This is a genomic window from Glycomyces sp. TRM65418, from assembly GCF_019710475.1.
GTDB lineage: Bacteria > Actinomycetota > Actinomycetes > Mycobacteriales > Micromonosporaceae > Glycomyces.
This window is the reverse complement of sequence record NZ_JAJFAX010000005.1, coordinates 282,317-338,937: the sequence shown is the minus strand read 5'-3', so window position 1 is coordinate 338,937 and position 56,621 is coordinate 282,317. Positions and strand designations below refer to the sequence as shown.

The 56,621-nt window shown below is 70.2% G+C and carries 51 protein-coding genes, 2 tRNA genes and 1 pseudogene (2 of these 54 running past the window's edge); 23 read left to right on the top strand and 31 right to left on the bottom strand.

Annotated features, from left to right (window positions below):
* On the bottom strand, positions 1-472 hold the 5' portion of the coding sequence (locus K3N28_RS13875) for a TetR/AcrR family transcriptional regulator (RefSeq protein ID WP_228093127.1). Its footprint begins 221 nt before the window's first position; the window shows 472 of its 693 coding nt (coding positions 1-472); the start codon lies at positions 470-472; its stop codon lies off the left edge, out of view.
* A gap of 140 nt (positions 473-612) precedes the next feature.
* Here K3N28_RS13875 and K3N28_RS13870 point away from each other — a divergent pair, with 140 nt between their 5' ends.
* Positions 613-1,356, top strand: a complete 744-nt coding sequence (locus tag K3N28_RS13870; protein ID WP_228093126.1) for a DUF2306 domain-containing protein — start codon at positions 613-615, stop codon at positions 1,354-1,356.
* Between the two features lie 165 nt (positions 1,357-1,521).
* Entirely contained in the window at positions 1,522-2,673 is a 1,152-nt protein-coding gene (locus K3N28_RS13865) for a DUF418 domain-containing protein (protein ID WP_228093125.1), read from the top strand.
* A 54-nt stretch (positions 2,674-2,727) separates the two neighbouring features.
* Here K3N28_RS13865 and K3N28_RS13860 read toward each other — a convergent pair whose 3' ends face one another.
* From K3N28_RS13860 to K3N28_RS13850, 3 genes are read right to left on the bottom strand one after another with little or no spacing between them, the layout of a single operon-like run.
* On the bottom strand, positions 2,728-4,236 hold the full coding sequence (locus K3N28_RS13860; protein ID WP_228093124.1) for a tripartite tricarboxylate transporter permease: 1,509 nt from the start codon (positions 4,234-4,236) through the stop codon (positions 2,728-2,730).
* A complete protein-coding gene (locus tag K3N28_RS13855) occupies positions 4,236-4,796 on the bottom strand; it encodes a tripartite tricarboxylate transporter TctB family protein (protein WP_228093123.1) in 561 nt (186 codons plus the stop codon). Before K3N28_RS13855 ends, K3N28_RS13860 begins: the two co-directional genes overlap by 1 nt.
* Complete coding sequence (locus K3N28_RS13850; protein WP_228093122.1) at positions 4,793-5,791, bottom strand: tripartite tricarboxylate transporter substrate binding protein; 999 nt, start codon at positions 5,789-5,791, stop codon at positions 4,793-4,795. Before K3N28_RS13850 ends, K3N28_RS13855 begins: the two co-directional genes overlap by 4 nt.
* Before the next feature lie 112 nt (positions 5,792-5,903).
* Between K3N28_RS13850 and K3N28_RS13845 the strand changes: the two genes are divergently transcribed.
* Together K3N28_RS13845 and K3N28_RS13840 are read left to right on the top strand one after the other, a co-directional pair.
* Positions 5,904-7,781, top strand: a complete 1,878-nt coding sequence (locus K3N28_RS13845) for a sensor histidine kinase (protein WP_228093121.1) — start codon at positions 5,904-5,906, stop codon at positions 7,779-7,781.
* Positions 7,778-8,464: a response regulator gene (locus tag K3N28_RS13840; RefSeq protein WP_228093120.1), complete on the top strand. Its 687-nt coding sequence runs from the start codon at positions 7,778-7,780 to the stop codon at positions 8,462-8,464. The genes K3N28_RS13845 and K3N28_RS13840 overlap by 4 nt, the downstream gene beginning before the upstream one ends.
* Here the strand turns inward: K3N28_RS13840 and K3N28_RS13835 are convergent.
* Positions 8,461-9,018, bottom strand: a complete 558-nt coding sequence (locus K3N28_RS13835; protein ID WP_228093119.1) for a hypothetical protein — start codon at positions 9,016-9,018, stop codon at positions 8,461-8,463. The two genes, K3N28_RS13840 and K3N28_RS13835, sit on opposite strands and share 4 nt — an antisense overlap.
* Before the next feature lie 157 nt (positions 9,019-9,175).
* Between K3N28_RS13835 and K3N28_RS13830 the strand changes: the two genes are divergently transcribed.
* Entirely contained in the window at positions 9,176-9,805 is a 630-nt protein-coding gene (locus K3N28_RS13830) for a ClpP family protease (protein WP_228093118.1), read from the top strand.
* Positions 9,802-10,413 carry a ClpP family protease gene (locus tag K3N28_RS13825; protein ID WP_228093117.1) on the top strand — a complete coding sequence of 204 codons (612 nt, stop codon included), beginning with the start codon at positions 9,802-9,804 and terminating at the stop codon, positions 10,411-10,413. The genes K3N28_RS13830 and K3N28_RS13825 overlap by 4 nt, the downstream gene beginning before the upstream one ends.
* Here K3N28_RS13825 and K3N28_RS13820 read toward each other — a convergent pair.
* Positions 10,395-10,760 carry a helix-turn-helix domain-containing protein gene (locus K3N28_RS13820; protein WP_228093116.1) on the bottom strand — a complete coding sequence of 122 codons (366 nt, stop codon included), beginning with the start codon at positions 10,758-10,760 and terminating at the stop codon, positions 10,395-10,397. The two genes, K3N28_RS13825 and K3N28_RS13820, sit on opposite strands and share 19 nt — an antisense overlap.
* A 223-nt stretch (positions 10,761-10,983) precedes the next feature.
* Between K3N28_RS13820 and K3N28_RS13815 the strand changes: the two genes are divergently transcribed.
* Entirely contained in the window at positions 10,984-11,847 is an 864-nt protein-coding gene (locus K3N28_RS13815) for an alpha/beta fold hydrolase (protein WP_228093115.1), read from the top strand.
* A gap of 201 nt (positions 11,848-12,048) precedes the next feature.
* Here K3N28_RS13815 and K3N28_RS13810 read toward each other — a convergent pair whose 3' ends face one another.
* The 5 genes from K3N28_RS13810 to K3N28_RS13790 form a co-directional block, all read right to left on the bottom strand.
* Complete coding sequence (locus K3N28_RS13810) at positions 12,049-12,723, bottom strand: hypothetical protein (RefSeq protein ID WP_228093114.1); 675 nt, start codon at positions 12,721-12,723, stop codon at positions 12,049-12,051.
* Positions 12,724-12,893: 170 nt separating this feature from the next.
* Positions 12,894-12,966: transfer RNA gene (locus K3N28_RS13805), tRNA-Ala, on the bottom strand.
* Positions 12,967-13,065: 99 nt separating this feature from the next.
* Positions 13,066-13,197 (bottom strand): DLW-39 family protein, encoded by a 132-nt coding sequence (locus tag K3N28_RS13800; RefSeq protein ID WP_228093113.1) that lies wholly within the window; start codon positions 13,195-13,197, stop codon positions 13,066-13,068.
* 118 nt (positions 13,198-13,315) lie between these two features.
* On the bottom strand, positions 13,316-13,915 hold the full coding sequence (locus K3N28_RS13795) for a flavodoxin family protein (protein WP_374209779.1): 600 nt from the start codon (positions 13,913-13,915) through the stop codon (positions 13,316-13,318).
* A 333-nt stretch (positions 13,916-14,248) separates the two neighbouring features.
* Positions 14,249-14,920: a TetR/AcrR family transcriptional regulator gene (locus K3N28_RS13790; protein WP_228093112.1), complete on the bottom strand. Its 672-nt coding sequence runs from the start codon at positions 14,918-14,920 to the stop codon at positions 14,249-14,251.
* On the opposite strand from K3N28_RS13790, the gene K3N28_RS13785 reads away from it, so the two are divergent.
* Entirely contained in the window at positions 14,919-15,758 is an 840-nt protein-coding gene (locus tag K3N28_RS13785) for an SDR family NAD(P)-dependent oxidoreductase (protein WP_228093111.1), read from the top strand. The two genes, K3N28_RS13790 and K3N28_RS13785, sit on opposite strands and share 2 nt — an antisense overlap.
* Before the next feature lie 240 nt (positions 15,759-15,998).
* Here the strand turns inward: K3N28_RS13785 and K3N28_RS13780 are convergent.
* The 9 genes from K3N28_RS13780 to dnaA form a co-directional block, all read right to left on the bottom strand.
* Positions 15,999-16,075 (bottom strand) — tRNA-Ile (locus tag K3N28_RS13780).
* 193 nt (positions 16,076-16,268) lie between these two features.
* Positions 16,269-16,958 carry a DUF3566 domain-containing protein gene (locus tag K3N28_RS13775; RefSeq protein WP_228093110.1) on the bottom strand — a complete coding sequence of 230 codons (690 nt, stop codon included), beginning with the start codon at positions 16,956-16,958 and terminating at the stop codon, positions 16,269-16,271.
* Positions 16,959-19,463, bottom strand: coding sequence for a DNA gyrase subunit A (gene gyrA, locus K3N28_RS13770; RefSeq protein WP_228093109.1), 2,505 nt, complete (start codon positions 19,461-19,463; stop codon positions 16,959-16,961).
* Positions 19,464-19,532: 69 nt separating this feature from the next.
* Entirely contained in the window at positions 19,533-21,491 is a 1,959-nt protein-coding gene (gyrB, locus tag K3N28_RS13765) for a DNA topoisomerase (ATP-hydrolyzing) subunit B (protein WP_374209767.1), read from the bottom strand.
* A gap of 306 nt (positions 21,492-21,797) precedes the next feature.
* Complete coding sequence (locus K3N28_RS13760) at positions 21,798-22,265, bottom strand: DciA family protein (protein WP_228093107.1); 468 nt, start codon at positions 22,263-22,265, stop codon at positions 21,798-21,800.
* Positions 22,255-23,391: a DNA replication/repair protein RecF gene (gene recF / locus K3N28_RS13755; protein ID WP_228093106.1), complete on the bottom strand. Its 1,137-nt coding sequence runs from the start codon at positions 23,389-23,391 to the stop codon at positions 22,255-22,257. Before recF ends, K3N28_RS13760 begins: the two co-directional genes overlap by 11 nt.
* A gap of 132 nt (positions 23,392-23,523) precedes the next feature.
* Positions 23,524-24,399, bottom strand: coding sequence for a phosphogluconate dehydrogenase (NAD(+)-dependent, decarboxylating) (gnd, locus tag K3N28_RS13750; protein WP_228093105.1), 876 nt, complete (start codon positions 24,397-24,399; stop codon positions 23,524-23,526).
* 69 nt (positions 24,400-24,468) lie between these two features.
* A complete protein-coding gene (dnaN, locus tag K3N28_RS13745) occupies positions 24,469-25,617 on the bottom strand; it encodes a DNA polymerase III subunit beta (protein WP_228093104.1) in 1,149 nt (382 codons plus the stop codon).
* A gap of 392 nt (positions 25,618-26,009) precedes the next feature.
* Positions 26,010-27,899: a chromosomal replication initiator protein DnaA gene (gene dnaA / locus K3N28_RS13740; RefSeq protein ID WP_304608721.1), complete on the bottom strand. Its 1,890-nt coding sequence runs from the start codon at positions 27,897-27,899 to the stop codon at positions 26,010-26,012.
* Between the two features lie 607 nt (positions 27,900-28,506).
* Here dnaA and rpmH point away from each other — a divergent pair.
* The 8 genes from rpmH to K3N28_RS13700 all read left to right on the top strand — a co-directional run bounded on the left by rpmH (position 28,507) and on the right by K3N28_RS13700 (position 34,482).
* Complete coding sequence (rpmH, locus tag K3N28_RS13735; RefSeq protein WP_091053947.1) at positions 28,507-28,644, top strand: 50S ribosomal protein L34; 138 nt, start codon at positions 28,507-28,509, stop codon at positions 28,642-28,644.
* A gap of 57 nt (positions 28,645-28,701) precedes the next feature.
* Complete coding sequence (gene rnpA / locus K3N28_RS13730) at positions 28,702-29,130, top strand: ribonuclease P protein component (RefSeq protein ID WP_228093102.1); 429 nt, start codon at positions 28,702-28,704, stop codon at positions 29,128-29,130.
* The gene (gene yidD, locus K3N28_RS13725) at positions 29,127-29,468 is read left to right on the top strand and encodes a membrane protein insertion efficiency factor YidD (protein WP_228093101.1); all 342 of its coding nucleotides are present in this window, start codon (positions 29,127-29,129) and stop codon (positions 29,466-29,468) included. Before rnpA ends, yidD begins: the two co-directional genes overlap by 4 nt.
* Complete coding sequence (gene yidC / locus K3N28_RS13720) at positions 29,465-30,580, top strand: membrane protein insertase YidC (protein ID WP_374209766.1); 1,116 nt, start codon at positions 29,465-29,467, stop codon at positions 30,578-30,580. Before yidD ends, yidC begins: the two co-directional genes overlap by 4 nt.
* 91 nt (positions 30,581-30,671) lie before the next feature.
* Positions 30,672-31,166 (top strand): R3H domain-containing nucleic acid-binding protein, encoded by a 495-nt coding sequence (locus K3N28_RS13715; RefSeq protein ID WP_228093100.1) that lies wholly within the window; start codon positions 30,672-30,674, stop codon positions 31,164-31,166.
* A gap of 107 nt (positions 31,167-31,273) precedes the next feature.
* Entirely contained in the window at positions 31,274-31,891 is a 618-nt protein-coding gene (rsmG, locus tag K3N28_RS13710) for a 16S rRNA (guanine(527)-N(7))-methyltransferase RsmG (protein ID WP_228093099.1), read from the top strand.
* Between the two features lie 533 nt (positions 31,892-32,424).
* A complete protein-coding gene (locus K3N28_RS13705; protein ID WP_374209765.1) occupies positions 32,425-33,405 on the top strand; it encodes a ParA family protein in 981 nt (326 codons plus the stop codon).
* Positions 33,406-33,408: 3 nt separating this feature from the next.
* Positions 33,409-34,482, top strand: coding sequence for a ParB/RepB/Spo0J family partition protein (locus K3N28_RS13700; RefSeq protein ID WP_374209764.1), 1,074 nt, complete (start codon positions 33,409-33,411; stop codon positions 34,480-34,482).
* A 295-nt stretch (positions 34,483-34,777) separates the two neighbouring features.
* Here the strand turns inward: K3N28_RS13700 and K3N28_RS13695 are convergent, their stop codons facing one another.
* The gene (locus K3N28_RS13695) at positions 34,778-35,341 is read right to left on the bottom strand and encodes a GNAT family N-acetyltransferase (RefSeq protein ID WP_228093097.1); all 564 of its coding nucleotides are present in this window, start codon (positions 35,339-35,341) and stop codon (positions 34,778-34,780) included.
* A gap of 182 nt (positions 35,342-35,523) precedes the next feature.
* Between K3N28_RS13695 and K3N28_RS13690 the strand changes: the two genes are divergently transcribed.
* Complete coding sequence (locus K3N28_RS13690; RefSeq protein WP_228093096.1) at positions 35,524-36,207, top strand: hypothetical protein; 684 nt, start codon at positions 35,524-35,526, stop codon at positions 36,205-36,207.
* Between the two features lie 377 nt (positions 36,208-36,584).
* On the opposite strand, the gene K3N28_RS13685 is transcribed toward K3N28_RS13690, so the two are convergent.
* On the bottom strand, positions 36,585-37,550 hold the full coding sequence (locus K3N28_RS13685; RefSeq protein WP_228093095.1) for a D-alanine--D-alanine ligase: 966 nt from the start codon (positions 37,548-37,550) through the stop codon (positions 36,585-36,587).
* Positions 37,547-38,794, bottom strand: a complete 1,248-nt coding sequence (locus K3N28_RS13680; protein ID WP_374209763.1) for a PLP-dependent aminotransferase family protein — start codon at positions 38,792-38,794, stop codon at positions 37,547-37,549. Before K3N28_RS13680 ends, K3N28_RS13685 begins: the two co-directional genes overlap by 4 nt.
* A 276-nt stretch (positions 38,795-39,070) precedes the next feature.
* Between K3N28_RS13680 and K3N28_RS13675 the strand changes: the two are divergent.
* A pseudogene (locus K3N28_RS13675) lies at positions 39,071-39,640 on the top strand (GNAT family N-acetyltransferase); the annotation flags it as partial.
* A gap of 425 nt (positions 39,641-40,065) precedes the next feature.
* Here K3N28_RS13675 and trxA read toward each other — a convergent pair.
* The 6 genes from trxA to murJ form a co-directional block, all read right to left on the bottom strand.
* Positions 40,066-40,380: a thioredoxin gene (gene trxA, locus K3N28_RS13670; protein WP_228093092.1), complete on the bottom strand. Its 315-nt coding sequence runs from the start codon at positions 40,378-40,380 to the stop codon at positions 40,066-40,068.
* A 34-nt stretch (positions 40,381-40,414) separates the two neighbouring features.
* On the bottom strand, positions 40,415-41,347 hold the full coding sequence (gene trxB, locus K3N28_RS13665) for a thioredoxin-disulfide reductase (protein WP_228093091.1): 933 nt from the start codon (positions 41,345-41,347) through the stop codon (positions 40,415-40,417).
* Positions 41,348-41,533: 186 nt separating this feature from the next.
* Positions 41,534-42,310, bottom strand: coding sequence for a hypothetical protein (locus K3N28_RS13660; protein WP_228093090.1), 777 nt, complete (start codon positions 42,308-42,310; stop codon positions 41,534-41,536).
* The gene (gene sigM / locus K3N28_RS13655; RefSeq protein WP_228093089.1) at positions 42,307-43,044 is read right to left on the bottom strand and encodes an RNA polymerase sigma factor SigM; all 738 of its coding nucleotides are present in this window, start codon (positions 43,042-43,044) and stop codon (positions 42,307-42,309) included. The genes K3N28_RS13660 and sigM overlap by 4 nt, the downstream gene beginning before the upstream one ends.
* 10 nt (positions 43,045-43,054) lie before the next feature.
* Entirely contained in the window at positions 43,055-44,542 is a 1,488-nt protein-coding gene (locus K3N28_RS13650; RefSeq protein WP_228093088.1) for a protein kinase family protein, read from the bottom strand.
* A gap of 139 nt (positions 44,543-44,681) precedes the next feature.
* The gene (murJ, locus tag K3N28_RS13645; RefSeq protein WP_228093087.1) at positions 44,682-46,502 is read right to left on the bottom strand and encodes a murein biosynthesis integral membrane protein MurJ; all 1,821 of its coding nucleotides are present in this window, start codon (positions 46,500-46,502) and stop codon (positions 44,682-44,684) included.
* Positions 46,503-46,532: 30 nt separating this feature from the next.
* On the opposite strand from murJ, the gene K3N28_RS13640 reads away from it, so the two are divergent.
* The gene (locus K3N28_RS13640) at positions 46,533-47,957 is read left to right on the top strand and encodes a CCA tRNA nucleotidyltransferase (RefSeq protein WP_228093086.1); all 1,425 of its coding nucleotides are present in this window, start codon (positions 46,533-46,535) and stop codon (positions 47,955-47,957) included.
* Here the strand turns inward: K3N28_RS13640 and K3N28_RS13635 are convergent.
* Entirely contained in the window at positions 47,848-49,404 is a 1,557-nt protein-coding gene (locus tag K3N28_RS13635) for a glycosyltransferase family 87 protein (protein ID WP_228093085.1), read from the bottom strand. The two genes, K3N28_RS13640 and K3N28_RS13635, sit on opposite strands and share 110 nt — an antisense overlap.
* A gap of 71 nt (positions 49,405-49,475) precedes the next feature.
* Positions 49,476-52,787: a transglycosylase domain-containing protein gene (locus K3N28_RS13630; RefSeq protein WP_228093084.1), complete on the bottom strand. Its 3,312-nt coding sequence runs from the start codon at positions 52,785-52,787 to the stop codon at positions 49,476-49,478.
* A gap of 340 nt (positions 52,788-53,127) precedes the next feature.
* On the opposite strand from K3N28_RS13630, the gene K3N28_RS13625 reads away from it, so the two are divergent.
* From K3N28_RS13625 to K3N28_RS13610, 4 genes are all read left to right on the top strand, one after another.
* The gene (locus K3N28_RS13625) at positions 53,128-53,841 is read left to right on the top strand and encodes a PadR family transcriptional regulator (RefSeq protein ID WP_228093083.1); all 714 of its coding nucleotides are present in this window, start codon (positions 53,128-53,130) and stop codon (positions 53,839-53,841) included.
* A complete protein-coding gene (locus K3N28_RS13620; RefSeq protein ID WP_228093082.1) occupies positions 53,834-54,904 on the top strand; it encodes an inositol-3-phosphate synthase in 1,071 nt (356 codons plus the stop codon). The genes K3N28_RS13625 and K3N28_RS13620 overlap by 8 nt, the downstream gene beginning before the upstream one ends.
* 106 nt (positions 54,905-55,010) lie before the next feature.
* Complete coding sequence (locus K3N28_RS13615) at positions 55,011-56,357, top strand: MFS transporter (RefSeq protein WP_228093081.1); 1,347 nt, start codon at positions 55,011-55,013, stop codon at positions 56,355-56,357.
* Positions 56,315-56,621 carry the beginning of a peptidylprolyl isomerase gene (locus K3N28_RS13610; protein WP_228093080.1) on the top strand. The gene runs 638 nt beyond the window's last position, so only the first 307 of its 945 coding nucleotides appear in the window; it begins with the start codon at positions 56,315-56,317; the stop codon falls past the right edge of the window. The genes K3N28_RS13615 and K3N28_RS13610 overlap by 43 nt, the downstream gene beginning before the upstream one ends.

Here is a 56,621-nt window from a genome sequence, read left to right as displayed (position 1 = left end):
AGCAGTCGACGGTGAGGACGGCGGCCAGGGCGAGGGGCGCGGGCATGTCGAGCTGCTCGAGTCGTCCGAGGACGTCGTCGACCCAGGTCGCCTCGCAGGGTCCCATGGCGCGCTGGTCGGTGGCGACGGTGAGCGCCCAGGGGTGGGAGGTGAACAGGTCGCGCACGCCGAGGCCCCAGGCGCGCAGGAGGTCCCGCCAGTGGTCGGCTTCGGGGAGGGGCGGTGGTCCGGCCATGAGCGAGTCGTACATGAGGAGCTTGAGCTCGTCTTTGCCGGGGACGTGGCGGTAGAGGGACATGACGCCGCTGCCGAGGCGTTCGGCGAGGTGTTTCATCGAGACGTGCTGCAGGCCTTCGGTGTCGGCGATGGCGACGGCTTCGGCCACGATGCGTTCGCGGCTGAGGCCGGCGGGCCGTCCGCGGCCGGGGCGGGCCTGGTCGCCCCACAGCAGTTCGTATTCGCCTGATCCCACTGGCGTCGTCCCTCCCGTTGCTGCCCTTGGCAGCCTACGTGCCGGCCGGGAGGCACTGGCGGGCCTCAATGGTGCGTATGACGTACGCTTATTAGCGTATTAGATACGCATCCGTGCGTCCGCAGTGATCGGAGACTCCCGTGGCCACACCCGCCGTCCTCACCCGCCCCGAACCCGACTCCCCGCCGGACCGGACCCGCCCGAAGTGGTACCGCCGCCCGTGGATCGTGCCGCTGTTCGTCGTCGTCGGGCTCTTCGTGGCCGCGCGACTGCCCTCCTACCTCACCTTCGACACCGGCGACTCCCTCGTCGAACTCCAGGACGCCTTCCCCGAGACGCACTACCTGATGCTCTCGGGGCACATCCTGTTCGGCTCGATCGCGATCGTCACCTGCTCGATGCAGGTGTGGCCGTGGCTCCGGCAGCACCACCCGAAGGTCCACCGGATCTCCGGCCGCGTCTACGTGTTCGCCGGAGTCGTCCCCTCCGGGCTGTTCGCGCTCGTCGTCAGCGTCGTCTCCGTGGTCGGCCCCGCCGGCAGGATCGGGAACGTGCTCCTGGCGCTCCTGTGGTTCGGCACCACCTTCGCCGGGCTCGCCGCCGCCCGCCGGCGCCGCTTCCGGGAGCACCGCCGGTGGATGATCCGCAGCTTCGCGCTGTGCACGTCCATCGTGGTCAACCGGGTCTGGCTGTTCCTCATCCTCATGGTGCTCCTGCCGTTCCAGGACGGCTACTACGGCGGCGACATGGACGCCCTCGTCGAGGACGCCGCCGTCGTCTCGATCTGGATGAGCTGGATCGTCAACCTCATGATCGCCCAGTGGTGGCTCGACCGGCAGCCCCGCCGCGGCAAGGTCCGCGAGCGGACCGCCCCGGCGGTCTGAGGCCGGACGGGGCGGTGTTCGGCGCTGCCACCAAAGTCGCACGCCGCCGCCGGCCGCTGCGACCTTCGGCGCGGAAGCGCCTCCACCGCCGGTCGCGCCTCGCGGACGCGAAAGTCCATGCTGCGGAAGGATTCCTTCGACTCCCGCGGCGGCGAAGCTGGATCCATGCACACCACCTCCGCCACGGCGCCCGCCGCGACCGCGCCGGCGGCGCGGCGGCTGCCGCTGCTCGACGTCCTGCGCGGCGTGGCCATCCTCGGCACGCTCGGCACGAACATCTGGATCTTCGCCGCCGCGGCGGGCGAGGCCGCGCCCCTGCTCGGCGGCGCGGGCGCCGCCACCGACGACACGGTGATCGGCGCGGTCTTCGAGCTGCTCGCCAACGGCAAGTTCCTGTCGATGCTGACCCTGCTGTTCGGCGTCGGCCTCGCGATCCAGTTCCGCTCCGGCGAGCGGCGCGGCCGGCGCTGGCCCGGCCGCTACCACTGGCGGGCGCTGTTCCTCTTCGCCGAGGGCACGATCCACTTCGTGCTGGTCTTCGCCTGGGACGTCCTCATGGGCTACGCCGTCACGGCGATCGTGGTGGCGTGGCTGCTCACGCGTTCGGTGCGGGTCCAGCACGCGGTCATGTGGATCCAGCTCGCCCTGCACCTCGCGATCATCGGCCTCATCACCGCCGCGATGTTCAGCCTGGACCCGGCCGAGCAGAGCGACCCGGAGATCGAGGCGCTCTACGCGTCCGGGTCGTGGATCGAGCAGGTCCAGTTCCGGCTCGACAACGCGCTCGCGTTCCGCATGGAGCCGATCATCGCGTTCCCGTTCCTCATGTTCCTGTTCCTGCTGGGGGTCAGGCTGTTCCGTGCCGGGGCGTTCGGCGACGAGGCGCACGGCCGGCGCATGCGGCGCCGGATGGGCATGTGGGGCCTGGGGATCGGCCTCCCGTTGAACCTCGCGGTCATGGCCGGGCCGGACCCGCTGTTCTTCGTGGAGCGGTACGTGGCCGCGCCGATCGTCATGCTCGGGTTCCTCGGCCTCACCGGGATCCTCGTCGACCGGCTGCGGCGCGGACCGGTCATGGCCGCCCTGGAGAGCCTCGGCCGCACCGCCCTCAGCGGCTATGTCCTCCAGAACCTGCTGGCCTCGGCGATCTGCTACGGCTGGGGCCTGGGATTGGCGGCGCGGTACGGGTCGAACCCGTGGTTCGTCGCCGGGCTGTGGCTCGCGATCAGCGTCGTCCTGCTCGTCGGCTCGCGGCTGTGGCTGCGCCGCTTCAGCACCGGCCCGGTCGAGCTGCTGCAGCGGTCGATCCTGCGCTGAACGGCCGCGAGGCGCGGACCGGCCCCCGGCCCGCGCCTCCCCCCTCGCGCCGCGCTAGGCGGCGGCCCTCGCGCGGTCCCGCGTCGCGCGGCGCACGAGCATCCGGCCCAAGGGCCACAAGGCGATCACCGCGATGATCGCGTAGATCGTCCACGACACCGGGCCGCCGACGAGCCCCGACAGGTCCCCGCCCGACAGCTGCAGCGACATGCGCGCCTGCCGCTCGGCCATCGGGCCGAGGATGAGGCCGACGATCAACGGCAGCACCGGGAGCCCGAACCGCCGCATCGCCAACCCGACCAGCCCGAGCGTGAGCAGCAGGAACAGGTCGAACGGCTGGGCGTTCACCGCGTACGCGCCCATCGACGCGAAGAACAGGATCCCCGCGTACAGGTACGGCTTGGGGATCCGCAGCAGCTTCACCCACACCGGGATCAGCGGCAGGTTGAGCACCAGCAGCATCACGTTGCCGACGAACAGGCTCGCGATGAGCGTCCACACCAGCGCCGACTGCTTCTCGAACAGCAGCGGGCCCGGCTGGATCCCGTAGCTCTGGAACGCCGCCAGCATGACCGCGGCGGTCGCGTTCACCGGCAGGCCGAGCGCCAGCATCGGCACCATCGTGCCCGCGGCGGACGCGTTGTTGGCGGCCTCCGGGCCCGCGACGCCCTCGATCGCGCCGTGCCCGAACTCGTGCTGGTGCTTCGAGAGGCGCCGCTCGGTGATGTACGACAGGAACGTCGGCAGTTCCGCGCCCCCGGCCGGGACCGCCCCGAACGGGAACCCGAGCGCGGAGCCGCGCAGCCACGGCCCCCAGGAGCGTTGCCAGTCCTGGCGGCCCATCCACACCTTGCCGACCGGGATGATCTCGCCCGCGCCGGACTTGATCCGCGCGGCCGTCCACAGCGCCTCGCCCACGGCGAAGACGCCGACGGCGACGATGATGACGTCGACGCCGCTGGCGAGCTCGGCGACGCCGTAGGTCAGGCGCTGCTGCCCGGTCACCGCGTCGATCCCGATGGTGCCGATGACGAGGCCGACCAGGAGCGACGCGAACCCGCGGACGCGGGAGGCCCCGAGCACCGACGCGGTCGCGATGAGCGCGAGCGCCATGATCGCGAAGTAGTCGGGCGCGCCGAGCGTGATCGCGAACTGGACGGTGATCGGGGTGACGAACACCAGGGCGAGGGTCGCGATGGTCCCGGCGACGAACGAGCCGATCGCGGCCGTGGCGAGGGCCTGCCCGCCGCGGCCGTTCTTGGCCATCTTGAAGCCTTCGAGGACCGTCACGACCGACGAGGACTGCCCGGGGGTGTTGAGCAGGATCGACGTGGTCGATCCGCCGTACATGCCGCCGTAGAAGATCCCGCCGAACATGATGAACGCCTGCGTGGGTTCCATGCCGTAGGTGATCGGCAGCAGCAGCGCGACCGCCATCGCGGTGCCGAGGCCGGGGAGGACGCCGACGGCGGTGCCGATGGTGACGCCGATGAGGGCGATGAGCAGGTTGCCCGGGGTGAGGATCGCGGCGAAGCCGTCCATGAGGGCGTTGAGGTTGTCCATCAGAGGATCCCCTGCAGGACGCCCGCGGGCAGGCCCACGCCGAGGCCGATCGCGAAGCCGTAGAACGTGGCCAGGCCGAGCGCGACCGCCGCGGCGAGCGTCGTGAGGTAGCGGCGCGAGCCGAGCACGATCGCGGCGCCCCAGAACAGGAGCGCCCCGGAGACGACCCAGCCGAGCCAGTCGATGAGCAGCGCGTTCGCGATGAACACGGCGCACAGCAGGCCGAGGGTCCGCCAGTCGAAGGCGGCGTCGCCGTCGCGGTGGTCGGCCTCGCCGCGGCCGCCGCGGAGCGTGTCGAGCGTGTAGCAGGCGGCGACGGCGAACAGCAGGATCCCGAGGATGATCGGCACGGGTTTGGGGCCGATCGGGTCGTTGGAGGCGGTGAAGCCGCCGAGGCGGGAGGCGTCCACGATGACGAGGACGCCGAGCAGTGTCAGGAACCCGCACACCCACAGCTGTGCGAGGTCCCGCTTCGGGGCGGGCTCGGTCGCCGGTTCCTGCACCGCGGTCGCCGCGGCGGCCGCGGTTTCGGGAGGCGGGGTCTCGTCGGGCGCCGTCACGCCAGGCCCAGCCGCTGGAGGGTGTCGGCGACCATCCGGTCCTGCTCTTCGAGGAACGTCCCGAAGTCGTCGCCGGTGAGAAATGAGTCGGTCCAGCCCTGCTTGTCGAGCTCTTCCTGCCAGGCGGCCGAGTCGTGCATGGCGGTGAGGGCGTCGATCCACTTGTCGCGGTCGGCGTCCTCGATCTCGGGCGGGGCGACCCAGCCGCGCCAGTTCGTGAACTCGAGTTCGATCCCGGATTCGGCGAACGTGGGGGCGTCGGGGACGACCGGCACGCGCTCGGCGCCGGACACGGCGAGGACCCGCAGCTGCCCGGCGTCGATCTGGTCGATGAACTCGCCGACGCCGCTGGCGCCGAACGCGATCTTCTCGCCCAGCAGCGCGGGCAGGAGTTCCCCGCCGCCGTCGTAGGTGACGTAGTTGACCTGGGTCGGGTCGATGCCCACGGCTCCGGCGAGCTGCATCGGCAGCAGGTGGTCGGGTCCGCCGGGGGAGGAGCCGCCGCCGACGGTGACGCCGGAGAGGTCCGCGGACCAGGCGGTGACGAGGTCGTCGATGGTCTGGAACGGGGAGGCGGCGGGGACGACGATCGCGCCGGCCTCTTCGACGAGTTTCGCGATCGGGGTCGTCGCGGTCAGCTTCGCCTCGGAGTTCTGCGTGTAGGAGGCGCCCACGACGCCGAGGCCCATCTGCATGGCGAGGTCGCCGTTGCCGGATTCGCTGACGGTGCGCTGGAGGCCGACCGTGCCGCCGGCGCCTTCGAGGTTGAAGACCTCGACGGATTCGGCGATCGATTCGTCCTCCATGACGCGGGCGATCGAGCGGGCGGTCGTGTCGTAGCCGCCGCCGGGGCTGTTGGGGACCATGATGCGCAGGCCCGTGAGGGGACCGCTGTCGCCGCTGCCGTCGTCGGCGGTGACGCCGCAGGCGGCGGTCGCCGCCGCGACGGGGACGGCCGCCGCGGCGCTGAGGAAGGCCCTCCGGTGAAATTTCATCGTCTTTGCTCTTTCATTTCGAGGGTGGGGTGAGAGACGATGGTCACCCTGACGCGGCCCCGACGTCAGCCTTGTGTCCGTAACGATCATTGAGTTCATTGTGTTCAGGCCCATGTTCCGCCCGACGCTCGCCGGTCAGCTGCTCGCGTTCCAGCTGACGGTGATCCTGCTCGTGCTCGCCGCCGTCGCCGGGCTCTCCCTCGCCCAGTCCACGGCGGTGTTCAACGCCGAGCAGGGCCGGCGGGTCACCCAGCTCGCCGAGAGCCTCGCCGCCGCCGACCTCGTGCGCAGCCGCCTGCCCGAGCCGCTGCCCGCGCAGACCCTCGCCCCCGAGCTGCAGAGCAATCTGAGCCGGTGGAACGTGTCGTCCGTGAGCGTCGCCGACGCCGGCGGCGTCATCGTCGCCTCCACGAACCCGCTGCTCATCGGCACCGATCTTCCCCTCGGCGACGGCGTCCTCGACGGCCGCGGCTGGCGCGGCGAACTCGATCTCGGCGGCCGCACCGAACTGGTCGCCCAAGCGCCCGTCTTCGGCGAAGAGGAGCCCTACCACGGGATCCAGCTCGGCGTCGCCGTCGTCGGCCGGGAAGTCCCCTCGCCGCTGCAGCGCCTGGCGGGCGCCACGCCCAACCTGCTGCTGTACCTGGGGGTCGCCAGCGCGCTCGGCATCGCCGGGTCCTGGCTGCTGGCGCGGCGGATCAAGCGGCAGACGTTCGGCATGGAGCCGCGGGAGATCGCCGGGCTCGCCGAGCACCGCGAGGCGATGCTGTACGGGATCGCCGAGGGGGTGGTGGCGCTCGACCCGCAGCAGCGCGTCACCCTCGTCAACGACGTCGGGCGCCGCCTGCTGGACCTGCCCGAGCACTCCGTGGGCCGCACGCTCGGCGAGCTCGACTTGACCGCGCGCCTGCGCGACGTCCTCTCCGGTGCGGTCACCGGCTCCGACCAGGTCGTCCTCCAAGGGAACCGGGTCCTGGTCGTGAACCGGATGCCGGTGGCGAAGGACGGGCGGGCGCTCGGCGCGGTCGCGACCTTGCGCGACCGGACCGAACTGGCGCAGCTCGAACGGGACCTCGGGTCGTTCCGGTCCACGGCCGAGGCGCTGCGCGCGCAGGCGCACGAGTTCGACAACAAGCTGCACATCATCTCCGGGCTCATCCAGATCGGCGAGCAGGACGAGGTCGTGGCGTACATCGACGCGCTCAACCGGCACCGGCAGTCCCTCGACCTGTCCATCGGCGAGCCGATCCGGGACAAGGCGGTCGCGGCGCTCCTCATGGCCAAGTCGGCGCAGGCCTCGGAACGGCAGGTGCGGCTCGACGTGGTGGAGGGCAGCGGGCTCGGGGCGCTCGCGCCCGAGGACTCGGCCGACGTGGGCACCGTGTTGGGGAATCTCGTCGACAACGCGGTCGAGGCGGCCGCGGGTCTCGCGTCGAGCGCGCCGCTGCCGCGGCGCAGCGGCAGCGAGGCGTGGGTCGCGGTCGAGATCCGTCATCGCGACGGGGCCGTGCGGATCACGGTCACCGACTCGGGTCCGGGCGTGCCGCCGGAGACGGCGAGCGAGGTGTTCGCGCACGGGTACACGACGAAGGCGGGGGCGGGCGAGCACGGCATCGGCCTTGCGCTCACCAGGCTGGTGTGCGAGCATCACGGCGGCTCGGTGGCCTTGGAGGACTCCGAGGCGGGCGCCCGCTTCACGGCGGTCCTGCCGCTGCTCGGTGAAGCGTGCGAGCCGACCGAAGGCACCCGTGGCGAAGCGTGCGAGCCGGTTGAGGGGGCCGGCGGCGAAGCTCGCGGGCTGATCGGAGACCCGGTCGGCGGCACGTGCCGACCGGTGAAAGGGGCGAAGGTGCCGCCTCACCGGCCGACCGGAGACGCCGGCGGCGAGGTCGACCCGACTGCGGTCGCCGACGCCGGTCCCGAGCCGGTCGCCGGCCCCGGCTTCGTCCGTCCCGCGTCCGCCTCCCGCACGGTGAAGGAACCGACATGATCGATGTGCTGGTCGTCGACGACGACTTCCGGCTGGTCAACATCCACCGCGGGTTCGTCGAGCGCACGCCCGGGTTCCGGGCGGTCGCTTGCGCCCGCAACGGCGAGGAGACCCTCGCGGCGCTGGCCGAGCACCGGCCCGACCTCGTGCTGCTCGACCTGTACCTGCCGGACGTGTTCGGGCTCGACCTGGTGCGTCGCATGCGGGCCGAGGGCCACGAGTGCGACGTCATGGTGATCTCGGCGGCCCGGGAGGCCGACGCGGTGCGGGCGGCCGTGCGCCTGGGCGTCGTCTCCTACCTGCTCAAGCCGTTCAGCTTCGACGACTTCGCGAAGCGGCTGGAGCAGTACGCGAGCCGGCGGGCGGGCCTCGGGGCGGCGGTGCGCGACCAGGCCGACGTCGACCGCGCCTTCGACCGTCCCGCGGCCGGGTCGGTCCCGGTGCTGCCCAAGGGGTTCAGCAACGAGACCGCGAAGCTCGTGGAGACGGCGCTGCGCGGCGCCGAGGGCTCGCTGTCGGCGGCGGAGTGCGCCGAGCGGATCGGGATCTCCCGGGTGAGCGCCCGCCGCTACCTGGAGCAGCTGGCCGAGACCGGGCGGGCGGAGGTGGCGCTGAAGTACGCGGGCCGGGGCCGCCCGGAGCGCCGCTACCGCTGGCGCCGACCGGACGGCCCGCCGGGCTAAGACGCGTCGTCCTCGGGCTTGGTGTTGGCCGAGCCGTCCGGGTTGACGACGTACCAGGCGTCGTTCACGCCCTGGCCGTCCGTCTCGCCGGGCTCGTCGTCGTCGGCGTAGTAGTACAGCGGCTGGCCGTTGTAGGTGACCTGCATCGTCCCGTCGGTGCGCTCGACCGTGCCGATGAGCGCGGCGTCGACCGCGCCGGAGCCGGTCACGTCCTCCGATCCGGTGAGCAGCGGCGGCCACACCGAGGCGCACTGGTCGTAGCAGGTCGACTCGCCGCCGGTGTCGGCCGTGAACAGGTAGAGGGTCATCCCGGCCTGGTCGACGAGGATCTCCCCGAGGTCGTCGTCGGTGTTCGTGGCGAGCGAGGCCGCGCCGGCCGCGGTCGCCTCGTCGCCCGTGGGCGACTCGGTCGCCGCGGTCGCCGACGTCCCGTTCCCGCCGTACGGCGAACCGGAGTCGCCGTCGTCGCCGTCGCCGCACGCGCCGGCCCCGAACGCGGCGAACGCGAGCGCCGCGACGGCGCACGCACGCTGGTACTTCACTGATCTCCTCATGCTGCGAGCCTAAGCAGCGGACCGCCCGGTCCGAGGGATTTCCGCGCACGGACACCGCCTCGGCCGCGCCGAGGCCCCGCGCCCGCGCTGCTCAGAGCGGATCCGCTCAGGGCAGATCGCGTTGCGCGCGAAGGGGCCGCGCGCGCAAGGTGGAGCCATGAGTGAAAACGGGAAACCGCCCCTGTTCGACGACCGGGTCAGGCGCGAGCTGTACCAGCAGCGCGTCCTGGTCCTCGACGGTGCGCTGGACGACGACAACGGCACCCTCCTCGCCACGCAGATGCTCTCCCTCGCAGTGGAGAACGCCTCGCAGGACATCGCGCTGTGGATCCACTCCCCGGGCGGGTCGGTGCCCGCGATGCTCGCGATCCGCGACGTCATGCGGCTCATCCCCTGCGACGTGTCCACACTGGTGTTCGGCATCGCCTACAGCGCGGGCCAGTTCCTGCTGTCCTCGGGCACCCGCGGGAAGCGCCGCGCCCTGCCGCACTCCCGCGTGCTCATGCACCAGGGCTCGGCCGGGATCGCCGGGGCCGCCGTCGACATCGAACTCCAGGCGGGCGACCTCCGCCACACCCGCGACACGGTGCTCGGCCTCATCGCCGAGGACACCGGCCAGCCGCTGGAGCGGGTCTTCGAGGACTCCCTCCACGACCGCTGGTACACGGCCCGGGAAGCGCTCGACTACGGGTTCGTCGACGCGATCGTGACCTCGTTCGACGAGATCGCGCCGAACGCGCGCCGGACCGTCGGCCTCAGCATCGCCACCGAAGGAGCCTCGTCATGAGCAGCTACACGATCCCGAACGTGATCACCCAGAACGCCCGCGGCGAGCGGATCATGGACGTCTACTCGCACCTGCTCAGCGAGCGGATCATCTACCTCGGCACGGGCATCGACGCCGGCGTCGCGAACGCCCTCGTCGCCCAGCTGCTCCATCTGGACGCGGACAACTCCGAGCGGAACATCAACCTCTACATCAACTGCGAGGGCGGCGACCCGAGCGCGATGCTCGCGGTCTACGACACCATGCGCTACATCAAGTCCCCCGTCGCGACCACGTGCGTCGGCCAGGCCGTCGCCGTCGGCGCGGTGCTGCTCGCCGCCGGGAAGGAGGGGATGCGGGCGGCGCTGCCGCACGCGCGCGTCGTCCTCCACCAGCCCGCGGCGCAGGGCCGCGGCGCGATCCCGGACCTCATCCTCGCCGCCGACGAGATCGTGCGCGTCCGGGCCGACATCGAGTCGATCCTCTCCCGGCACACCGGGCAGACCCCTGAGGCGCTCAGGGCCGACACCGACCGGGACCGGGTCTTCACCGCGGCGGGCGCGAAGGAGTACGGCCTCATCGACCTCGTCATGGAGGAGGCGGTGCCGCGTCAGGCCGCCAGCGCGTAGTACGCCCGGTGGCCGGCGCCGACGGACGCGGTGAACTCGAAGGACCGCAGCCGTTCGGCGACGGCCACCGTCAGGTCGGTGAGCGTGAGTTCGAGGGCCCCGGCGACGGCGGCGATCATCTCGCTGGACGGGTCCTTCATGCCGCGTTCGATCTCGGAGAGGTACTGCGGGGAGATCCCGGCCCGGCCCGCCGTGTCGGTGAGCTTCTCGCCGCGGTCGCGGCGCAGGTCGCGGAGGCATTCGCCGAGGGCGTCGCGCCACAGCGGCTCGCCGCCGGTCTCGCCGCCGCGGGGCTCGCGGGTCGCGTCCTGCGGCGCTTGGTTCGGGGGAGGAGCAGTGTCGGCCATGCCTCATCGTAGGACGCCCGGAGGCGCCGGCGCCGCACCGTTCGCCCAAGGCGGAATCCTGCCGTGCGGTAGCGGCGCGGCGGGCAGGCGCCTGCCCGCCGCGCGGGACGACGCGAGGCGGGCACCGCCCTCGGCCTGTCGTGGTGGAGGCCGCGGGCGGCGATGAATCCGCGAAGCGGATCTCGTCTCCATAGCGAGCACCCGAACCACTCGAGGAGACGCGATGACCGAGCCGAAGACCCACACGCTCGCCGCCCCCGGCGCCGTCCTGCACTACGACGTCCGCGACGGCGACGGCACGAAGCCGGCCCTGCTGCTCGTCGGATCCCCCATGGCCGCCGCCGGATTCACCACCCTCGCGGGCCACTTCACCGACCGCGCCGTGATCACGTACGACCCGCGCGGGTCCGAGCGCAGCCGGCGGACCGACGGCGCCGACGAGAGCACGCCCGACGAGCACGCCGACGACCTGCGCCGGATCATCGAGGCGGTCGGCGCGAGCGAGGTGGACCTGTTCGCCAGCAGCGGCGGTGCGGTCAACGCGCTCGCGCTCGTCGCCCGCCGTCCCGAGCTGGTCCGCACCCTCGTCGCGCACGAGCCGCCCGCCACCCAGGAGCTCCCGGACCGCGAAGCGGCCCTGGCCGTCTGCGAGGACATCCGCCGGACCTACCTCGACGCCGGGTTCGGCCCGGCCATGGCCAAGTTCATCGCCCTGGTCACGCACAGCGGCCCGGTCACCGAGGCCTACCTGGAGCAGCCCGCGCCGGACCCGGCGGCCTTCGGCCTGCCGACCGAGGACGACGGCACCCGGGACGACCCGCTGCTCGGCCAGAACATCGTCACCTGCAACGCCTACCAGCACGACTTCCAAGCGCTGAGCGCCGCGTCGACCCGCATCGTCGTCGCGGTCGGCGCCGAATCGGGCGAGGAGCTGCCCGCCCGCGCCGGCAGGGCGGTGGCCACGCGCCTGGGCATCGAACCGGAGGTTTTCCCCAGCCACCACGGCGGTTTCCTCGGCGGCGAGTACGGCCAGACGGGCGAGCCCGAGGCGTTCGCCGCCAAGCTCCGCGAGGTCCTCGACGTCTGAGCTCGCGCCGACTGAGGACCGGCGGGCCTCGCCGGCACGAGTACGGTCGTGACCGCCCCATGGGCGGCGGCGCCGCCGATGCGGACCGCCGAGCCGATCGGCGCCGGCCCCGGTCTTGGATCGGGCAGTGGTCGCGTCAGGGTCCGGGCCGGTGCCCGGACCCTGGTCGCCGCTTCGGGCGCACCCGGGCGTGCCGAGGCGTCACGGGTTGAGCCGCTTGCCCATCTCGGCGGAGGAAGCCTCCTCGACGATCCGGGAGAACGCCGGTGCCGGCGGCGGTCCGTCCCTCGTCTGGCGTTGCGACGCGTGCCGTGCGCCCCAGACGACTTCGCCGCCCACCGATGCCATGGCCACGCCGTCGGTGCCCGGCATCGGCGGCGACTCGAGGTCCCCGCAGACCCAGAGCACGCCCATGCCGTGCGCCATGCGACTTCCGACCTCCTCGGGGATCCGGGTCTTGAAGGCCCGCACCACCTCCTGGTCGGGCGACATGAGGTACACCAGCTTCGTCGGCGAGTTCGCCTTCCCCCGCGCGTCCGCCACCCGGCAGGGCCACGCCTGCCACGGCTCGGCGCTCAGCGGGAAGACGATCAGTTTCGCTATCGACGGCTCCCGCTTCGACCGCACCGCATCGTTGAGGAACACCCCGCACCAGAGCAGGACCGCCAGCGCGATCAGCGGCGCGAACCGGACCGAGACGACGAACGTCAGCACGAGGCTGAGCGCCGCGAACGCGAATGCGGTGCCGTTCCACCGGAGCATGGTCCTGGTCCCCGCCTTGGCACGCTCCTCCGAGGCGTGAGCCGCCGCCTGCGTGCCGTCGGCGGCCAGCGCGCAGTCGGCCGAGACCCGGTATCCGTATTCGTGAGCGAGCACGATGCCTCCAGCGGGGGCGGGCGCGGTGCGGACCGCATCGTCTTGCCGCGGCCGGGACCGGTCGGCGGCCTCCAGGCCCACCGCGACCGAGCATACGAAAACGGCACCGGCCTGGGCCGGTGCCGTCGACGGTCGTCGTGCGGCTCAGGACTGCGTCCTGACGCCTGGGGTGGAGCCTAGGGGAATCGAACCCCTAACCCCCGCCTTGCAAAGGCGGTGCTCTGCCAATTGAGCTAAGGCCCCTCGGTCAGCCGCGCGGGGCTGGACCCTATGAGTATCCCCGCCGCGCGCACGGCAACAGCGAGGATACCCGGGACGCAGTGAACTGGCTAACGCGGTCGGTCAGCGCACGTCTTCCGCGGAGGTGGTGGCCTCGTGCCACAGGGTGCGGTCGTCGTTGATCGCCTTGACCTTCTTGGCGACCACGAATGCGACCGTGGCCACACCGGCGACGATCAAGATCTTCTTCCACATGGACCCAGGCCCCCTATATCAGAGATTGCCGCGTACAGCAACACCGTGTTCGGCATTGCACGATGCGACTCAGCATAGCGAACTGCGAGGCGCCCGGCCGCCGGGCCGGGCGGCGCCGTCAGTACCGGACGTCGGCCGTCGCCGCGGGCACCGCCGCGGCGTCGGTGAAGAAGGTCTTGGCCGCGCGGAGCGCCCGCTCGTCGCGGTCGACGTCGCCGGGCTTGGAACCGGTGCCGACGAGCACGCCCCGCCACTCCATCCCCATGTACCCGGCCGTCGATCGCAGGGTGCCGACGAGCGGCGCGGCCGCGCCGGGGCCCTCGTCGGCTTGGGCGGTGACGCCCCACAGCCGCCGTCCGGCCATGCGGGCGCGGAAGTCCAGGCCGGGCACGCGCAGCCAGCCCGCCCAGTCGTCGAGATAGGTCTTCACAGTGGCGCTCACCGAATACCAGTACAGGGGCGAGGCGATCACGATGTCGGTGGCGGCGAGGGTCGCGTCCTGGAGGGTCCGCTCGGGGCCCTCGGCGGGCGGGGTGCGGCCCGAGCCGATGTGGCGGCGGTCGGTGAACGGCGGCAGGCCGAGCTCGCCCAGGTGGATCCAGCGCCGCTCGGCGGCCGGTTCGAGGTGTTCGGCGGCGGCGCGGGCGAGCCGCTCGGTGTTCCCGCCGGTGCGGGCGCTGCCGAGGAGGAACAGGAAGGAGCGGGGTGCGTCGGCCAGGGCGGGCTGCTTTCTCGGTGGGGCGCGGGTTCACCGGGTGCAAGGCGCCCGGCGGCCGGGTCGTCCCGGCCGCTGCGGTGACGTGCGCGGTGTCCCGGGCATGAAAAAACCCGCCGGCTTGCGGCGGGTTTTGGTGGGCGTACCAAGACTCGAACTCGGGACCTTCGAGTTATCAGAACTGGCATCTTACGTGCCCGAACCAGACCGAGCACCCCGTGAGCAGGCCTCGCGCCCGAAGGCGTCGCTCAGCACAGAGCATACGGCGACATGCCAGTACAGGCAGTTGCCTCATATCCGCCTCACTAGGTATCTATTATGGACTTAGATCTGGTCTCAAGTCGCGTGGTGATCGGACTGGTCCTGCAGAGCGGTGACCATGGCTACGACCAGGTCCCTGGCCTGTTCGAACGAGACTTCGGAGAGTGCCGGGGAGCCGACGACCGAGCGCATGAGCCCGATGCCGATCAGCAGTGCACCGACGAGCTCGGCCCGCACCTCAGTGTCGGCGCCCTTGAAACGATCGGCGAAGTCGGCGAGGTAGTCCCCGCAGACCTGCTCACGCAGCCGCACGCGAACCTCAGGCCGGCCGGCCGAGCGAAGCATGACCAGGAGGGGATGCTCGCTGGCCGGATCAGCGCCGGCGAAGACGACCTCTCGGAGCATCTCCTCGGCCAATTCCGAAGGCGCGAGTCGATGATCCCCGCCCAGACCCGGTGGGACTTCCATGCGCACGGCCTCGGCGAACAGCGCCTGCTTGGAGCCGAAGTAGCGGAAGATCAGCGTCGCGTCGACCCCGGCATCGGCGGCAATGTCGCGCACGCTGGAGCCGTCGAAGCCGTGCTCGGTGAACCGGTGGCGGGCCGCCTCCAGCAGTGCCGCTCGGGTCGCCGCCTTGTCGCGGCGTTTGGGTTCGCTCATGAAGTCATCATAAGTCATCAATTGTTGACTTATCGAGTGCGACAGGCTAACGTTTGTCATCGATCGATGACTTATGAAGAAGGGCATGAATGCCGTGCGTACCTATGTGATCACCGGCGGCACCGACGGAATCGGGAAAGGCCTGGGACTGCACTTCCTGACCCGTGGGGACCGCGTCATCACCGCGGGGAGCACCCCGGCCAAGGGCGAGGCACTACGGGCCGAGGCCGAACGACTCGGCGCCGCCGATCGCTTCCGTTTCCTGCGAGCCGACCTGAGTACCCTGAACGGCATGCGCTCGGTGGTCGCCGAGGTCGAGGCCACGACAGAGCGCCTCGACGGACTCGTCTTCGCCACTCAGCGCTTCCGGCCCCGGCGCGAAGAGACTCCCGACGGCCTCGAGTACACCTTCGCCCTGTCCTATCTCAGCCGCTTCGTCATCGGCCACGGCCTGGCCGGCCGGCTCGACCAGGGCCATGCCCCGGTCGTGTTCAATCTGGCCGGACCCGGCGGCCTTCCCGGCCGGATCCACTGGGACGACCCGCAACTTCACCACGGCTACACCGGCAAGAACGCTGCGATGCAAGCGTCCCGCTGCAACGACTTGCTCGGCGTCGACTTCCCCCAGCGCCATCCGGGCACGCGAATCCGCTATGTCCTGTACAACCCACTGTTCGTCAAGACCAGTCTCGCCGACCCGCTCCCGCAGCCGCAACGAGCGGTCACCAAGACCATGGCCTGGCTCCTGGCCCAGCGGGTCGACAAGGCGATCCCGCCGATGGTCGACCATATCGACCACCCTCCCGCCGCGCAGGTGACCGCGTTCCGGCGGCGCACGCCGATCCCCCTGACCGGTAAGGACTTCGACCCCGATGCGGCCGACCGGCTCCACGAGCTCACCCTCAAGCTCCTCGCTGAGCGATGACCGCAGATCGACAACCCGAATCTCCCATATTTCGGGATGGTTTCCCTGTCTCTTCCCGGAATGCAGAAGACATTGACCGACGTCGTGACCTTGGAGTCGATTTTCCCTTTGGGCGCAAGAAGTCCTGTGACCTGCGGGTTTCCTCCGGGAGATGCCTCAAATCTGCCTCAAATCAGGGCCCTCACGGTCCCGAATAGACAGAAATCCCAGCTCGGCACATGGCCTGAGCTGGGATTTTACTGGTGGGCGTACCAAGACTCGAACTTGGGACCTTCGAGTTATCAGCTCGACGCTCTAACCACCTGAGCTATACGCCCTCACGGGTTGTCGTCGCGGACCCGAGGACCACCTGGACCGGTGAGGCCTCATCGGCAACGCTGAGAAAGATTACCCCACTCCCGGGCCGATCGCGAACGGGGGGCCCGGCCTGAAGGGACGGCCGTCACTGGCCCGGACGAGACGACGGGCGCCCGCGGCCGTCCCGGCCGCGGGCACCCGTGTCGCTGTCGCCTAGTCGCGCTCGGCGAGGGTGACCTCGACGCCGCCGACCAGGTCGGCGCACACGTTGTAGATGAACGACCCCAGCGTCGCCAGGGCCGTGAACAGGACCATGTTCACCACGCCCAGCAGGGCCGCGGCCCCGATGACGCCCTTGGCGGTGATCCGGAAGTCCTCCGCCGCCTCGGCGTTGTCGGCGTTGGTGCCCATGAGCATCTGGAGCATGTCGTTCACGGTGTCGAACACGCCCATCGCGTCGAGCGCGATGTACAGGACCGTGGTCGCCACGACCATCACGATGAACAGCACGATCGAGACGGCGAACGAGAACTTCATCACCGACCACGGGTCGATCCGCTTGAGCCGCAGGCGGGCCCGGCGCGGGCCCCGCGCGGTCGCCTGGCTCACCGCGGCGCGCGCGGCGCGCACCGCGTCGGCCACCCGGGCCGAGGACGCCACGCCGGCGGCCTGGTTGGCCGCGGTGTTCCCCGGCATCTGGGGGGTCACCGGCGGCGGGGTCATCCCCGGCGGTCGCCGCAGCGTCAGCGTCTGGTCCTGGGCGGCCGCGGGCGGCGCGGCGGCGCTCTCGGCCGGCTCCGCCTTCGCGTCGTCGGACTGCGCCTGGTCGCCCGCCGGCGTCTCGGAGAACTCCGGGACGTCGTCGCGCTCGGTCCCCGCGTCGGTGGCCTTCGCGTCGGTCATCTACTCGTCCTGCCCATCATCGGGTTCCGGTTCTTCGGCGCTCCTGGTGATCGCGAGCAGCGAAACCTCGTCGGGCAGGTCGATCAGCTTGACGCCCATGGTGTTGCGGTCCGAAGTCTGACGGACCGGCTGCACCGGAGTCCTGATGACGCCTCCCTCCGAGGTGATCGCGAACAGCTCGTCGTCCGGCGTCACCGCCAACGCTCCGACCAAGTCGCCGCGCCGTTCCGTGATCTTCGCAGTCAGCACGCCCTTGCCGCCGCGGCCTTGCGGCGGGTACGCGTCGACCGGAGTGCGTTTCGCGTAACCGCGGCTGGTGGCCACGAGGATGTCCATATTATCGCGCAGGACGATCATGGTCAGCAGTTCGTCGTCGCCCACGAACCGCATCCCGATCACGCCGCTGGTCGCGCGGCCCATCGACCGCAGCGACTCGTCCGTGGCCTGGAACCGGATCGACTGGGCCTTGCGCGAGACCAGGAGCAGGTCGTCGGTCGGCTCGACCAGCGCGGCGCCCACCAGTTCGTCGCCGTCGCGCAGGTTGATGCCGACGATGCCGCCGGTGCGCGGGGAGTCGAAGTCGGTCAGCCGGCTCTTCTTCACCAGGCCGTTGCGGGTCGCCAGCACCAGGTACGGGGCGACCTCGTAGTTGGCGATCTGGACGACCTGGGCGATGTGCTCGTCCGGGCCGAACGCCAGGATGTTCGCCACGTGCTGCCCGCGGGCGGTGCGGCTGGACTCGGGGAGCTCGTAGGCCTTCGCCCGGTAGACGCGGCCCTTGTTGGTGAAGAACAGGATCCAGTCGTGCGTGGTGCACACGAAGAAGTGGCTGACGATGTCGTCCTGCTTGAGCTGCGCGCCCTGGACGCCCTTGCCGCCGCGCTTCTGGGAGCGGAACGAGTCGGTCTTGGTGCGCTTCACGTACCCGCCGCGGGTGATGGTGACCACCACGTCCTCGCGGGCGATGAGGTCCTCCATCGACACTTCGCCGGCGTCGGGCTGGATCTGGGTGCGCCGCTCGTCGCCCCAGCGGTCGACGACCGCGGCGAGCTCGTCCCGGACGATCGCGCGCTGCCGCTCGGGCTTGGCGAGGATGTCTTCCAGGTCGGCGATGCGGTTCTCGATGTCGACGAGTTCGTCGATGATCCGCTGGCTCTCCAGGGCCGCGAGGCGGCGCAGCTGCATGTCGAGGATCGCGACGGCCTGGATCTCGTCCACGTCGAGCAGGCTCATGAGGCCCTGCTTCGACTCCTCGGCCGAGGGCGAGCGCCGGATGAGCGCGATCGTCTCGTCGAGCAGGTCGAGGGCCTTGGCGAGCCCGCGGAGGATGTGGGCGCGCTCTTCGGCCTTGCGGAGCCGGTAGCGGGTGCGCCGCTGGATCACTTCGATCTGGTGGGCCACGTAGTAGCGGACCATCTGCGCGATGTTCAGCGTCCGCGGGACGCCGTCGACCAGCGACAGCATGTTCGCGCCGAACGTGTCCTGCAGCTGCGTGTGCTTGTACAGGTTGTTCAGCACGACCTTCGGGACCGCGTCGCGCTTGAGCACGATGACGATCCGCTGGCCGGTGCGGCCGGAGGACTCGTCGCGGATGTCGGCGATGCCGCCGAGCTTGCCCTCCTTGACGAGGTCGGCGATGCGCTCGGCCAGGTTGTCGGGGTTGACCTGGTAGGGCAGTTCGGTGACGACGAGGCAGGGGCGGCCCTTGGCGTCCTCTTCGACCTCGATGACGGCGCGCATCTTGATCGAGCCGCGGCCGGTCCGGTAGGCGTCCTCGATCGCGGCGCGGCCGAGGATCGTGGCACCCGTGGGGAAGTCGGGCCCGGTGATGATGCCGAGGATCGCCTCGAGCGCCTCCTCTTCGGTGGCGTCGGGGTGGTCCAGGCACCAGTTGACCGCGCCGGCGACCTCGCGCAGGTTGTGCGGGGGGATCTTGGTGGCCATGCCGACCGCGATGCCCTCGGAGCCGTTGATGAGGAGGTTCGGGATCCGCGAGGGCAGGATCATCGGCTCGGTGGTCTTGCCGTCGTAGTTCGGTTCGAACTCGACGGAGTCCTCTTCGATGTCGCGCAGCATCTCCATCGCGAGCGGGTCGAGCCGGCTCTCGGTGTAGCGGTGCGCGGCGGCCGGGTCGTTGCCCGGGGAGCCGAAGTTGCCCTGGCCGTCGATGAGCGGGTACCGCAGGCTCCACGGCTGGGCCATGCGGACGAGGGTGTCGTAGATGGCGGAGTCGCCGTGGGGGTGGTACTGCCCCATGACGTCGCCGATGACGCGCGAGCACTTGACGTAGCCGCGGTCGGGCCGGTAGCCGCCGTCGTACATGGCGTAGAGGATCTTGCGGTGGACCGGCTTGAGTCCGTCGCGCACGTCGGGCAGCGCGCGCCCGACGATGACGCTCATGGCATAGTCGAGGTAGGAGCGGGACATCTCCACCTCGATGCCGACCGGTTCGATGCGGCCGCCGCCTTCCGGGATCTCCAGCTGGTCTTGGTTGTTCTCAGGCACCAGTGCTTCCTTGCTCTGTCAGTCGGATCGTGGTACGAGCTGCGCTCGCCAGATGTCCAAGCTCTGCCGCTAAATATCCAGAAAGCGGACGTCCTTGGCGTTCTCCTGGATGAACCGGCGGCGGCTCTCCACGTCCTCACCCATCAGGACGCTGAACAGCTCGTCGGCGGTTGCCGCGTCGTCGAGCTGAACCTGGAGGAGGTTGCGCTGCGCGGGGTCCATGGTCGTCTCCCACAGCTCGGTGTAGTTCATCTCACCGAGACCCTTGTAGCGCTGGACGCCGTCGGAGCGGCGCGGGTCGGCCTTGCCGGCGGCGATCCCCGCCTCGATGATCCGGTCGCGCTCGGCGTCCGAGTACGCGTAGTCGACGAGGTCGCCCTTCTTGTTCCACTTGATCTTGTACAGCGGCGGCTGGCTCATGTAGACGTGGCCCATCTCCAGGAGCGGGCGCATGAACCGGAACAGCAGCGTCAGGAGCAGCGTGTTGATGTGGTGGCCGTCGACGTCGGCGTCCGACATCAGGATGACCTTGTGGTAGCGGAGCTTCTCGACGTCAAACTCCTCGTGGATCCCGGTGCCGAGGGCGGTGATCATGCCCTGGACCTCGTTGTTCTTGAGGATCTTGTCGAGGCGGGCCTTCTCCACGTTGAGGATCTTGCCGCGGATGGGCATGATCGCCTGGGTGCGCGGGTTGCGGCCCTGCTTCGCCGAGCCGCCGGCCGAGTCGCCCTCGACCACGAAGATCTCGCACTCCTCGGGGTTGGTCGACTGGCAGTCGGCGAGCTTGCCGGGCATCGAGGAGGTCTCCAGCAGGCTCTTGCGGCGCGCGAGCTTGCGGGCCTGCGCGGCGGCCTTGCGGGCGTTCGCGGCGCTGGAGGCCTTCTGGACGATGATCCGGGCTTCCTTGGGGTGGCGGTCGAGCCAGTCGGGCAGCCACTCGTTGCACACGCGCTGCACGAAGCCCTTGACCTCGGTGTTGCCGAGCTTGGTCTTCGTCTGGCCCTCGAACTGCGGCTCGCGCAGCTTCACGGAGATGATCGCGGCCAGGCCCTCGCGGATGTCGTCGCCGGAGAGGCGGTCCTTCTCGGACTTGATGATCTTCTTCTCCAGGCCGTACTTGTTGACGGCGTTGGTGAGCGCGGAGCGGAAGCCCTCTTCGTGGGTGCCGCCCTCGTGGGTGTTGATCGTGTTCGCGAACGTGTAGACCGACTCCCCGTAGGACTCGTTCCACTGCATCGCGACCTCGATCGACTGCCCGTCCTCTTCGGCGCTGAACGCGATCACCGTGGGGTGGATGGCGCTCTTGGAGGCGTTGAGGTGGCGCACGAAGTCGGCGATGCCCTCGTCGTACTTGAAGGTGACGTCCTTGACGTTGCCCTCGTCGTCGAGGTGGTCGGGGCGCTCGTCCCGGAAGGTGATCGCCAGGCCCTTGTTCAGGAACGCGTACTCCTGGAGGTGGCGGTAGATCGTCTTGTAGTCGAACTCGAGGGTCTCGAAGATCGCGTCGTCGGGCCAGAACGACAGCTTCGTGCCGGTCTCGTCGGTCGGCTCGCCCTTCTCGAGGGGGCCGGGCTGCGCGTGCTTGTACTCCTGGCGCCACACGTGGCCGTTCTTGCGGATCTCGACCGAGACGCTCGTGGACAGCGCGTTCACGACCGAGACGCCGACGCCGTGGAGGCCGCCGGAGACGGCGTAGGACTTGGAGTCGAACTTGCCGCCGGCGTGGAGCACGGTCAGCGCGACCTCGACGCCGGGCTTCTTCAGCTTGGGGTGGAGGTCGACCGGGAACCCGCGGCCGTTGTCCTCGACGCTGACGCCGCCGTCGGCCAGGAGCGTCACGTTGATGCTGGTGCAGAAGCCCGCCAGGGCCTCGTCGACGGAGTTGTCGACGATTTCCCAGATGAGGTGGTGCAGGCCGCGCTCGCCGGTCGAGCCGATGTACATGCCCGGGCGTTTCCTGACCGCCTCGAGGCCTTCGAGGACTGTCAGCGAACTGGCGCTGTACTCGTCCTGCTGCTTCGCCGCCACCGGCAACTCCTTCTGTCGTCGTACACGGTCGGTAGTGAGAAAGCTAGCCCATGGCTGTGACACTTTCAGCCCGCTGGCAGCGCTGACGCCGGATGTCCGATCCGGTGACGCGCGCCGCGGGGCGCGCCCGCGGCAGTGGTCTCACCAAATCGCGACGGTCGGCGCCGTGAGCGCCCGACCGTCGCATCATGCGTCAAGTCTACTTCGTCCGCGCTGCGGATTCCGCTTCTCTGCGCTCCGTTGTCGTCACAGTCGCGTCGGGAGCCATGGACATGAACCCCCCTACGGACCCAGGGGTGCGCGGCTTCAGAACGTGTCCCGAGAGCCATTAAACCGTACTCGCCTCGGACCGTAGGAACGTGTCGGCTGCTGCGGTCCGACGATCTTCAGGCGCTTGACGACGCTGGGCCCGAGGGCCGCGGCGAGCTTGCCGTGGATCTGCCGGGAGAACAGCCGCAGCTGCGTGGCCCAGGCGGTGGACTCGGCGACGACGAGGAGCTCGCCGTGCTCGAGCCGCTCGGGGCGGCAGTGGCCGGCGATCTCGGGGCCGACGATGGACTCCCAGCGGCCGAAGACCGAGGCGTCCGCGACCTTGCGGGTCCAGCCGTTCTTGCGCACGACCTGGGGGAGGAGGCTCCCGAGGAGTTCGGGGTCGCGCTTGTCGGGCCCGGGTCCGGACCACTCCTTGCGGAAGCGGGGGTCGTCGGATTTACCCCGCCGTTTGGGACGCGGGCGGTAGTTGTGGCCGCCCGAGGCCGAGCCGTCATAGGACACGCTTGATCTCCCCTTCCCACACGTCGTATCGGGCGCCGGTGAGCCGCTCGGGGACGTCCCCGGCGACGGCGCAGGTGATGAGGGTCTGCGGGGCGGCCTCGGCGTATTCGGCGAGGCGCTCGCGCCGCGTGGCGTCGAGTTCGGCGAACACGTCGTCGAGGATGAGGATCGGCGCGGCCCCGTCGGCCCGGAGGAGTTCGAAGGCGCCCAGGCGGAGCGCGAGGGCCACCGACCAGGTCTCGCCGTGGGAGGCGTACCCGCGGACCGGGAGCGAGCCGAGCTGCAGGTCGAGGTCGTCGCGGTGCGGGCCGACCAGGGTCGTGCCCCGCTCGACCTCCTTGGCGCGGGCGCCGGCCAGCGCGGCGCCCAGGCGCGCGGCGAGCAGGTCCTGGTCGGCGGCGAGGCCGTCGCCGAGTTCGGACTCGTAGGCGAGCGTGACCTCGGAGCGGCCGTCGGCGATCTTGGCGTGGGCCTTGGCGACGGGCTCGGCCAGGTCGTCGAGGAGCGCGAGGCGCCCGGCGAGGAGTTCGGCGCCGTGGCGGGCGAGGTGGGCGTCCCAGGCGTCGAGGGTGGCCATCTCGGCGCCGCCGGGGCCGCGGCCGCCGGTCTTCTTCGCGAGGTAGGCGGTCCGCAGGAGCGTGTTGCGCTGTTTGAGGACCCGCTCGTAGTCGGCGCGGACGCCGGCGTAGCGGGGGAAGCGCGCGCACAGCAGCTCGTCGAGGTAGCGGCGGCGCGCGGACGGCTCGCCGCGCACGAGCGCGAGGTCTTCGGGGGCGAAGGCGACGGCCTTGAGCGCGCCGATGATCTCGCGGGGGCGGGCGAGCGGGGTCTTGTTCAGGCGGGCCTTGTTCGACTTGCCGGGGACGATCGCGAGCTCGGCGAGGAGGCGGCGGGAGTCGTGGACGATCTCGGCGCGGATGACGGCCTGCTCGCAGCCCTGGCGGACCAGGGGGGCGTCGGAGGCGACCCGGTGGGAGCGGAGGTTCGCGAGGTAGACGAGGGCCTCGACCAGGTTGGTCTTGCCGTGTCCGTTGGGGCCCACCAGGATCGAGGGTCCGTCGTCGAACAGGACTTGGGCGTGCGCGTAGGACCGGAAGTCGCTCAGTTGCAGCTGTCGTACACGCACGCCTCTATTGTGCCGCCTGCTCGTGGATGGGGCTTGACCGGATGCCGCGACTCCGGGGAGTCACGGCCCGTCTCCGCTGTCGGGTTCGCCGTGGTGGCGCGACGTCGTCGCGTCCCGGGCGCGTGGCCGCCGCTAGTCCGGCTTGACGGCGTGGCCGCCGAATTGGTTGCGCAGGGCGGCGACGGCCTTCATGGCCGGGGAGTCGTCCTGGCGGGAGCCGTAGCGCGCGAACAGCGAGTCGGTGATGGCCGGGAGCGGCACGCGCAGGCGGATCGACTCCTCCACGGTCCAGCGGCCCTCGCCGGAGTCCTCGACCCAGCCCTTGATCTTGTCGAGCTCGGGGTCCTCGTCGAGGGCCCGGTCGAGCAGGTCGAGCAGCCAGGAGCGGATGACGGTGCCCGACCGCCAGGACTTGAAGATCTCGGGGACGTTCTCGACGTGCTCGGAGGCCTCGAGCAGCTCGTAGCCCTCGGCGTAGGCCTCCATCATGGCGTACTCGATGCCGTTGTGGACCATCTTCGCGTAGTGGCCCGCGCCCACGCCGCCGGCGTGGACGAAGCCGTACTCGCCTTCGGGCTTGAGCGCGTTGAAGACCGGCATGAGCCGTTCGACGTCGGCCTCGGCGCCGCCGACCATGAGCGCGTAGCCCTCGGTGATGCCCCAGACGCCGCCGGAGACGCCCGCGTCGACGTAGCCGATGCCGCGCTCGGCCAGGAGCGCGGCGTTCACGGCGTCGTCGGTGAAACGCGAATTGCCGCCGTCGACGACGATGTCGCCTTCGGCGAGGAGCCCGGCCAGTTCGGCCACGGTGGAGCGCGTGGCCTCGCCCGCGGGGACCATGACCCAGACGGCCCGGGGGCCTTCCAGGGCCGCGACGAGTTCGTCGAGCGAGCCGACGTCGGCCACCGCCGGGTTGCGGTCGTAGCCGACGACCTGGTGTCCCGCCTTCTCGAGCCGCAACTTCATGTTGCCGCCCATCTTGCCGAGCCCGATCATGCCGATCTGCATGTCGCGCCCCCTTTCACGTCAACGGTCTGCGATGTTCCGCGCGCCAGGATCACTCACGTCGTTGTGCGGTCAGGCGTCCCATCGCAATGGTTGCAGCATGTACAGGTACACGTCGTGGTTTGTGTCAGATTCCTCATCTTCGGGCGCGGGCTGCCCGGTCATCACCACCGGCTTCCCCAATTCGTTCATCTTGAACGCCGTGTAGGGGGCGTCCATGGCCGAGAGCCCGTCGAGCAGGTACGTCGGGTTGAACGCGATCTTGCCCGGCTCGCCGTCGAGGGAGCAGTCCATGCCCTCGGAGGCCTTGGCGTCCTCGGCGCCGCCGGCCTCGACCACGAGGCCGTCCTCGTCGAAGGAGAGGCGGATGGGCGAGTTGCGGTCGCCGACGAGCGCGACGCGGCGCGCGACCTCGATGAGGTCGGCGGTCCTGACCTTCAGCGTCGTGGCGTAGGAGGTCGCCAGGAGGCTGCGCAGCGGCGGCAGCTGGCCGTCGAGCACGCGGGAGGTCGTCTGGCGGCCGCCGGCGGTGAAGCCGATCATGCCGGGCGCGCCCTCGCTGTTCTGGGGGACGGCGATGGTCACCGGGCCGGAGTGGGATCCGAAGGTGCGGGCGGTGTCGGCGAGGGCCTTGGCGGGCACCAGGACGGTGACGGCGACGTCGGAGGCGCCGGGCTCCCAGGTGGAGTCGCGGATGGCCATCCGGTAGCGGTCGGTGGCGAGCATGCCGATGCCGCCGCCGGTCATCTCGATCTGGACGCCGGTCATCGTCGGCAGGGTCTCGTCCTTGCCGGCGGCGACGGCGGTCTGCGCGACGGCCCGGGCGAACTCGTCCGCGTCGATCGTGCCGATGGCCTCGGGCATCTGCGGCAGGCTCGGGTAGTCCTCCAGCGGCATGGTCGGCAGCGTGAAGCGCGCCGACCCGCAGGTGAGCTCGGCGTGGGGGCCGTCGACCACGAAGTCGACGGGCTTGTTCGGGAGGGCCTTGACGATCTCGGCCAGGAGCTTGCCGGAGACCAGGGCGGTCCCCGCCGACTCCCCGGTGACCTCGACGGTGACCCGAGTGGAGATCTCGTAGTCGAAACCGGAGATCGTCAGCTTGCCGTCGTCGACCGACAGGCGCGCGCCCGCGAGGACGGGGACCGACGGGCGGGCCGGGAGGCTCTTGGCGGTCCAGGAGACCGCGTCGGCGAAGGTGTCTCGATCAACTTGGAACTTCATGGGTCGCTCCTTCTTGCTGAAGCGCGGTTGTTCACAGCGCTATTACTAATGAACGCTCTATAGATATAACTGTCGTCGTAGTAGTCGGTGCTGTGGAAACTGTGGAAAACCCTTCTTTCCGCAGGTCCTTCGGGGTTCGCGCCTGTGGACGGGCTGTGGAGAACCTGTGGATGAGTCAGGAGCTTATCCACAGCCTCCGGCGATCATCGAGTTTTCCACATCTCGTCCACAGCCTCGTCCACAGCTTTTCCACAGGTTATGCACAGGGTCTTCCACAGGAGAATCGCGAATCGGAATCGCACTCCCGCCTGTTTTCCACACGCCGTCCACAGCTTTTCCACAGAAAACCGGGGTTGTGCACAGGTTATCCACAGCGTTGTCCACAGGTCCGCTCAATCATCCGTGTGTTTCAAACGGTTCGTCAATTCCGCGATCTGGTTGTAAAGGGCCCGCCGCTCCGACATCTGCTTGCGGATCTTCTTGTTCGCGTGCATCACCGTGGTGTGGTCCCGGCCGCCGAACGCCTGCCCGATCCGCGGCAGCGACATGTCCGTCATCTCCCGGCACAGGTACATCGCGACCTGCCGCGCGTTCACCAGCACGCGCGAGCGCGAGTTCCCCTTGAGGTCGGCCGCCTGCACCCCGAAGTAGTCCGCGGTGGCCTGCATGATCTGGTCCACCGTGACCTCGGTGTTCCTGCCGTTCTCGGGGATGATGTCGTGCAGCACCTCCTCGGCCAGGCCCAGGTCCACCGGCTTGCGGTTGAGCGACGCGTACGCCGTCACCCGGATGAGCGCGCCCTCCAGCTCCCGGATCGAGTGGTGGATCTGCGTGGCGATGAACTCCACCGCGTCGGTGGGGACGTTCAGGTTGTCCTGCACGGCCTTCTTGCGCAGGATCGCGATCCGCGTCTCCAGGTCCGGCGGCTGGATGTCGGCGAGCAGGCCCCACTCGAAGCGGGTCCGCAGGCGGTCCTCCAGCGTCTGCAGCTGCTTCGGCGAGCGGTCCGAGGAGATCACCAGCTGCTTGTTGGCGTTGTGGAGCGCGTTGAAGGTGTGGAAGAACTCCTCCTGCGTGCGCTCGCGGTCCATGAGGAACTGGATGTCGTCGATCAAGAGGATGTCGACGTCCCGGTAGCGGCGCTGGAAGGCCTGCTGGCGACGGTCGGACAGGGAGTTGATGAAGTCGTTCGTGAACTCCTCGGTGGTCACGTACCGCACCGAGTTCGCCGTCCCGAGGTCGAACGCGTAGTGGCCCACGGCGTGCAGCAGGTGCGTCTTGCCGAGCCCGGATCCGCCGTAGATGAAGAGCGGGTTGTACGCCTTCGCGGGGGCCTCGGCCACGGCGAAGGCCGCCGCGTGCGCGAAGCGGTTCGAGGAGCCGATGACGAACGTGTCGAAGTTGTAGCGCGGGTTGAGGCGCCCGACCCCGTCCACCGCTTTGACGGGGGCGCTGTTGCCGCCGGCCTTGGTGATCCCGCCCCGGCGCTCGGGGTCGGGGTCGTCGGACGGGGGCGGGGCCACCGGCGGCGCGGACCCGTGGTCCTTGCCGCCGTGGTCCTGCCCGCCGCGGCCGTGCGCGGACTCGGCGAGGACCCGCTCCAGCTCCTCGCCCGGCGGCTCGGCGCGCTCCTCCCAGCGGGAGGCGGGCTCGGCCTCGGCCGGGCGGGACGGCTGCTGCCGGATCGCATCGGAGCGCTCCGTCGCATCCGGCGCGGCCTCGTTCCGTTCGGGTGCGCGCGGGGCCTCGGCCGGCTCGGCGGTCCGCTGGCCGTCCCCGGGGCGGAACGCGGCGGTGTCGAACAGGCTCGGCGGGCTCGGCGCCGGGACGGTCTTCCGCGCCGGGGCGCGCGGCGGCGACGGCTCGGGCGAGCGCTCCTCCGGCGGCTCGGCGGCCCGCCGGCCGTCCCCGGGCTCGGGACCGAACGAGGGCCGTTCGAACACGATGGTGGCGTCGGCGGCGGCCTCGGGAGCCGCAGGGACCCCGGTGGCCTCCATGTTGACGGCGTTCGGCAGTTCGACCTGCTTCTCCTGCAAGGTCACCGCGATCTGCGTCGGCTGGCCCATGCGCCGGGAGAGGGCCTCGCTGATCGGCAGGCGCAGCTTCGACTCGAACGCGGAGCGGGCGAACTTGTCGGGGGCGGCGATGATGAACGTGCCGCCCACCGCCAGGACCGGCCGGGTCAGCCGCATCCACGCCTGCTGCTGGCGGGTCAGCGCCGACGTGTCAGCCAGTTCGGCGGTCACCGCCGACCAGACTGCCGACAGATCTTGGTCGGTCACCTTCGCCATCCCTTTGCGTGAGCTCGAGTCCTGAACGGGGCGTTCCGCGAAGTTCGGCAGCCGCACCGAGTAGGCTCCGATACAGGTCATCCGCACCGCCGCACCGGTCGTCCCCAGTGCGTTCCAGCAAGTTTTCCACAGGTTATCCACAGGCCTTCAGCTGGCCTGTGCACATGCGCCGCTCATGACAAAGATTCTTGAAAAACGGTCATGACCAGCACTTTCGTGGGCGTCTGATGACGATGCCGTTCGGGCGCCGTCGAAGTCGTGCACCGCACCGGCAAAGTTATCCACAGGGTGCTCGCAGTTGCCGCGGCCGTCCCGCCCGGCAGCGCCGGGACGCGCCGGAGGCCGGCCGGGGAGGACGGTCCGCCCCTGCGCGGGCCGGCCCCGATCGAGGGACCGCGGTGGCGGGCACGGCGCCGCGGCGAGTAACATGAGCGAGTTGCCCGCTCGAACCAGAGGGGCATGCCACACCCGCCCTCAGCGGCTGGGCCGCCGCGTGAATGCCCTGCTAGGCTGTTCTCCGCGTCCCCGAAGCCCGTTGGGCGGGGCCCGAGCCCGGGCGACGCAGTGGCCATTTGATTCGTTATGGGAGACATCCGTCGTGAGCAAGCGCACCTACCAGCCGAACAACCGCCGTCGCAAGCGCACCCACGGCTTCCGGCTGCGCATGCGGACCCGTGCCGGCCGCGCCATCGTCAACGCGCGCCGCAACAAGGGTCGCAAGCAGCTGACCGTCTGAGCGCTTGCCTCCCGGTCCCTGCGGCCCCCTGAGGGCCTCGACGAGGACGTGATCCAGGTGCTTCCAGCCGACGCGCGCATTCGCAGCAGCCGGGACTTCGGTTCGGTGCTCAAGCGAGGCCGCCGCGCCGCCCGCGGCGGCGTCGTCGTGCACTGGGCACCTGCGCCGCACCGGACCGAAGACCACTCGGCTTCACCGCCGTCGACACCGCCCGCCGCCGATGCGAACCGCACGGCGCGGGCGGGTTTCGTCGTCTCCAAGGCCGTCGGGAACGCCGTCGTCCGCAACAAGGTCAAGCGCCGCCTGCGCCACGCCGCCGCCGCCGAACTGCCGCACTGGCCCGCCGGAACCGACGTGGTCGTGCGGGCCACGCCCCGCGCCGCCGAACGCGACTTCGCCGGGCTGCGACGGGACCTCACCGACGCCGTGCAGGCCGCCCGCAGCGGCAAAGGCGGCGGCCCCCGCGGGCGCCGGGGTGCGCCATGATCCACCCCGCGGCCGCGCCGGTCCCCGCCCCGATCGAACCCCCGCCCGCCGCACCGGTACGAACGGCCGAGACACCCCTGGTCCGTGTGGTCGCCGCACCGGTGATCGCGTACCGTCGGTGGGTGAGCCCGGCGCTGCCGGCACGCTGCCGTTTCTACCCCAGTTGCAGCGCATATACCCTTGAGGCGCTGTCCCGACACGGTGTCGTGCGTGGCATATGGTTGAGCCTGCGACGGCTGGGACGGTGCCACCCCTTTCATCCCGGGGGTCACGACCCCGTACCTCCCCGGCATGAGCACGTGAATTCGAAGACCGAGATGACTGGAGTCCGCAAGTGATGGAGTGGGCCTACAACGGCGTGTCCTGGGTGCTGTTGCGGTGGCACGACCTGTGGGCGAAGGTCTTCGACGGATCCACCTCCCTCTCGACCGACTGGTCATGGGTCCTCGCCATCGTCGGCGTGGTGCTGACGCTCCGGATCATCCTCTTCCCGCTCTTCGTGAAGCAGATCCAGTCGCAGCGCGCGATGCAGAAGCTCGCCCCCGAGATCAAGGCGCTCCAGGAGCGCTACAAGGGTGACCGCGAGACGCTCCAGAAAGAGATGATGGAGCTGTACCGCAAGGAGAAGGCCAACCCCCTCATGGGCTGCCTTCCCATCCTCATCCAGATGCCGGTCTTCCTGGCGCTGTTCCACGTGCTGCGCCGTCCCGACCCGCTGCAGACCGAGAACCACACGCTGTACGGCTGGGTGGAGCAGGACTGGACCTCCTACGTCCACGCCTCGCTGTTCGACGCGCCGTTCTGGAGCACCTTCCTGACCAGCGGCGACCAGCTCGCGGCGGTCGGCTCCTCCGCGCTCGCGGTCAAGCTCGTCGCCGGCATCCTCGGCGCGGCCATGATCCTCACGACCTACCTGACCACGCGTCAGATGATCCTGAAGACCGGCTGGAACGAGGACCCGAACCAGCGGATGATCCAGAAGGTGATGCTCTACGGCATCCCGGTGATCATGATCTTCTCCGCCGGCGCCTTCCCCATCGGCGTGGTCATCTACTGGACCGTGAACAACCTGTTCTCGCTCGCGCAGCAGCAGTACGTGCTCCACAAGTACCCGCCGCCCGCGCAGAACAACGCGACGGCGAAGCCGCCGAAGCCCGGGAGCAAGGCGCACCAGCAGATGCTCGAAGAGCAGCGCGAAGCCGAGCAGCGCCGCAAGGAACTGGCCCCCAAGCCGGGCCAGAAGCCGAAGAAGCACACCGGACCGAAGCGGCCCGTCAACGGCACGGGCGTCGGCGACGTCGCCGACCCCGGGTCGAACGGCTCCGAGGGCCCGAAGCCCGCGGCGAAAGGCGGCCCCGGCGCGGGCAAGAACCTCTCACGGGCGGAACGCATCGCTCGGGCCAAGAAGGTCAGCGGCGCGCAGCAGGCCTCCAAGAAGAAAAAAGGCTAGGGGCACGATCCGGGGCCGCGCAGGCACCCCGAATCAGCCACAATGGTGCAAACTAGGCTTATATAACTAGCGATAGGACGAGTTGGCAATTATGGGAGCAACGGTGCGGGAGGACGAGGTGGCCTCCGAAGACGACCTCTTTGAGCAGAGCGAAGTGGCGGCCGACTACATGGAAGGCCTGCTGGACATCCTCGACCTCGACGGCGACATCGACGAACTGGTGGTCGGCGACCGCCCCCAGGTCGAGATCGTCGGCGAAGACCTCGGCGGCCTGGTCGGCCCGAAGGGCCAGACCCTGGAAGCCCTTCAGGAGCTCTGCCGCCTGGCGGTGTACCGCAAGACCGGGGACCACTCGCGCCTGATGCTCGACATCGGGGGCTACCGTGCCGGACGCCGCAAGAAGCTGGCCGAGCTGGCCGAGAAGACCGCCAAGCGGGTCATCGAGACCGGTGACGTCGTCAAGCTGGACCCCATGAGCGCCTTCGAGCGCAAGTGCGTCCACGACGTCATCAACGCCACCGAAGGCGTGCAGAGCGAGTCGGAAGGCGCCGAGCCGCGCCGCCGGGTCGTCGTCAAGCCCGAATAACCTGCGATCCCGCAGGGGCATCGTCAATACGCGGAGTGAAAATGACTGAGGAGCCGAACGGCTCCGAAATCGCCGAGGCCAATGTTTCACGTGAAACATTGGCCTCTGTGTTCGGAGCGGACGACGAGCGGATCGCCTGGGCGGAGGGCTATGTCGGCCTGCTGTCGACGATCGGCATCGAACGCGGAATCATCGGCCCTCGCGAAGTGCCGCGGCTGTGGGGCCGGCACATCCTCGGCAGCGCCGTAGTCGAGGAGCTCATCCCCGAGAAGGCCGACGTGGTCGACGTCGGCTCCGGCGGCGGCCTGCCGGGCATCCCGTTGGCCATCGCCCGCCCCGACCTGTGGGTGACGCTGGTCGAGCCGATGCAGCGTCGCGTGGACTTCCTGGGGGAGGTCATCGCGGCCCTCGGCGTGCCGAACGTCGAGGTGCTCCGGGCCCGCGCCGACGAGGTCTCGCCGCGCGGCCAGTCCGACGTCGTGGTCTCGCGAGCCGTTGCGCCGCTGGGCAAGTTGGTGGGCTGGTGCCTGCCGCTGGCGCGCAAAGGCGGCGTGATGCTCGCGATCAAGGGCCAAGGCGCGGCATTGGAGGTCAAGGAGAACGCGGGCCTCATCAAGCGGGCCGGCGGCGGCAAGGCCGAGATCTTGATGTGCGGCGAATCGAAACTGACGGACCCCGTCTTCACCGTCCCCGCAACCGTGGTGCGCATCGAACGAGCCCGGTGACCGAGCACGCCAACCGAGGCGGCTGATCGTCTCATCGAATGCGCTTCCGCCCCGATCAATGCCGCGATGAACTCCTCATCGCGGCATTGCGCGCGGTGGACTCGTCGCTTTGCGCTGTGCGGAGTACACCCGGTTCGGATAGTGTATGGCTCGTAAGCTTCTCCGAGCAGGGCGATGTTTCACGTGAAACATTCGGCCCGTAGTCTGTGGCGGTGAACGTGCGCGACCCCCTTCCCTCCGAAGATCGTGAACTCCCGAACTCCCTTGGCGGCGATACCCCGGCCGAACGGCGCATCAGAAACCTCCTCGACGCGGCCGTGAGCGAGGAAGCGCCCCCGTCGCGGCGGCACCGCTATCGAGAAACTTCCCCGACGCCGGGTGGCGCAGCCCGCGGGCTCGATCAGCGTGAGTCAGAATCGGTGACGACGGAGTCCGGTGCGGACGGCGGAACGCCGTCAAGGCGATCCGACAACAGCGGGGAACGGGGCGGAATGCGCAGATCCACATCGCAGCGAGGCAGGTCCGGAAGGCACTTGGCGCCGGAGGAAACGGCGCCGACGACACCGCGGCAGGCGACCGTCGAGACGCCCGCAGCGGCACCGGCTTCCCCGGTCGACGACGACCTGCCCCTCGCGCGCGAAGCGCAGCGGGCGGTGCGCGTGCTCAATCCTTCGGGCAGCGTGACGATGCCGCGGCCGCCGCGCCGCCGTGTCTTCGCGGTCGCCAACCAGAAGGGCGGCGTCGGCAAGACCACCAGCACGGTGAACCTCGCGGTGGCCTTGGCGCTGCACGGGAACCGGGTGATGGTCGTGGACCTCGACCCGCAGGGAAACGCCTCCACAGGTCTCGGCGTCGAGCACGGCGCGGGCACGCCCAGCGTGTACGAGGCCGTGGTCGAGGGGATGCCGCTCGATGAGATCGCGGTGCCCGTCGAGGGGATCCCGTCCCTCTACTGCGTCCCGGCCACGATCGACCTCGCCGGCGCCGAAGTCGAACTCGTCAGCGTCGTGGCCCGCGAAGCCCGCCTGCAGAAGAGCATCGACGCGTTCAGCGGCGAACTCGACTACATCTTCATCGACTGCCCGCCGTCGCTCGGACTGCTCACGGTGAACGCCCTCGTGGCCGCCGAGGAAGTCCTCATTCCGATCCAGTGCGAGTACTACGCGCTCGAAGGCCTGGGGCAGCTCCTGCGGAACATCGAGCTCATCAAGGCGCACCTGAACGCGCGTCTCCGTGTCTCCACGATACTGCTCACCATGTACGACAAGCGGACCAAGCTCGCCGATCAGGTGGAGCAGGAAGTGCGCGGGCACTTCAGCGAGATCGTGCTCGACGCGGTGGTCCCGCGCAGCGTCCGCGTCTCGGAGGCTCCCGGATACGGGCAGTCGATCATGACGTACGACCCCGGCTCGCGGGGAGCGACGAGTTATTTCGAAGCGGCCGAGGAGATCGCACGGCGGGGCGCGAAGCTCGCCGCGAGGCGCGACGGCAAGAACCAGAAGGGCGGGAACTAGTCGATGGTGGCGGCGAAACGCGGAGGGCTCGGTCGCGGGCTGGGCGCACTCATCCCGACCGGTCTGGCCGAGACCACGACGTTCGAATCGGACGAGGAGCCGGAGCCGACTCCCGAGCCGGCCGCGGCGCCTCGTCAGTCGGTGTCGAAGCGGCGCGATGTTTCACGTGAAACCTCCCGCGTCGACGAGCCCGATGTTTCACGTGAAACATCGGAGGGAGGGGAACTCGTGCCGGTGCCCGGCGCGAGCTTCCAGCTGATCCCGATCGCGGACATCGGCACGAACCCGAAGCAGCCGCGCCAGATCTTCGATGAGGAGCACCTCATCGAACTCCAGACGTCGCTGACGGAAGTCGGGATGCTGCAGCCGATCGCGGTGCGCGAGCGCAGCGCCGAGGAACCGCGCGCCGACGGCGCCCGTTTCGAACTCGTCATGGGCGAGCGGCGGCTTCGGGCCGCGACGGCGCTCGGCTGGGAGAGCGTCCCGGCGATCGTCCGCCGCACCGCGGACGAGGAACTCCTCCGTGAAGCGCTCCTGGAGAACATCCACCGCGTGCAGCTGAACCCGCTCGAAGAGGGCGCGGCCTATCAGCAACTGCTCGAAGAGTTCAACGTGACGCAGGAGGAGCTGGCCAAGAAGATCGGCCGCAGCCGCCCGCAGATCTCGAACATGATCCGGCTCCTGAGTCTCCCGCCGACGGTGCAGACGAAGGTGGCGGCCGGAGTCTTGACGGCGGGCCACGCCCGGGCGCTCCTGGGTCTCGACAGTTCGGACACGCAGGAGCACATCGCGGAGCGGATCATCAGCGAGGGCCTGTCGGTGCGGAGCACCGAGGAGCTCGTGACGGCCAACCGCCTGGAGGAGAAGCCGGAACTCGATGAGCCGCGCGGTGCGTCCTCGCGAGCCGCGAAGGACCGCGTCAAGGCCCCGGGACTGGAAGAACTCAAGGAGCGCCTCTCGGACCACTTCGAGACGCAGGTGGCGATCTCCTGGGGCCGCAAGAAGGGCAAGATCACGATCGAATTCGGGTCCCTGGCCGACCTCGATCGCATCGTCGAGCAGATCGGCGTCGAGTGACCCGCGAAACTGATCGGCCCCCAACGAGTCCGACACTCCAGTACTAGGGAGCGGCCTCATCCGGCTGAAAGGTGAATCCGGATATTCCCGAATTGTCCGCCCGGGGGGCCCCTTGGTTGAACACTATCCCGCGGGTATGACAGAACAGCGGTCGCGCCGTTCACTCGTCCGAGTGACACCTGACCGACGAAATGAGCCGGGGCGATGTTTCACGTGAAACATCGCCCCGGCTTCGCTTTGCTGTTCAGAGGGAACGGCGTGGGGGAGGGCCGCTTGCGCAGCCCCATCACTCCGGTTAGGAGAGTTCCCGCCACATGATGATGTCGTCCCGGTAGTCGTCATCGGCCATGCGCACCGCGCGCGGCAGACGTCCGACCTCGGTGAAGCCGTGCCTCCGATAGAAGGCGTCGGCTCCCGTGCCCGAGCGGACCTTGAGGCTCAGGGCCTCGAGCTTCAGCTCTTCGCGTGCGACTTGGTCGACTGCCGCCAGGAGTTTGCCGCCGAGACCGCCGCCTTGCCGGGCGGGGTCGACCTGGACGTGGCGGATGGTCCGCCAGCCCTGGCGCGGCGGGCTGTCGTTTGATGTGAGAACACACCAAGCGACAATGGCGGCTCCTTCCTGAAGAGCGACCAGCGTGTCAGTCTGGTCGATCACTCGCGCGAGAATGGAAACGGTGTGAGGGCGAACCTCGTCGATGTTGACCGGCGGGACGAATCCGACGGAACCGCCGGCGTTCGTCACTCTCACCCAGAGATGGGAAAGTTCGTCAACGAGCGCGGCGGTGACCGGCGGATCCACCAGCACGGCGATGTCGCCGCCCGAAACGGGCGTCGCCTCCGGCGTGGGACTGTCAGTCACTGTTGCTTGCACGCCTTCCAGCTTGCCCTACGGACCGGCCCTCCCGACAGCCTCTTCCCGCCATATGGGCGCATGTCACTGTCGACCGTGTAACTCGCGGTCTGGACGCAATTGACCCGGTTCGCGACTGCTCGATCGGTCCACTGTCGGGGGTCGTCTGGAGCGGGAAAATCGCAACCGCAGTGAAATCTGCCAAAAGGTTGATTCCGGTGGTTTCCAGGCTCGCCATCATGCGGTATTTTTCGGTGGTGGCATCTGCGACTACCCCCGGCCCGAATCCCAAGCCTGACCTGACGAACCAGAGCCGACAACACCTGAATCCGCGCGCGAACGGCGTCCGCGCCGCCCTGCCGCCTTTCGTCGACTGGCCCGCTTTCCCTTTCGAAGGCGAGCTGCGCATCAAAGCGCTGCAGGAACCGGTGAGCGTCGAGCCGCCGCGACGCGGCGACCGCCAAGAGCAATGCGCGGCCTGCCACACCCCTGACTCGGCTTACCTATGGACGAACGAGCGGTGGCGCCTCAAGAGCCCGCCGGCGCCGAGTGGGCTGCCGGTGGTGGTCATCCTCGAACCGCGCGCGCATCTCGACCTGGGGGACCTCTCGACGATGCACGCCGCTGAACTCGGGGTGCTGACGGTGCGTCTGGAACGGGCGATCCGGTCGCTGGAATCGGTGGCGCAGGTCCACGTGAACCGCTGGGGCGACGGCACCGCGCATCTCCAGCAGTGGTTCCTGGCCCGCCCGCAGGGTTACCTTCAGCTGCGCGGCCCGTTCATGACGATGTGGGACGAGATCCTGCCGCCGGTGGAGGAGCACGAATGGCGCATGAACCTCGAATACATCTCCGCTTGGCTCACGGACGACTGAGTCAATGACCGATCGACCTGAATGATTCACCCCGGATCGGGTGAACCGCGAGGCCGCTGTTCTGTCGCACCCGCCGGATAGTGTTCGACCAAGGGGTCCCCTGGGCGGACAAATCGGGAATATCCGGATTCATGTTCGCAGGGGCACCGACTTGCTGAGACGGCTGAGGGCGTCGATGTTTCACGTGAAACATCGACGCCCTCCAGCGTCCCTGAGGCGCGGTGCGCATAAAGCTGCTGTGAAACGAGCCCGGGGCGGGAACCGGAGATCCGGTTCCCGCCCCTGCGCGTTTGTCGGTGAAGCGGACGGCAGTCGATGCCGCGACAGGACGCGTCCGTTGTCGATCGGGGAGGACTGGGTGAAGTCCGCCGCTCGATTCAGGCTCGAGCCATGGCCCGGCGGACCAGTGCCGCCAAGGTCTCGCCGAAGTCGAGGCCCGCCGCATTGATCGCCATGGGCAGCAGCGAGGTCTCAGTGGTGCCGGGGGCGACGTTCGCCTCCAAGACCTGAACATCGCCCGCGTCGTCCACGATCATGTCGATCCGGGAGATGTCGCCCAGCCCGAGAGTCCGGTGGACCTGCACCGCCAGATCCGCGACCCGCTCGGCGACCGGCTCGCTCATCGCCGCCGGCACCGTCCACCGCGTCGCGCCCGGGTTGTACCGGGCGGCGTAGTCGTAGTCGCCGTGCAGCGGTGCGATCTCCACCGGCGGAAGGGCTTGAGGGCCCTCGCCGAGGTCGACCACGCCGACCGCGATGTCACGGCCCTCGACGAACGACTCGATGAGCGCCTCGTCGCTGTAGGAGAAGCACCCCATCATCGCCGACGGGAAGTCGTCCTCCTTGTGCACGGCGTGCACGCCGAGGCCCGAGCCGCCCGAGTTCGGCTTGACGACCAGCGGCAGGCCCATCTTCGCGGCGATTCGGTCGAGGAGCTTGCGCGCCCCGAAGTCCGAGAACGCCTGGCGCGGCATCGACGTCCAGTCGGGGGTCGGGATCCCGGCCGTCCGCAGCAGGTCCTTGGCGGTGATCTTATTCCACGCGCGGCGCGCGCCGATCGACCCGGTGCCCACGATCGGGATGTCGATGAGCTCGAGCACCGCCTGCAGCGAGCCGTCCTCGCCCGGAGCGCCGTGCACGAGCGGCAGCACCACGTCGGGCGGGAACTCCTGGAGCGCGGGCAGCAGCTCGCCGTCGAGGTCCCGGACGTCGCAGACCATGCCCTGCCGCTGCAGGGCGTCCGCGGCCCGGCGGCCCGACTTCAGCGAGACCTCGTGCTCGTAGGACATGCCTCCGGCGAGGATGAGCACGCGGATGTCCGAGGCGGCGGCGCGCTCCTTCATGCCGCGCCTCCCGCGAAGGTGTCGCGCAGGTCGATGTCACCGGCGACGACGCCGGCGAGGCGGCGCACGCCCTCGCGGATGGTCTCCGAGGTCTGGGTCGAGAAATTCAAGCGCATCTCCCTGCGGCCGTTGCCGTCGGCATAGAAGCCGGTGCCCGGGACGTAGGCCACGCGCTCTTGGAGCGCCCGCGGCAGCATCGCCTTCGAGTCGAGCCCGTCGGGCAGCGTGGCCCAGATGAACAGGCCGCCTCCCGGCACCGTCCAGGTCATGCCCTCGGGCATGTAGTCGCCGAGGGCCGCGAGCAGCGCGTCGCGGCGGTCCCGGTAGAGCGTGTTGAAGACCTTCACCTGCTGGCGCCACTCCATCTCGGTGAGGAAGCGCAGCGTCGCCTCCTGCGTGAGGCCCGAGGGGCACAGGATGGACGCCTCGATCGCCAGCAGCAGCTTGTCGCGCACCGCGGGCGGGGCGAGGACCCAGCCGAGGCGCAGGCCCGCGGCGAAGATCTTGGAGACCGTGCCGAGGTAGATGACCCCGCGCTCGGCGCGGGCGCGCAGCGGCGCGGGCGGGGCGCCGTCGAAGTTGATCATCGAGTACGGGTCGTCCTCGATGATGAGGAGGCCGTGCCGTTCGGCGATCACGAGGATCTCCTCGCGGCGGCTCTCGGTCATGGTGACGCCGGCCGGGTTCTGGTAGGTCGGGATCGTGTAGAGGAACTTCGCCTGGCGTCCTTCGCGTTGGAGCGCGGCGAGGCCCGCTTCGAGGCCGGCGGGGATGAGCCCGTCGTCGTCCATCGGCAGGTGCCGGACGTCGGCCTGGGCGGCCTGGAAGGCCCCGAGCGCGCCGACGTAGGTCGGGCCTTCGGCGAGCACGATGTCGCCGGGGTCGAGGAAGGTGCGGGCGAGCAGGTCGAGGCCCTGCTGCGCGCCGGTGGTGAGGACGAGGTCGTCGGCCGAGGCGCGGATCCCGGACAGCTCCAGGACCCCGCACAGCGCTTCGCGCAGCGCGACGCTGCCCTGCCCGGGGCAGTAGCCGAGGGCTTCGGCGCCGACCTGGGAGAGGAGGCGGGTGAACATCTCGCCGAGTTCGTCCATGGGGAGCGCGGCGGTGTAGGGGTTGCCGCCGGCGAGAGACACGACTTCGGGGCGCGAGGCGACCGAGAACAGTGCGCGGATCTCCGACTGTGCCATCCCGTGAACCCGGGATGCGTAGCGACCGGTGTAATCGTCGAGTGTTGTACCGGACACGCGGAGACCTCCTCTGATGGTCCTCGTCGCCCGCGATCCGTGCTCGCGGGTCGTGCGCTGCGTCGCCGGAAGACGCGAGGTCTTGACCGGGGCTCGATGCGCTGGGATCTCGTATGAACACGCCCGTCCGCCGAACGCGGTTGCCCTCGGGGCCCGAGCGGCGCTGTGACCAGCCTACGGCAGCGGACGCGTGATCGGCCCACTCTACTAGCACACCGGCCGAGGGCCGCGCGTGTTTTCCGTCATGTGGACGGGTTTGCGGCGTACGCTGGTCGGGTGCATCGGCGCATGGTCAACCTCACACTCGACTCCTTGGAAGCGATTCCGGGGCGCTGCCGCGCCTGCGTGTTCTGGGAGCTGTCGCCCCTGTGCGCCGAGGCCGCCCGTGACGTGGGCGAGCCCGCGCTGGAGAAGGAGGCGTGGCTGTCGCACACGCTCCTGGAGTGGGGCGGGTGCGGCCGGATCGCCTACGAAGGCGACTCCGTGGCCGGATACGTGACCTACGCGTCGCCGAAGTTCGTGCCGCGCTCGGTGGAGTTCCCGTCGGGGCCGGTATCGCCGGATGCGGCGCTGTTGATGACCGCGTACGTGGAGCCGGCGTACGCGGGGACGGGCCTGGGGCGGCAGCTGGTGCAGACGGTCGCGGCCGACGCGGCGCGGCGGGGGATCTACGCGATCGAGACGTTCGGCGACGCGCGCGGCGAGGCCGGCGCCTGCCTGGTGCCGGCGGACTTCTACCGCTCGGTGGGGTTCAAGACGGTCCGGTCGGATCCGCGGTATCCGCGGCTGCGCCTGGAGCTGCGCTCGGCGCTCGACCGGAGCGTGGAGGCCGAGGAGTCGAGGGAGCTGAGCGACTCGGTGGAGTGGTTCAAGCTCGACGACACCGAGCTGGAGCAGTTCTTCGGCGAGCCGACCACCGGCCGGAACCGCATCGACCGGCCGGGGAATCAGCGCGGCGGCGACCTCTTCGACCGCGCTCCCCTCGACCGTGCCCTCCGCGACCGTGCCCTCCGCGACCGTGCCGTCCCTGATCGCGCCGCCGCGAGCCGCGGATGCGGCGTCGCCTGCGGTGCGTCGGGGTGCGGCCGCCCGCGTTGACCGCGGGAGATCGGCCGTCGTCGGGTCTCGTTGCGGCCGAAGGTGAAAGCGGATATTCCCGAAATGTCCGCCCAAGGGACCCCTTCATATAAAAATAGCGCGGGGGTATGACACGAATCAGGGGACGAAGCCGCAGCTCCATCCCCCGATCGGTGAAAAACTGTTCGCGTTCCCTACTGGCCCAGGAACTTGCGGATCGCGGCCTTGGGCTGGGCGCCGATGAGCTGGTCGGCGGGCTGGCCGTCCTTGAACAGGATCATCGTCGGCACGCTCATCACCTGGTACTTCCGGGTGATCTCCGGGTTCGCGTCGGTGTCGAGCTTGCGGATCTCGATCGAGTCGATCTCGGTGGCGAGCTCCTCGAGCACCGGCTGGACCTTCTTGCACGGCCCGCACCATTCGGCCCAGAAGTCGACCAGGACCGGCTTTCCGGCCTCCAGCACCTCGGTCTGGAATTCGGCGTCGCTCACTGCTTTGATGGCGCCCATGGGCATCCTCCTGTGTGTCTGAAAGGCGAAAGGATCAGTCGTTGAGGGCGGCGATGTAGCGCTCGGCGTCGAGCGCGGCCGCGCAGCCGGTGCCGGCGGCGGTCACCGCCTGCTGGTAGGTGTGGTCCACGAGGTCGCCCGCGGCGAACACGCCCGTCAGGTTGGTGCGGGTCGACGGCGCGGCCACCTTCACGTACCCGGACTCGTCGAGTTCCACCTGGCCCTTGAACAGCTCCGAGCGCGGGTCGTGGCCGATCGCGATGAACAGCCCGGTGACGGGCAGGACGCCCGGCGCGCCCGTGACCGTGTCGATCAGGTCGACGCTGGAGACCTTGCCGTCGGTGCCGTTGATCTGCGTGACCGCCGAGTTCCAGGCGACCTCGATCTTCGGGTTCGCCAGGGCCCGCTCGGCCATGATCTTGGAGGCGCGGAACTCGTCCCGGCGGTGGACGATCGTGACCTTGGAGGCGAACTTGGTGAGGAACGTGGCCTCCTCCATCGCGGAGTCGCCGCCGCCGACGACCGCGATGTGCTGGTCGCGGAAGAAGAAGCCGTCGCAGGTGGCGCACGCCGAGACGCCGCGGCCCATGAGCTCGTTCTCGCCGGGCACGTTCAGCGGCCGGTACGCCGAGCCGGTCGCGAGGATCACGGCCTTGGCCAGGTACTCGTCGTCGCCGACCCAGACCCGCTTGATCTCGTCGGTGAGGTCGACGCGGGTGACGTCGTCGGAGACGAGCTCGGCGCCGAACCGCTCGGCCTGCTTGCGCCACTGGTCCATGAGCTCGGGGCCCATGATGCCCTCGGGGAAGCCGGGGAAGTTCTCGACCTCGGTCGTCTGCATGAGGGCGCCGCCGAACTGGAAGCCCTCGAACACGAGCGGGCGCATGTTGGCGCGGGCGGTGTACAGCGCGGCGGTGTAGCCGGCCGGGCCCGAGCCGATGATGATGACGTCGCGGATTTCGCTCACCGGGTTCGCTCCTGTGGTGGTTCGGCGTTCCAGGAGGGCTCCCCTGGGAAGTGCTGTCGAGTCTGGCACCTTCAACGCCATCCTATTGACCTGAAATTCCGCGGTGAGGTGCTGTGTCGGGCGTGTGACAGGCGTATAAGCCGATCGTGGGGAACCTCACGCGGAGCGGCCCGATGCGGGCCGGGGTCAGGGCTGCGCGGCGAGCGGTTCGATGACGCCGTCGGCGCACGCGGGAGTGAGGGCCACGGCCATGTCGCCGGAGTCGCCGACCATGAGCGCCATGATCGCCGGCTCCGAGTCGTAGCGGGCGAAGTCGACCGCGACGAGCAGGGCGGCGTACTCGCGGGCGATGGCCTCTTCGCAGCGTTTCCAGAACTCGCCGCCGGCGGCGAGGTCGACGAGTTCGGGCGGGATCGGGCCGACGGTGCTCTCGCTGCCGAGTTCGCGCAGGGCCGCGAGCAGATCGGTGCCGGCGGCGTAGTCGGTGCCGGTGGCGAAGGTCTCGACGCTGGCGATGCCGTCGGCGCCCGTCTCGGGCTCGCTCGCCTCGGTCTGGGCGCCGGCCTCATCGTCCTGCGGGCCGGGCGCGACGCCGGAGTCGGCGGCGTCGTGCTCCTCGGCGAAGACCTCCGCCGAGCCCGCGGAGTCGCCGCCCCCGCCGGGCTCGACGATCTGCAGAGCCGTGGCGACCGCGCCCACGGTGACGAGCACCGCCGCGGCGGCGCTGATGAGCGCGTACCGGACCCGCTTGGGGCGCAGGCGCTCCGCGAGCCGTTCGAGGACGCTTTCGCCGTCGCCGCGGGGGTGCGGGTCGCTGTGGAGGGTGTCGGCGGCCGGGAGGGTCTCGAGGACGCGGTCGAGGCGCTGCCCGACGTGGTCGGGGAGGTCGCCGTAGCCGTCGGAGGCCTGCCGCAGGACGCGGCTGACCTCGTGCTCGGCGTCGCCGGGGCGCTGTCGGCTCATCGGTTCCCCTCCCCTCGTCCTTCGTCAACGGTGCCCGACCGGTGGGGCGCTCCTGGTTCGACGCCCAGTTGCCTCGGGGGGTTCCCCGCCGCGGCCGGGCCTTCGTCGCCTGCGGCGCCGGGTGCGGCGCCGTCCGTCGCCGGGTCGAGGTCGGGCAGCCGCGCGGCGAGGCGCTTGCGCGCCCGGGAGGCGCGGGACTTCACGGTGCCGGGCCGTATTTTGAGGACCGCGGCGACCTCTTCGACGGGATAGCCGAGCATGTCGACGTAGACGAGGACCGCGCGCTGGTCGAACGGCAGGTCGGCGAGGGCCCGGTGGACGCTCAGCCGGAGCGCGACCTGCTGCGGGTCGGTGGCGGGGTCGCTCGCGGCCGGGACGGCGCGGGCCTCGTCGGCGAGCGGCACGGTCGGGCGCCTCCCGGAGGCGCGGATCCGGTCGAGGCAGGCGTTGACGACGATGCGGTGCAGCCAGGTGGTGACCGCCGCGGTCCCGCGGAAGGACCCCGCGCCCTGGTAGGCCTTGATCATCGCGTCCTGCACGGCTTCGGCGGCGTCCTCGGGGTCGGCGAGGGTGCGCACGGCGACCGCCCAGAGCCTGCCGCGGTGGCGGCGGAACAGCTCCCCGAAGGCCTCCCGGTCGCCGCCGACGTGGCGGCGCAGCAGCTCGGCGTCGCTCGGGCAGTCGGGGGCGGCGTCGGACCCGGCGGGCGGGCCGGGCGCGGAGGGGGCGGGCATGGTCGCGGGCTTACCTGACGAAGACGTTGATGTCGCTGATGGTGAGCTTGTAGCCGTCGGAGACGGGGGGCAGCTCGGTCACCCAGACGACGATGAAGCGGGTGGCCTCGCCGCCGGCCTGCAGCTCGATGTTCGTGTCGGCGTCCTCGACGGGCTCGGCCAGGACCGTGAAGTTGTCCACGATGGCCTGGTCGCCTTCGCTGGAGTCCCCCGGGTCCTCGTCGCCGGCGAGCAGGCCCACCGTGGCGCCCGCGCTGGTCATCTGGACGCGCACGGACGCGACCTCGCGGGCCTCGCCGAGGTCGATGAGGATGCCCATGCCGGGCTTGAGGTTCCCGAAGCCCGGGTCGTTGTAGTAGGTGTTCGTGGTCCACCCGGTGGAGGCGTTGCCGTCGATGACGGCCTCGACGTTCTCGCCCTGGTCGCGGTCCCCGTCGGGCGGGTCGACGACGCGAAGCGCGTCGGGGGAGAGCTCGGCCTCGGTGGGCGCGGCGACCGAGGTCTCCTCGGCGGACGGTTCGGCGCCGGTGTCCTCGCCGGTGACCTGGTCCTCGGCCCCGGCGGGGTCGTCGCCGCCGCCGAAGACGACGGCGCTGGTGATGACGCCGGCGAGGATGACCCCGGCGGCGACGGCCGCGATCACGGCGAGGCGCTTCATCCCGGCGGGCGGCGCGTCGGCGGAGCGGCGGCCGAGGTTGATCGACCCGAGGACGCTCGTGGGCCTCGACTCCGCGGCGGCGGGCTCGTCCCCGCCGGACTCGGCGAGGCGGCGCAGCTCGACGGCGAGCTCGGCCGCGGACGGCGGCGTCTGCGAGTGGTCGAGCAGGTCGGCGGTGAGCTTCGAGAGGGCGGCGGGGGTGCCGGGCGCGACCTGGGCGGCGGGGAGGACGGCGCCCCACTCGTCGGTGGCGGCGTCGGCGAGGCCGGTGTTCTCGGCGGGCACGACGCGCGGCCAGGTCCCGGTGAGGCAGGCGTAGAGGGTCGCGCCGAGGGCGCGGACGTCCTCGACGGGGGTGTTGCCGGGCTCGTTGCGCGGCTCGGTGACCATGACCCGGTCGTCCTCGGAGAGGAGGATCGTGCCCGGGTGCAGGTCGGCGTGGGTGACGCCGCCTTCGTGGAGGGCGGCGACGGCGTCGGCGACGGACGCGACCAGTTCGAGCGCGTGCGCGCTCTCCAGGGTCCGGCGTTCGAGGACGCTGCGCAGGGAGGAGCCGTTGACCCATTCGCGCACGACGTAGGCGAAGCGGCCCTCGTCGACCGCGTCGTACACGTCGACCATGGAGTCGACGTGCGCGCGGGAGGCGGCGACGGCGGCGGTCATGGTGGGGGCGGCGTCGTCGCCGCCGGGGGAGCGGAGCACGACCGCGACGGAGCGGTGCAGCAGGACGTCGACGCCGCGCCACAGCTGGCGGTAGCCGTTCGCGCCTCCGACGTGCTCTTCGAGGCGGTACCGCTCCGCGAGCAGGTCGCCCACGGACGGCACTTCGGCGGTGGTCATGATGCGGGGTCCTCCCCTCTCAATGCGACCCTGATGAGGGGTCTTGCCGGCCGGGGCCTTGGTGGGCCGGTTCGGTCATGGTGCGGTCCAGGTGGCTCTGCGGTTTCCGGCCAGAGTGCACGTATGGATCGTACTTCCCTCATCGTCGCAGCTTTGCGCGCACCGTTGCCTGGAGCGACGCCGTCTCAGTGACGCGGAATACCAGGCAGGCCGCGAAGTACACGCCCAGCAACAGGACACCCAGGACGATCGCCGCCGCGAACTGGCCGGCCTTGGAACCGGACACATCGGGCCACACGAGCCAGCCGACGTGCGCGGCGCCCCCGGCGATGAGCGCCGCGGCGCCCGAGCGGACCAGGCCGTTCATCGTCTTGCGCATCCCCAGCAGCCCGATCCGCCTGCGCAGCAGGCTCATCGACAAGAGCAGGCTCACCAGGTACGAGATCCCGTTGGCGGCGAACAGGCCCACCACGACCCACTGCAGCGGCAGGAGGGCGAACGCCAGGAGGTAGCCGCCGATGCGGATCGCGATCACCGGCAGGTTGAACATCGCGACCGTCTTGGTGTCGGTCTGGGCGTAGAACGCGAAGATCTGCAGCTGGCTGATCGAGAACGGCAGCAGCACGATCCCGACCAGCAGGAGGGTCTGCCCGGTCGCGATCGCCATGTCGAAGTCGTAGGCGCCCCACCGGAAGATCGCGAGCGCGATCGGCTCGTGCAGGGCCACGAACGCCGCCGCGATCGGCACCAGCAGGAACGACGCGAGCCGGATCCCGTTGGAGAGGTGGTCGGCCAGCTCCGGCCAGCGCCGGTCGTCGGCGGCGCGCGTCATGCGCGGCATGAGCGCGGTGATGACCGAGACGGCGACGATCCCGTGCGCCATCATCATCATGAGATAGGCGTTGTTGTAGACCGTGGTGCCCGGCACGAACGGGCCGTCGTCGGGGGCGTTGCCGGAGGCGGCGTTGGCGACCTTGATCACGGCCATGACCGCGACCTGGTTGGCGGCCACGAACAGGAGCGTCCAGGCGGCCATGCGGCGGATCTCGCGCAGCGGGAGGTTGCGGAAGTCGAAGCGCAGCCGCCAGGCGAATCCGGCCTTGCGCAGGGCCGGGGCCAGGCACAGGACCTGGATGAGGACGCCCGCCGTGGTGCCGCCGCCGAGGAGCAGGATCATGCCGTTCGACACCTGGTCGGCGCTGGCGAACACCTCGCCGTCGGCGTCCGGGACGGCGTCGCGGGTGTAGACGGCGAAGAAGACGCCGGCGACGGTGATGACGACGAGGTTGTTGATGATCGGCACCCACATGGGCGCGCCGAAGTGCTCGCGGGAGTTGAGGACGCCGGAGAGGACCGCGAAGAGCCCGTACAGGAGCAGGGCCGGGAGCATGAGGTAGGAGAACTCGGTGACCAGCGCGTACTGGTCGGGTTCGGCCATGGCCCGGGCGATGACCGGGGCGGCGGCGGTGACCAGGAGCGCGGCGCCGCCGAGGACGAGCGCGGCGAGGGTGAGCAGGCGCTGGGCGAAGGCGTCGCCGCCGTCGGGGTCGTTCTTGTGGGCCTTGACGAACAGCGGCATGATGATGCTCGCGAACACGCCGCCGAGGACGAGCTCGTAGATCATCTGGGGGAAGTACTGGGCGGTCGTGTAGGAGTTGCCGAGGAGTCCGGCGCCGATGGCGGCCGAGACGACGACGGTGCGGCCGAAGCCGGTGACGCGGGAGACGAGCGAGCCCGCGCCCATGAGGAGGCTGGAGCGGACGACGTTCTTGCCCTGGGTCTGCGGCGGCCCCTGGGGGGTCGGGGCGCCGCTGGGCATCGGGTTCATCGGGGCGTAGCCGTCGCCGGTCTGGGGTCCGAGCGGGGGTTGGGGGGTGCCGTGCGCGTGGTGGGGGCCTCGAAACGGGCCAGACGGCGAGTAGTCGGGGCCCGGGCCCGTTCTCGCGCTAGGTTCGGCCATTCTCGCACTCTCCGCTAAGCTTGCCCGGCGATGTCTGACAACAGTAGCGGTAAGGAAATCACGGTCCCGCCGATAGCCGATGAGCTGGGTCGGGTGTTCGCGGGCGAGGGGCACGAGCTCCATCTGGTCGGCGGCCCGGTCCGGGATGCGGTGCTGCGCAGGAAGGTGAGCGACCTCGATTTCGCGACGGACGCGCGTCCGGAGGCGACCGAGGCGATCCTGCGGGCGCACTGCTCGACGGTGTGGACCACGGGGGCCGATTTCGGGACCGTCGGGGGGATGTTCCGGGGCGAGCAGGTCGAGGTGACCACGTTCCGCGCCGACGCGTACGACCGCGTCAGCCGCAACCCGATCGTCCGCTACGGCGACCGCCTGGAGGACGACCTCGAACGGCGCGACTTCACGGTGAACGCGATGGCGGTGTCCGTGCCGGGCCATGTGTTCTCGGACCCGTTCGGGGGCCTGGCGGACTTGGCGCGGCAGACGATCCGGACCCCCGCCGCGCCGGAGTCCTCGTTCGCCGACGACCCGCTGCGGATGCTGCGGGCCGCGCGGTTCGCCGCGCAGCTCGGCTTCGGCATCGACCCGGACACGCTGGACGCCGTGGTGCGCATGGCGCCCGAGCTGTCGCGGATCACCGCCGAGCGGATCCGCGACGAGTTCAACAAGCTGCTGCTCGCCCCCGACCCGGTGGTGGGCCTGCGGGTCCTGGTCGACACGGGGCTGGCCGAGCGGTTCCTCCCCGAGCTGCCGGCGCTGCGCATGGAGATCGACGAGCACGCCCAGCACAAGGACGTCTACGAGCATTCGCTGCAGGTGCTGCGCAACGCGATCGAGCTGGAGACCGACGGCCCGGACCTGCTGCTGCGCCTGGCCGCGCTGCTGCACGACATCGGCAAGCCCGAGACGAAGGACGTCGTCGCGGGCGGCGGCGTCACGTTCCACCACCACGACGTGGCCGGGGCGCGCCTGGCGCGGCGGCGGATGCGCGAGCTGAAGTACCCGAAGGCCGACGTGCAGGCGGTGTCGCTGCTCATCAGCCTGCACCTGCGCTTCTACGGCTACGGGGACGCGGGCTGGACCGATTCGGCGGTGCGCCGCTACGTCACCGACGCCGGGAACCAGCTGGAGCGCCTCCACAGGCTGGTGCGCTCGGACTGCACGACCCGCAACCGCCGCAAGGCCGAGCGGCTGCGGCGCGACTACGACGCGTTCGAGGACCGCATCGCGCGCATCCGCGCCGAGGAGGACCTGCGGGCCGTGCGCCCCGACCTCGACGGCAACGCGATCATGGCGCTGCTGGGCCTGCGGCCCGGCCCCGAGGTGGGCCGGGCCTGGGCCCATCTCAAGGAGCTGCGGCTGGAGCGGGGTCCGATGCCTCGCGAGGAGGCGGAGCGGGAGCTGCGGTCGTGGGCCGCGAAGGAAGGGATCGCACCGCGTCCAGACGCGGGGTGAGGACCTCCCGCACCACGAGCGCGCACATGATCGCGACGGCGATCCAGCGCGAGGCGGCGGCGGTGAGGAACAGGCCCTCGGCGATGCCGCGGCCCTCCTCCTCGGCCGAGACCTGCAGCATCTTGCCGTAGAACGAGAAGAAGTAGAACAGTTCGGCGGCCTGCCACACCAGGAACATGCCCCATTTGGGGCGGGCGAGCACGGCGAGCGGGATGAGCCACAGCACGTACTGCTGCGACCAGACCTTGCCGAACAGCAGGAACGCGGCGACGACGAGGAAGCACAGCTGCGCGAGCCGGGGCATCACGTCGTCCGGTGCGGCCGGGCCCCGCAGGCCGAGCGCGCCGCCGGCGGCGGGCCGGCGGCCGGCGAAGAACCCGAGGGCCGCGATGCCGACGCAGGAGAGCGCGAACAGGACCAGGTAGAGGTCGTTGACGAACGCGGAGTCCCAGAGCCGCTCCCACCCGGTGAGGCCGCGGAGCACGTACCAGCCGGTGCCCCAGTCGACGGGCCGCTCGGAGTTGAGTTCGAAGAACCGCATCCACGACTCGGGCCACAGGTACGCGACGGGCGCGTTGCACACCGCCCAGACGACGGCCGCGGTGGCCGTGGCCTGGAGCGCGGGCAGGAGTCGCCGCTGCCGCAGCGCGAGGACGAGCAGCGGCCCGATGAAGAGGAGCGCGTAGAACTTCGCGGCCACGGCGAGCCCGAGGAACAGCCCGGCCATGACCGGGCGGCCGCGCTGCCAGTACAGGAAGAACGGCATCGACAGGGCGATGGCGAACAGGTCCCAGTTGACGGTGGCGGTGACGAGCATGACCGGGGCGGCCGCGAGCATCATCGCGTCCCAGGGCCGCGAGGGCCGGGAGCGGACGAGTGCCGGATCGGGGTCGGGTCCGGGCAGGTCGGTGCGGCGGTTGTCCTCGCGGATCCTGTAGAGGATCGCGATGGCGGCGGCGCCGCAGACGAACAGCACGATTGCGTTGAGGTGGTAGAAGATCGGGCCGCCGTCGGTCCCGGCCACGGAGCCGATGCGGTAGGCGATCTGCCCGAGGATCCCCATGAACCAGCCGGTCAGCACCGGGTATTCGACCGGGTGGTCGCGGTAGGGGACGGCCCCTTCGTTGAGGCGCTCGGCCCCCCACAGCGCGCGGATGTCGGTGTAGCAGGCGTTCGTGTACTGCTGCCAGTCGACCCAGCCGCCCGCGGAGCAGGGGTACTTCTGGATCCAGTTGATCGCGAACGCGATCAGGCCGGTGAGGAGGATGACGCGGAGCGGTGTCCAGAAGCGACGGCGGGGCGGGTCGACGGCGTGGTCGCCGAGCGGTCCGCCGATGAAGCCCGAGGCGAAGCGGGCCACGCGGTCGGTGAGGGTGGGGGCGGCCGGGGGCTGCTCGGCCCGGATCGGCTCGGCAGCGTCCGGCTGCTCGGAGAAAGACGGCGGCATGGGCCCTATTGTGGCCCATGCCGCCGTCGCGTCGCTATCGGCGGCGCGGAGCGATCAGTCCGAGCGAGGCGTCAATTGCCGTTGTTGCGGTTGTCGTCGCCCTGGGACGTGGTCGCCCCCTCCTCGGGCGTCGTGGGCTCGTCGCCGTCGCACGGCGGCTGGAGCATGCCGCCGCATTCCTCGTCTTCGCCGGTGGACTCGTCGTCACCGGGCTCGGTGGTCGGCGAGGTCACGTCCTGACCGCGGTCGGTCTCCTCCTCCTCGGTCTCGCACCGGTCGCCCTCCCAGGTGCCGCCGCCCTCTTCGCACTCCTGCTGCGCCTCGTCCTCCTGCTGGCTCGCGCACAGGGGGTCGTCCCCGTTCGCGGCGCAGAACGCGCCCCCGCTGAGGGGGCCGCCGGCGAGCTCGATGTCCCAGCTGGTCTTGTTGCCCTGGGACTCGTCCTTGCCGGCCCACTCCTCTTTCTCCCAGTCCTTGTCCTCGAGGATCCGCGTCATGGCGGTGTACCAGACCGGGTAGGCGGTGTTGGAGCCGTACACGTTGGTCTTGTCGTCGTTCGGGTCGGCGATCGGGTCGGACTCGGAGGTCACGTTGCCGACCCACGCGGCGATGGACAGCTGCGGGATCGCCCCGACGTACCAGGCGTGGGCGTTGTACGAGTCGGGGTACTTCTCGCCGTTCTTGTCCCGGCCGCCGGCCTCCCAGGTCCCGGTCTTGCCGAAGTAGTCGCGGTCGAGCTGGTCGGTTGCGGACTCGCCGCCGATCTCCGAGCCGATCCACTGCAGGTTCTGCGCGACGGCCGCGTCGATGACCTGGTCGTTGAGGACGAGCGAGTCCTCCTTGGGCTGGACTTCCTCGCCGGCGTTGTTGGTGACCTTCTTGACGAAGTGCGACTCGTTGTACACGCCGTCGTTGGCGATGGTGGCGTAGATCGAGGCCATGTCGCGCACGCTCGTCGGGTACTGGCCGAACGCGAGGTGGTGGTAGAACGGGTCGGTCGTGCCCTTGCCGCCGATCTCGCAGAGGGTGCTCTCCTCGGCCTGGAGGAAGCGGCCGTCGGTGTTGACGATCGGGTTGCAGTCCTCGTCGACCTGGATGTCGGCGTAGACGTCCCAGTTGCCGGAGCCGTCCACGACCGGCTCGTTGTCGGCGTCGACGGCGGTCCCGTGCTGGGTGTAGGTGCCGTCGCCGTGCATGCGGTAGTTGACGCTGACGTCGTGCGGCTCGCCGGTGTCGTCCTGGATCGTGCGGGCCTGGTTCATGACCGACAGGCCCATCTGGTCGGCGATGTCGAGGATCTTGTCGGCCCCGTAGTGCTCCGAGATCGCGTACATCGGGGTGTTCTTCGAGTCGCGCACCGCGTCGGTCAGGGTCATCTCGACCTTGGACTCCTGGCTGCCGTTGCGCAGGGTGCAGTTCGGGTAGGTGCCGCTGCCGATGCAGGACCCGTCGTCGTTGGTCAGCGACTCGAACTGGCGCGGCGAGCTCGCGTTGAACCAGGAGTCGGGCGAGTCGCCGTTCGCCATCGCGGTGGCGGCGGTGACCATCTTGAACGTCGACGACGGCGGGTGGGGCGACTCGGCGCCGGCCTTGTCGACGCCGAAGCCGTTGTCGCCGCCGTAGTAGCCGAGGATCTCACCGGTCTTCGGGTCGATCGCGACCATCGCCGTCATCATGTACTCCTCGTACTCGAAGAGCGCGGCGTCCTCGTTGGAGTTCTCGAACTGGGCGTAGCCCTCCTCGGTGAGGATCTTCTCGGCCTGGCTCGGGTCCTGGACGACGTTGCCGTCGGCGTCGATCGGCTCGCCGTTCTCGTTCTTCTCCACCGCGAGGCCGCCGCGGGACCCGGTGATCCGCAGGGAGTTCTGGATCACCGGATCGATCGTGAGGTCGATCTTGTAGCCGCCGCTGTTGGGCTCGTCCTCGCTGCCCTTGAGCATCTCCTTCGTGATGCCGTACCGCTCTTGGAGCTCGTCGTACACGTAGCCGTCGAGCTCGTTGATGATGAAGCCGAGGTCGGTGTTGCCGCCCCACGACCCGGAGGCGTTGAACTCCTGGACCGTCTCGGGGAAGGTGTACTCGTCGCGCTCGGCCTGGGTGAGCTCGCCGGTCTCGACCAGCGACTGCATCGCGTGGTCCCAGCGGGCGAGCGCGGCCTCCTCGTTGTACGCGTCCTGGTAGTAGGAGTCGTAGTAGCCGTTGGGCGACTTGACCTGCATGACGATGAACGCGGCCTGGCCGTAGTCCAGGTCTTGCAGGGGCACGTCGAAGTAGTTCTTCGCCGCCGCCTCGATGCCGTAGGCGCCCCGCCCGAAGTAGGCCATGTTGAGGTAGGCGGTGATGATCTCGTCTTTGGAGTACTCCTGCTCCATCTTGAACGCCAGGGCCGCCTCGCGGGCCTTGCGGTCGTAGGAGATCTGGTCGCGGGCGTCCATGTACATGCCCGCGTACTGCTGGGTGATGGTGGACGCGCCCTGGGTCTCGCCGCCGGTGAGGTTGTTGACCAGGGCGCTCGCGGTGCGCGCGAAGTTGACGCCGCTGTGCTCGTAGAACTTGCGGTCCTCGAGCGCCACCAGGGCTTCCTTGACCTCCTCGGGGATCTCGTCCGGGTCGGCCTGGAGGCGGAGGGTGTCGCCGAAGGCGCCCGCCTGGGTGGTGCCGTCGGCGTAGTAGAACGCCGAGGACTCGCCGGCGCGGAGGACGCCTTCCAGCGGCGGCGTGTTCTGGAAGAAGTAGGTGCCGACCACGGTGATGCCGGCGATGAAGAGGACGCCCAACGCGATCATGGCCGCGAGCATCTTGCGGCCGAGGCGTTTGCGTTTCTTCTTCTTCGCACTCTCTTCGAGGTCGTCCTTGTTCAGGGGGCCCTTGCCGGCGCGGCGGGTGCCGGTGACGCTGGCGCGGCCGGTGCGCTCGCCGGGGCCGTCCCCGTCGACGTCGACCGGGCGGGCGGTGCCGACCGAGGCCGAGCCCACGGACGCCGAGCCGACGGAGGCGGAGCCGACCGACGCGCGACCCGGTCCGCCGACCGAGGCCCGCCCCGGCCCGCCCACGGAGGCGCTGCCGACGGAGGCCGAACCGGTGGGCCGGCCCACCGGGGCGGAGCCGCGTCCGGGCGGCACCTGGCCGCGGCCGACCGAAGCGGAACCGGAAGCGGGCGTGCCGTACGGCTGCCGGCGCGGACCGGGAGCCTGCGGGCTCTGGCCCTGGCCGCCCGGCCGCTGCGGCGAGGGGCCGCCCCACCCGTAGTCGGGATCGTTCGAGCCGGCCCCGGAACCGCCCGGCGCGCTGCCGTAGGCCCGGCCGCCCGGCTGCCCGGTGCCCCGTCCCTGGGGCCGTCCGTCCTCAGGCGGCGGGGCGGGACGATAACCGTAGTCGCTCATGCTCAACCATCCACGTGCTGTGTACCCCTGACAGGGGCTTGCCGGTCGGCCCGGTGCACCCGGCGCGCGGCATCCCGAAGAGGACGCGCCCGGCGGACCGGCGTTCGCAAAGGTCTGCTCCCGGCATGGGGGGTGGCCGGTCGTCTCGCAGTTTCGCACATTGAACCTGAGAGAACTCTGCTAGATCGCTTGGTGGGGCCGAGCTTAGCGGATGACGACCGCACTGAACAGGGCTCGGACCCGCGCCTTGACGTGATTTCCGACCGCACGCTATGGTGGACGCTGATGTATCGAACCGATACATCACCGCGTTAGGTCACCGTGTGAGAGGAGGGGCGCGATGCTTGAGCTCGCCATTCTCGGACTCCTGCACGAATCCCCCATGCACGGTTATGAGCTGCGCAAACGTCTGCTGGCCCTGTTGGGGGCCATTCGGGCCGCGTTCAGTTACGGCTCCCTCTACCCCACCCTGAAGCGGATGCGTCAGCGCGGACTCATCGCCGAGGAGGCCCCGGCGGAGGGCACTGCCGAGAAGGGCGGCGCCGTCAAAGGCGCCGCAGAGAAACCGCTGCTCACGGGCCGCCGGGCCCGAAAGGTCTACCGGCTCACACCCGAAGGCAAAGAGCACTTCGCTCAGCTCATGGCCGAAGCCGGCCCCGAAACCGCCGACGAGGCCCTGTTCGGGGTGCACTTCGCGTTCTTCTCCCGGACCGACCCGGCCACCCGCCTGCGCATCCTGGAGGCGCGGCGACGCCGCGTCGAGGAGCGCCGCGAGCGCATCCGGGAGGCCCTGGCCCGCACCGCCGAGCGGCTCGACGCCTACGGGCTCGAACTGCAGCGGCACGGCCTGGAGACGGCCGAGCGGGAGGTGCGCTGGCTCAACGAGCTCATCGCCTCCGAGGAGAGCCGCCGGCCCGAGCAGCGCAACGACTTCGGCGATCCGATCGCCGAACCGGAGCGGCACCAGGCCGCCCCGGCACAGGGAACACCCGATCCGGCTGCGAGCGCCGGAGACCCAAATAAACAAGGCAAAGGAGGCATGCGCGATGGGTAAGCTGCGCGTAGCCATTGTCGGCGTGGGGAACTGCGCCTCTTCGTTGGTTCAGGGCGTCGAGTACTACCGCGACGCCAAGCCCGAGGACCGGGTGCCCGGCCTCATGCACGTCCAGTTCGGCGACTACCACGTGGGCGACATCGAGTTCGTCGCCGCGTTCGACGTCGACGCGAAGAAGGTCGGCCAGGACCTCTCCAGCGCGATCAACGCCTCGGAGAACAACACGATCCAGTTCGCCGAGGTGCCCCCCACCGGCGTCACGGTGCTGCGCGGCCCGACCCACGACGGCTTGGGACAGTACTACACGGAGATGGTCACCGAGTCCTCCGAGGAGCCGGTCGACGTCGTGGCCGTCCTCAAGGAGGCCAAGGCCGACGTCGTGGTCTGCTACCTGCCCGTGGGCAGCGAGACGGCCGCGAAGTTCTACGCGCAGGCCTCGATCGACGCGGGCGCCGCGTTCGTCAACGCCCTCCCCGTGTTCATCGCCTCCGACCCCGAATGGGCCGAGAAGTTCACCGCCGCCGGTGTCCCGATCGTCGGCGACGACATCAAGTCGCAGGTCGGCGCCACCATCGTGCACCGCGTGCTGGCGAAGCTGTTCGAGGACCGCGGCGTGCGCCTCGACCGCACGTACCAGCTGAACTTCGGCGGCAACATGGACTTCATGAACATGCTCGAGCGCACCCGCCTCACGAGCAAGAAGATCTCCAAGACCCAGTCGGTGACCTCGCAGATCCCGCACGAGATGCGCGGTGCCGACGTGCACATCGGCCCCTCGGACCACGTCCCGTGGCTGACCGACCGCAAGTGGGCGTACATCCGCCTGGAGGGCACCACCTTCGGCGACGTGCCGCTCAACGCGGAGCTCAAGCTCGAGGTGTGGGACTCGCCGAACTCGGCGGGCGTCATCATCGACGCGGTGCGCGCGGCCAAGATCGCCCTGGACCGCGGCCACGGCGGCCCGGTCGAGAGCGCGTCGAGCTACTTCATGAAGTCGCCGGCCAAGCAGTTCTCCGACGAAGAGGCGCGCATCGCCGTCGAGAACTTCATCGCGGGCCTGTAGGCGCGCGCTGCGATCACGTCCCAGGGGGACCCCGTCTTCGTTCGGCCGTCCGGCCGCGGCGAAGAATGAGGTCCCCCTTGGCGTTCCGCGGAGTTATCCTCGGACGATGCGCACCGACGGGCACGTCCGGAACCTCGCAGGCAACCGCCGTTTCCGGCAGCTGCTGGCGGTGCGGCTGACCTCGCAGGCCGCGGACGGCATGTTCCAGGCCTCGCTCGCGCTGTCGGTGTTCTTCAACCCGGCGCTCGGCGAGGCCTCCGACCCGTTCCGGTACGCGGCCGCCGTCGCCGTCCTCCTCGGCCCGTACTCCCTGCTGGGACCCTATGTGGGGACCGTGCTCGACCGGTTCAGCCGCCGCAACCTCATCGGCGGCGCGAACCTCGTCCGGGCCGCCCTCATGATCGTCATCTGCGTGACCCTGGCCACGGGCTTCAACTGGACGTGGGTGCTGTGCGCCATGATCGTCCTGGCCGCCAACCGGTTCGTCCTCGCCGGCCTCGCGGCCTCCCACCCGCAGGTCGTCCCCGAGCGCGACCTCGTCACCGCCAACTCGCTCGCCTCGACGCTCGGCGCGCTCGCCTACGGCCTGGGCCTGGCGACCACCGGCGTCACCGAGCTCCTCCATTCCGGGGTGTCCTACTCGATGCTCGCGCTCGCCGCGGGATGCGGCTACCTCGCGTCCGCGATGGTCGTCGCGGCCTCGTTCCGCCGCGGCGGGCTCGGCCCGGTCGAGGACGAGGCGGTCGGCGGCGGCATGTGGCGCGGCCTGGTCCAGACCACCGCGGGCATGTGGGCCGGCTTCCGGCACCTCGGCCGCCGCCGCGGCCCGGCCCTGGTCATGGCCGTGCAGGGGCTGCACCGGTTCCTGTACGGGATCGTGTTCATCATCGCGATCGCCCTGTTCATGGGCTTCTTCTGGGACATCGAGTCCGACCCGAGGCGCACCACCACGATCTCGTGGCTCCTGGTGCTCGCGGTCCTGGGCAACGTCGGCGTCCTCGCCGCGGCGCTCGCGACGCCCCGCGCGACCCGCTCGTGGGGCCCGCGGAACTGGATCGTCATGCTCATGGCCCTGTGCGCGGTCGTCGTCGCGGCGCTGGCGGGCACGATGCAGCCGGTGATGTTCGCCGTCGCGGTCCTGCTGGTGAACATCGCCTCGCAGGGCCTGAAGATCACGGTGGACACGAGCATCCAGCGGGGCGTCGAGGACGCCTACCGCGGCCGCGTCTTCAGCGTCAACGACACCGTCTACAACGTCGGCTACCTCGGCGGGCTCTTCGCCGCCGCGTTCCTCGTCCCCAAGGACGGCTACGCGCCCGGCACGCTGCTGGGGGTGGCCCTCGCCTACGGTCTGATATGCGTCGGATACGCCTACCTCGCGCGTGACGAGGCACCGTACGATGCACAGACATGGAGCCCCGCCGCGACCGAAGCGAGACCGAGCACGAACTAGTCGGCGCGAACCCCTACCGGGGGACGCCGCCGTGGCAGCGCGAAGGCTCGGGCGGCTGGAAGCGCGGGCTCGCCGGACTCGGGGCCGTGCTCCTGACGGCCGGTTCGATCGGCGCGGTCGCCTGGCTCGCCTTCCGCGACGGCGGCGAGGACACGCCGGAGCGGGGCGAGGTCATCGCCGAGCGGTGCACCGTCACCGAGGCCGACGACGCCGGGACGGCGGTGGAGCCGCTGGAGGCCGGCACCCCCCTCGACCGGTCCATCG

Coding starts and splice junctions, on each gene's coding strand:
- K3N28_RS13700 (WP_374209764.1), top strand. CDS start 33,409: ATGGTGGCGGCGAAACGCGGAGGGCTCGGTCGCGGGCTGGGCGCACTC.
- trxA (WP_228093092.1), bottom strand. CDS start 40,380: ATGGGCGCCATCAAAGCAGTGAGCGACGCCGAATTCCAGACCGAGGTG.
- K3N28_RS13850 (WP_228093122.1), bottom strand. CDS start 5,791: ATGAAATTTCACCGGAGGGCCTTCCTCAGCGCCGCGGCGGCCGTCCCC.
- K3N28_RS13625 (WP_228093083.1), top strand. CDS start 53,128: ATGCTTGAGCTCGCCATTCTCGGACTCCTGCACGAATCCCCCATGCAC.
- K3N28_RS13785 (WP_228093111.1), top strand. CDS start 14,919: ATGAATGCCGTGCGTACCTATGTGATCACCGGCGGCACCGACGGAATC.
- K3N28_RS13650 (WP_228093088.1), bottom strand. CDS start 44,542: ATGACCACCGCCGAAGTGCCGTCCGTGGGCGACCTGCTCGCGGAGCGG.
- K3N28_RS13840 (WP_228093120.1), top strand. CDS start 7,778: ATGATCGATGTGCTGGTCGTCGACGACGACTTCCGGCTGGTCAACATC.
- K3N28_RS13835 (WP_228093119.1), bottom strand. CDS start 9,018: ATGAGGAGATCAGTGAAGTACCAGCGTGCGTGCGCCGTCGCGGCGCTC.
- K3N28_RS13815 (WP_228093115.1), top strand. CDS start 10,984: ATGACCGAGCCGAAGACCCACACGCTCGCCGCCCCCGGCGCCGTCCTG.
- K3N28_RS13825 (WP_228093117.1), top strand. CDS start 9,802: ATGAGCAGCTACACGATCCCGAACGTGATCACCCAGAACGCCCGCGGC.
- dnaN (WP_228093104.1), bottom strand. CDS start 25,617: ATGAAGTTCCAAGTTGATCGAGACACCTTCGCCGACGCGGTCTCCTGG.
- K3N28_RS13620 (WP_228093082.1), top strand. CDS start 53,834: ATGGGTAAGCTGCGCGTAGCCATTGTCGGCGTGGGGAACTGCGCCTCT.
- K3N28_RS13800 (WP_228093113.1), bottom strand. CDS start 13,197: ATGTGGAAGAAGATCTTGATCGTCGCCGGTGTGGCCACGGTCGCATTC.
- K3N28_RS13640 (WP_228093086.1), top strand. CDS start 46,533: ATGTCTGACAACAGTAGCGGTAAGGAAATCACGGTCCCGCCGATAGCC.
- K3N28_RS13820 (WP_228093116.1), bottom strand. CDS start 10,760: ATGGCCGACACTGCTCCTCCCCCGAACCAAGCGCCGCAGGACGCGACC.
- murJ (WP_228093087.1), bottom strand. CDS start 46,502: ATGGCCGAACCTAGCGCGAGAACGGGCCCGGGCCCCGACTACTCGCCG.
- K3N28_RS13845 (WP_228093121.1), top strand. CDS start 5,904: ATGTTCCGCCCGACGCTCGCCGGTCAGCTGCTCGCGTTCCAGCTGACG.
- K3N28_RS13660 (WP_228093090.1), bottom strand. CDS start 42,310: ATGAGCCGACAGCGCCCCGGCGACGCCGAGCACGAGGTCAGCCGCGTC.
- K3N28_RS13715 (WP_228093100.1), top strand. CDS start 30,672: ATGGGAGCAACGGTGCGGGAGGACGAGGTGGCCTCCGAAGACGACCTC.
- K3N28_RS13830 (WP_228093118.1), top strand. CDS start 9,176: ATGAGTGAAAACGGGAAACCGCCCCTGTTCGACGACCGGGTCAGGCGC.
- K3N28_RS13635 (WP_228093085.1), bottom strand. CDS start 49,404: ATGCCGCCGTCTTTCTCCGAGCAGCCGGACGCTGCCGAGCCGATCCGG.
- K3N28_RS13685 (WP_228093095.1), bottom strand. CDS start 37,550: ATGAAGGAGCGCGCCGCCGCCTCGGACATCCGCGTGCTCATCCTCGCC.
- yidD (WP_228093101.1), top strand. CDS start 29,127: ATGATCCACCCCGCGGCCGCGCCGGTCCCCGCCCCGATCGAACCCCCG.
- K3N28_RS13860 (WP_228093124.1), bottom strand. CDS start 4,236: ATGGACAACCTCAACGCCCTCATGGACGGCTTCGCCGCGATCCTCACC.
- sigM (WP_228093089.1), bottom strand. CDS start 43,044: ATGCCCGCCCCCTCCGCGCCCGGCCCGCCCGCCGGGTCCGACGCCGCC.
- gnd (WP_228093105.1), bottom strand. CDS start 24,399: ATGCAGATCGGCATGATCGGGCTCGGCAAGATGGGCGGCAACATGAAG.
- K3N28_RS13775 (WP_228093110.1), bottom strand. CDS start 16,958: ATGACCGACGCGAAGGCCACCGACGCGGGGACCGAGCGCGACGACGTC.
- K3N28_RS13615 (WP_228093081.1), top strand. CDS start 55,011: ATGCGCACCGACGGGCACGTCCGGAACCTCGCAGGCAACCGCCGTTTC.
- K3N28_RS13790 (WP_228093112.1), bottom strand. CDS start 14,920: ATGCCCTTCTTCATAAGTCATCGATCGATGACAAACGTTAGCCTGTCG.
- K3N28_RS13865 (WP_228093125.1), top strand. CDS start 1,522: ATGCACACCACCTCCGCCACGGCGCCCGCCGCGACCGCGCCGGCGGCG.
- K3N28_RS13630 (WP_228093084.1), bottom strand. CDS start 52,787: ATGAGCGACTACGGTTATCGTCCCGCCCCGCCGCCTGAGGACGGACGG.